Below are 46,039 nucleotides of genomic sequence, written 5' to 3' on the forward strand. Positions count from 1 at the left end.
CGGGCGAACGCGCCGACGCGCCGGTCACCGTCCCGAACCGGCCGCCGGGCGGCGAGAGCCCGCCTGCGGCAGCAGACCGGCCGAGGCGGGCAGCGCTGCCCCGAGCGGCCGCCGGACGGTGAGAGCCCGGCCGGTGGCGGCGGGCCGGTCGAAGACACCGGGCACCACCCCCGGGCGAACGCAACCGGCGCGCCGGTCACCGTCCCGAACCGGCCACCGGGCGGCGAGAGCCCGCCCGCAGCAGCAGACCGGCCGAGGCACGCAACGCATCCCCGACCGGCCGTCAGGCGGCGAACCTCGGGTCGGTGGCGGCCAGTTGGTCGAGGGCGGCGAGGACGTCGGGGCCGAGCACGGCGAGTGCCAGCGGGCGGCTGCGGCGCAGGCCGAGGACGGTGCGCAGCACGTCGGCGTGGTGGATCTCGCGCAGCGCCGCCACGTACTCCTCGGCCGCGGCCTGGTCGGCGGCCCGCCAGGTCAGCAGCAGCGCCTTGACCACGGCGAACATCAGCCGTCGGCCGCGCACCAGTTCGGGCCGCTCGTTGAGGCCGAACACCTCGATGGTGGCCTCGCCGCGGACGGTCAGCGGGTCGTAGGCGCCGGAGTCCAGGTAGAGCCGCAGGTGGTCGGCCGGGTCCTCGCAGCACGGGTCGACCAGCAGGGCCTCGCCGGTGCCCGGGTCGCGCGGGAAGCGGTCGCGTTTGCGGTTGCTGTTGCAGTGCGCGCACGCCAGCAGGTGGTTCTGCCAGTCGAAGGTGCGCAGTGGTGCCTGGGCGATCGGCTCGAAGTGGTCGATGTCGGTGCCCAGGTTGTCCCCGCAGTACATGCAGCGTTCCAGTCCGGGTGCCATCTGCCGCAGCATCAGCCGTAGTTGGGCCTTGGGGCGGACGGCTTTGCGCCACGCCGCACGGCCGGACGCGGTGCTGGGACCCGCTGCCCGGATCCCGGCGGTGGCCCGGTCGAGGTCGGCGGCCAGCCGCGGTTGCAGGGCGGGCCGCTGGAGCGGGATCACTGGCCCCGGCCGAGCAGCCGCGCGGTGACCTCGTCGACCCGGGCGGTCAGCGAGCTGTTCAGCTTCGCCCCGAGTTCCCGGTATTCGGCGAGTTCCGCGTCGGTGGCCCGGCCCGCGTACATCTTGCGTTCCAGCCGTACCAGCAGTCGGCGTTCGGCCTCGGCGGCCGGCGAGTAGGCGCTGGGCAGTCCGAACAGCTCCGACAGGACGGTGTCCTCGCCGCTGCCGTACAGCACCCGCTGGCGCAGGTCCTCGTCCAGCCGGTGCGGCGCGAACTGCTCGCCGGGGCCGGGCAGGCGGATCAGCGCGCCCGGGTCGGCGGCCTGGCAGACGTACGGGCTGTGGGTGGCGACCAGGAACTGGGTGCGTGGGAAGTGCTCGGTCAGCCAGGTGCCGATCCGTTGCTGCCACACCGGGTGCAGGTGGCGGTCCACGTCGTCGATCAGCACCGGGCCGGGGTGCGGGGTGTGCGCGAGGAGGCCGGCCAGGCGGGCCAACGCCGCGACGCCGTCGCCGAGTTCGTCCAGCGGCAGCTCCAGCGCGCCGTGCGCCACGTACTGCCGCTCCGGGTCGCTGACCCGCCAGCCCGGGGGCAGCACCTCGGCCACCAGTTCGGCGTCCAGCGGGGTGGCGCGGCTCTCGGTCTGCTCCACGAAGCGTGCCTGCGGCGGGCCCTGCCGCTCACCGACCCGCCAGCGGGGCGCGGGTTCGGCCTCCACCCAGCCGTCGCCCCACAGCGCCACCGGGCCGCCGGGCAGCGCCCCGAGCGCCATCGCGACAGCCCTCAGCAGGGTGCTCTTCCCGCTCCCGTTCGGGCCCGCCACGACGTTCCATCCCGGCCCCGGGGGGAGCGTCAGATCCACCTCGCGCGCCCCGTCGAAGCACTTCACGCCGGAAATCCTGATCCGTGACACGTACACCCGGCCACCCCCTGCCTCGTTCCCACCACCTCGGTTATGCCCACGGCTGGTGGTTGCCCATGCACCGGCCCGCCCAGGGGCCCCGTCAGGGCGCGATGCGCACCGGCAGGTCCCGGAGGGCGTCGCGGAGGGCAGCGGCGAAGCGGTCGTACTCGGCGGTGCGGGCGGAGCCGGGGCGGTGGGCGAGGCCGATGCGGCGGCCGGGGGTGGGGGAGGCGAAGCGGACGCTGGCGAGGCGGTCGGTGCGGCCGGTCTCGACATCGAGTGCGGTGGCGGGGAGCAGGGTGACGCCGAGGCCGCCGGCCACCAGCTGGACGAGGGTGGAGAGTCCGGCGGCGCGGGTGCTCCCGCCGGACACGTCCGCGCCGACCTCGCGGCAGATGTCGAGGGCCTGGTCGCGCAGGCAGTGGCCTTCCTCGAGCAGCAGCACATCGAGGTCGAGCAGCACGTCGCGCGGGATGTCGCGCTGCCCGGCGAGTTCGTGTTCGGGCGGCACGATCAGCACGAAGTCCTCGTCGAACAGCGGGATTTCGGCCACCGGTGCGCTCCCGCCGGCGGGCAGGGCGAGCAGCAGGAGGTCGAGGCGTCCGGCGGCGAGGCCGTCCAGCAGGGAGGGGGTGCGTTCCTCGTGGACGTGCAGTTCGAGGTCGGGGTAGGCGTCGCGGACGAGTCGCAGCACGGTCGGCAGCAGGTAGGGCGCGACGGTGGGGATCACACCGAGGTGCAGCGGCCCGGTGAACGGCCGGCGGGCGGCCTCGACCTCCTCGGTGAGGGCGTGCAACGCGGACAGCACCTGCCGGGCGTGGACGGCGACCCGTTCCCCGAGCGGGGTGATCATGACGCGCCGGGTGGTGCGTTCGACCAGTTGTGCGCCGAGGGTCTCCTCCAGTGCGGCGACGGCGCCGGACAGTGCGGGCTGGCTGGTGCCGATCGCGGCGGCGGCCTCCCGGAAGTGCAGGTGTTCGGCGACGGCGGCGAAGGCCCGCAGCTGGGAGATGGTGGGGGTGCGTTGCGTAGGGTGCTTCACGACTGCGCTTCCTGCGTGGGTCCGATGCTGCCACCAGTGTGCCTCACTGATCGGAATTGCCTATCAGGCAAAGCAGCAGATCCGATTTCACTGATCAGTAGCCCTTGTGCGACGCTGGACAAGTCCGCAATTCGGACAACCCTCATCTCAACCCCTGGAGAAGCGACGTGCTGACGATCGGTGACAAGTTCCCCGAGTTCGAACTCAACGCCTGCGTGGACCTCGACGCCGCGAACGCCTTCGCCGAGATCAACCACAAGTCCTACGAGGGCAAGTGGAAGGTCGTGTTCTTCTGGCCGATGGACTTCACCTTCGTCTGCCCGACCGAGATCGCCGCGTTCGGCAAGCTGAACGAGGAGTTCGCCGACCGTGACGCCCAGGTCCTCGGCGTGTCCGGTGACTCGGAGTACGTCCACCACGCCTGGCGCAAGGACCACAAGGACCTGCGCGACCTGCCCTTCCCGATGCTGGCCGACGTCAAGCACGACCTGATGCGCGCCTGCGGCGTCGAGGGTGCGGACGGCACCGCCCAGCGCGCGGTGTTCATCGTGGACCCGAACAACGAGATCCAGTTCGTCATGGTGACCGCCGGCTCCGTCGGCCGTAACCCCAAGGAGGTCCTGCGGGTGCTGGACGCCCTGCAGACCGACGAGCTGTGCCCGTGCAACTGGAACAAGGGCGAGGACACCCTCGACGCCCAGGCCCTGCTGGCCGGCTGACCCGATGGCTCTCGACGAACTCAAGGCAGCCCTGCCGGACTACGCCAAGGATCTGAAGCTCAACCTGGGTTCGGTCATCGGCAACTCGGACCTGCCGGTGCAGCAGCTCTGGGGCACCGTGCTGGCCTGCGCGATGGCGACCGGTTCGCCGGCCGTGCTGCGCGAGCTGGAGCCGGAGGCCAAGTCGCACCTGTCGCCCGAGGCCTACCAGGCCGCCAAGGGTGCCGCCGCGATCATGGCGATGAACAACGTCTACTACCGGACGCTGCACCTGCTCTCCGACAAGGAGTACGGGACGATGCGGGCCGGTCTGCGGATGAACATCATCGGCAACCCCGGCGTCGACAAGGTCGACTTCGAGCTGTGGTGCTTCGCGGTCTCCGCGATCAACGGCTGCGGCCAGTGCCTCGACTCGCACGAGGGCGTGCTGCGCAAGGCCGGCGTCGAGCGCGAGGTCATCCAGGCCTCCGTGAAGGTCGCCGCCACCGTCCAGGCCGTCGCCTCGGTGCTGGACGCCGAAGCGCAGCTGGCGTAACAACGCGCAACGAGCAACGGAAAGGTCCGTCCGCGGAGGAAATCCCCTCCCCGGGCGGACCTTTCCGCATGCCCGCTACTGCTTGCGGGCCGCCGCTATCGCCTGGAAGACCTCCTGCCCGGCCGCGTTGCGCTGCCGCAGGTGCCCGGTGACGGTGTTGGTCACCGCGATCAGCGGAACCGCCACGATCGCACCGGCGATGCCGCCGACGATGGAACCCGCGGCGACGCCGAGCACCACGGCCAGCGGGTGGACCCGCACGGCCCGGCCGAGGATCAGCGGCTGCAGGATGTGGCCCTCCAGCTGCTGGACGGCGACCAGCACGACCAGCGCCATCAGCGCCTTGAACGGTCCGACGGTGACCAGCGCGATCAGCACCGCGATGGTGCCGGTGACCAGCGCGCCGACCAGCGGCACGAACGCGCCCAGGAAGATGATCACCGCGAGCGGCATCGCCATCGGCACCCCGAGCAGTTGGAGCCCGATGCCGATGCACAGCGCGTCGATGAAGGCGACGGTGACGGTGCCGCGGACGTACGCGGTCAGCGTGGCCCAGGCCTTGGGCCCGGCGCCGGCCATCGCGTAGCGGGAGTGCCGGGGCAGGCCGCGCAGGGTCCAGGTCCAGATCCGGGCGCCGTCGTAGAGCAGGAAGAAGACGGTGAAGGCGGCCAGCGCGATGCCGGTGAGCAGTTCGACGGCGATGCTGACGCCGGTGAAGCCGGCCGAGGTCAGCTGGTCGGAGTTCTTGCCGATGGACGTGGTGATCTGGTTGGTGAAGTTGTCCAGCTGGTCCTGGGTCAGGTGGAACGGGCCGTTGAGCAGCCAGTCCCGCAGCTGCCGGACACCGTCCTGCGCCTTGACGGTGACCCGGTCGAGGTTGGTGGACACCTGCCAGAACACGAACCAGCCGACCAGGCCGATGCCCGCCAGACCGGACAGGAAGGTACCGGCCGCGGCCACCGAGCGCGGGACGCCGTGCCGGCGCAGCCAGGAGACGGTGGGCTCCAGCAGCGCGGCGATCAGCACCGCGGCAAGGGCAGAGAAGGCGACCAGCCGCAGCGTGTCGATGACCCGGAAGACCACGTAGAGGGCGACGCCGATCAGCAGCAGCCGCCAGGTGGACTCGGCGGCGACCCGCAGCGTCCACGGCACCGCGTCCGCCGGGGTGGCGGGCCGGCCGAGCGGGGGTGCGCCGACCTGGTGTTCGGCGCTGCGCGGGGCGGGGACGGTCGGGTCGGCCGCCGGTTCCGGGGATGCGACGGCAAGGGCCCGGCTGTCGGCCGATGCGGCGTCGTGCTCGGCGAGTTGGCGGGCGCTCTGCTCGACGGTGCGGCGGGCGGCCCGCTCGGCGGCGAGTTCGACGGCCTGCTCGGTGGCGAGGGCCTGCGCCTCGGCGGTGATGGCCGCACGGCGGCGGCGTTCGGCGGCCGCGAACAGGCCGGCCGCCAGTGCCCCTATTTTGGCGACGCCGCGCCAGCGGCCGCCGTTCGTCTCTTCCGTCACTGCCCCGGTCTCCCCCGCGTTCGTCTGCTGCGCGGCCGCGGGTCGCGCGGCCGTCGGCGAGAAACGCTACCGGTCGGCGGGGCCCCGGGTCTCGGGGGTAACACGACCGGTTCCAGGAGGTTCCGGGCAAATCATCACCAATCTGCCCGTTTCGTCCGTCCGAAGGTGGGAAGGGGCCTCAACGGACCTTCTGTCGGCGGACCGGTCGGGAGTGGTGGAACCAGGACCCGCTCCGCTCCCCCGCGTCCGCACCGAGCCGTCGCCGCCCGCAGCGCACTGGTCAGCGCCGCCCGGGCGGCACGGCCCGCCAGAGGCCGCTGTCTCGCGGCAGCACGAAGGGCCCCGTTCTCGGCCGTGCGAGAAACGGGGCCCTTCGGTACGACTTCGAGCCGGTACCGGGCTGTCGGCCTAGTACCAGTGGTGCGACTGCCAGAACGACCAGGCGCCACAGGGGCTGCCGTAGCGGCTGTTCATGTAGTTGAGGCCCCACTTGATCTGGGTGGCGGGGTTGGTGCGCCAGTCCGCGCCGGCCGAGGCCATCTTGGAGCCCGGCAGCGCCTGGACCAGGCCGTAGGCACCGGAGGAGGCGTTGGTGGCGGTGTAGTCCCAGCCGCTCTCGCGCTTGACGATCTGGCTGAAGCACTGGAACTGGTTGGCGTCGCCGACGATCTGCAGCGCCATGTCCTGGACCGAGCCGGGGCTGACGGTGGCGAGTGCGCTGCGGGCGGAGGCGCGGTTGGCCTCCTCCTTCGCCCGCTTCTCCTCGGCCGCCTTGGCAGCCTTCTCCGCGTCGGCCTTCGCCTGGGCGTCGGCGGCGGCCTTCTGCCGGGCGGCCTCTTCCGCGGCCTTCTTGGCGGCGGCGTCGGCGGAGACCTGCTGGGCGTTGGCCTGGCGGCTGATGCCGTCGCTGACGTTCTGGGCCTGTGCACCGGTGGGCGCGTCGGCGAGCAGGGTGGCGCTCGCGACGTCGACCGTCTGGACGGTCTTGCCCTCACTGCCAGAGGCCGCACCTACGACAGCACCGACGGCGGTCACCGCGGTGGCGGAGGCGACAGCGACTCCCCGGACCGAGATCCGAGTCACATGGTTTCCTTCCAGCGTCGCCCGGCGTGTGACCTCCGGGCGCAACATGCCCCTGGTCACTGGCCTCCGTCGAGCTCTGGTCACGGGAGGCGCTGGCTCGGCCGTCCCCCCGGGCGAGCCCGGAGCGGCGGTGGAATCGAGCGGCGTACGGCCTTACGGTGTTCAGTTTTCCGCCCGCCGACCGGAGTTGCCGGGCGAGGAAGGGCCGTACGCGGGGCCTGACAGAACCCTCACCATGCCGCACGCGACGGTGTCTACGCAATTCCCTGTGCCGTGGCGGATCTCACAAACTTCGCCACCTGGGCGTTTGGCGGACGAACGATCGAGGGGGCGTCAACAGGGCTGACAGCGAAGGGGCCTGACGGTAAGCGTCAGACCCCTTTGCCCCGGTGTGTCCGGTTATGCCTACGGCTGGATGTCCTCCAGCATCTCGGTCACCAGTGCGGCGATCGGCGAACGCTCCGAACGCGTGAGCGTGACATGGGCGAACAGCGGATGGCCCTTCAACTTCTCCACCACCGCGACCACTCCGTCGTACCGACCGACCCGCAGGTTGTCCCGCTGGGCGACGTCATGGGTGAGCACCACGCGGGAGTTCTGGCCGATCCGGGAGAGCACCGTGAGCAGCACGTTCCGCTCCAGGGACTGCGCCTCGTCCACGATCACGAAGGCGTCGTGCAGCGAGCGCCCGCGGATGTGGGTGAGCGGCAGCACCTCCAACATGCCGCGGGAGATGACCTCTTCGATCACGTCCTGGGTGGTGACGGCGGAGAGGGTGTCGAACACCGCCTGCGCCCAGGGGCCCATCTTCTCGGCCTCGCTGCCGGGCAGGTAGCCGAGTTCCTGGCCGCCGACCGCGTACAGCGGGCGGAACACCATCACCTTGCGGTGCTGGCGGCGCTCCAGGACGGCCTCCAGGCCGGCGCACAGGGCGAGCGCGGACTTGCCGGTGCCGGCCCGGCCGCCCATCGAGATGATCCCGATCTCCGGGTCGAGCAGCAGGTCGAGGGCGATCCGTTGCTCGGCGCTGCGGCCACGCAGGCCGAACGCCTCGCGGTCGCCGCGGACCAGCCGCACCCGGCCGTCGGGGGCCACCCGGCCCAGCGCGCGGCCGCGCTCGGAGTGCAGCACCAGGCCGGTGTGGACCGGGAGTTGCTCGGCGCCCTCGACGGAGAGGGCGTGCTCCTGGCCGGCGAACAACTCGTCCACCTGGTCGGCGGGGACGTGCAGTTCGGTCATGCCCGTCCAGCCGGAGGTGATCGCCAGCTCGGCCCGGTACTCCTCGGCCAGCAGCCCGACCGAGCTCGCCTTGATCCGCAGCGGCAGGTCCTTGGAGACCACGGTGACGTCGTAGCCCTCGGCCTGCAGGTTGCGGGCGACCGCCAGGATCCGGGTGTCCGCCTCGCCGCCGCCGGCCCGGTAGCCGGCCGGCAGGATCGACAGGTCGGAGTGGTTCAGCTCGACCCGGATGGTGCCGCCCAACTCGCCCACCGGGATCGGCTCGTCGAGCCGGCCGTGGCGGATCCGGTAGTCGTCCAGCAGGCGCAGCGCCTGGCGGGCGAAGTAGCCGAGCTCCGGATGGTGCCGCTTGGCCTCCAACTCGGTCACCACGACCACCGGGAGGACCACCTCGTGCTCCTCGAAGCGCGTCATGGCGAGAGGGTCGGCCAGGAGCACGCTGGTGTCGAGGACGTACGTGCGCCGGTCTGGTGTCCGGCGGCTCTTGGTACTGACCACTAGCCCTCCAGAGCGGGTGACCCGACGTCACCCGCGGCCCACCGGTCCCCGCGGCCCCGCTGGCCGGGGGGACGGTCTGAGGGGAGTCTTCCCAGGCGAGGAGGCCCGCATTCGCGCCTGGACGAACGGCGGGATCACAACGGGTGAACGTTTTCCCATGAGCAGCACGGGTATGAGGAACCGACCGGCCGCCCGGGCGAATTGGCCGGGCGTCAGCGCCCCATCCGCCGGTTGCGCAGTTGGTAGTCGCGCAGCGCCCGCAGGAAGTCGACCTTGCGGAAGGCCGGCCAGTAGGCCTCGCAGAAGTAGAACTCGCTGTGCGCGGACTGCCAGAGCAGGAAGCCGGACAGCCGCTGTTCGCCGGAGGTGCGGATCACCAGGTCGGGGTCGGGCTGGCCCTTGGTGTAGAGGTGCTCGGCGATGTGCTCGACGTCGAGGATTTCGGCCAGTTCCTCGATCGAGGTGCCGCGGCCGGCGTGCTCCTGGAGCAGCGAGCGGACGGCGTCGGCGATTTCCTGCCGGCCGCCGTAGCCGATGGCGACGTTGACGGTCAGTCCGTCGATGTGCGCGGTCTGCTGCTCGGCGCGCTTGAGCACCTCGGCGGTGGGGGCGGGCAGCAGGTCGAGCGCGCCGACCGGGTGGACCTTCCAGCGGCCGGCGTCGACCAGGCCCTGGACGGCGTCCTCGATGATGCCGAGCAGCGGGACGAGTTCCTCGGCGGGGCGGGCCAGGTTGTCGGTGGAGAGCATCCACAGGGTGACCACCCGGACGTCGGTCTCCTCGCACCAGCCCAGGAACTCGCTGATCTTGTCGGCGCCGCGCTGGTGGCCGTAGGCGGTGGTGCCGCCGGTGGCCTTGGCCCAGCGCCGGTTGCCGTCCAGGATCACGCCGATGTGGTGCGGGGTGTTGGCCAGGTGCACCTCGACCCGGCGGCCGTACAGCCGGTAGGCCCGGTCCAGCAGGGTACGCAGCCCCGGCGTGCGCTCGACCACATCGCGCAGACCCATCGTGAACGGCCCCTCCGTGCTGATTGCTCCGGGTGCGAAATCCCTGCGGCAGCCTACTCCGCCAGGCATTACGGACGTAAAACCGCAGGTACCGGTCTTGTCACAGTGCGCGTCCGGGGCCGGATACGGAACGGTCTCCGAATCCTTAAACGGTCCCTAAACCGGATTCCGGGTCTTGACGCTTGCCATTGGTCTAGTCCAGCGTGTGGTCAGCACCACAGCGGACCCACCCCCACAGCGGAGCCGCCGCGCCCCCCACCGCGGCGGCTCTCCCTTCCCCCGCCACGTCTGCTCTCCCCCCACTCCCCCACCCCCCTCTCCTGCACTGGAGCCTGTCATGGCCCGTACCCTGCAGCAGCCGTCCCACCGGCGCCGCAACACCTTCCCGGCGGTGCTGGCCACCGCGACCGCGCTGGCCCTGGCCGGCACCGGCCTGGCCCTGTCGGCCGGCGGCGCGAACGCCGCGGTCGGCAACCTGGTGACCAACGGCGGCTTCGACTCCGGCCTGTCCGGCTGGACCTGCACCGGCAACGCCACCGCGGTCTCCACCCCGGTCCACTCCGGCACGGGCGCGCTGGCCGCCACCCCGGGCGCCGGCGACACCGCGGAGTGCACCCAGACCGTCTCGGTGCTCCCCAACACCGCCTACTCGCTGAACGCTTGGGTCCAGGGCTCGTACGTCTACCTGGGCGCCCGCGGCACCGGCGGCACCGACCCGTCCACCTGGTCGGCGCAGAGCAGCTGGAACCAGCTGAACACCGGCTTCACCACCGGCGCCAACACCACCAGCGTCACGCTGTACATCCACGGCTGGTACGGCCAGCCCACCTACTACGCGGACGACATCCAGCTGATCGGCCCGGGCGGCACCGCCTCCCCGTCGCCGTCCGCCAGCTCGGCCTCCCCGAAGCCGTCCACCTCCGCCTCCGCCTCCGCCTCGCAGAGCGCCTCGCCCTCGGCCTCGGCCTCGCCCTCGCGGAGCGCCTCGCCGTCGGCGTCCAGCTCGCCCGGCCCGTCCGGCTCGGCGACCACCCCGCCGCCGAACACCGGCCTGCCCAAGCACCTGCTGACCGGCTACTGGCAGAACTTCGACAACGGCTCGACCGTGCAGAAGCTGCGTAACGTGCAGTCCGCGTACGACATCATCGCGGTCTCCTTCGCCGACGCGACCACCACCCAGGGCGCGATCTCCTTCACCCTGGACCCGGCGCTGGCCACCAAGCTCGGCGGCTACACCGACGCCGACTTCAAGGCCGACATCGCCGCCAAGCACGCGGCCGGCAAGAAGGTCGTGCTCTCCATCGGCGGCCAGAACGGCGCGATCTCGGTGGGCAGTTCGGCCGCCGCGACCGCGTTCTCCGACTCGGCCCACCAGCTGATCCAGCAGTACGGCTTCGACGGCATCGACGTCGATCTGGAGAACGGCGTCAACGCCACCTACCTGGCGCAGGCGCTGCACACCCTGCAGGCCAGGGTCGGCTCCGGCTTCGTGCTGACCATGGCCCCCGAGACCATCGGGATGTACTCCACCGCCGGTGCGTACTTCCAGCTGGCGCTGGCCACCAAGGACATCCTGACCGTCGTCAACACCCAGTTCTACAACTCCGGTGGCATGAACGGCTGCGACGGCAAGGTCTACACCCAGGGCACCGTCGACTTCATCACCGCGCAGGTCTGCACCCACATCCAGGGCGGTCTGCGGCCCGACCAGGTCGGCATCGGCGTCCCGGCCTCCAGCAGGGCGGCGGGCGGCGGCTACGTCAACTCCACCGTGGTCAACAACGCGCTGGACTGCCTGGCCACCGGCAACCACTGCGGCAGCTTCGTCCCGCCGGCCAAGTGGCCGACCATTCGCGGTGCGATGACCTGGTCCACCAACTGGGACGCCAACAACGGCAACGACTTCTCCACCAACGTCGGCGCCTTCGTCCGCAGCATGCCGTGACTCTCCGCCGGTGCACCGCTCCTTGAGGGTGGGGCAGGTGCACACCCGGGGCCCGTCGTACCACTGGGGGTACGACGGGCCCCGCCCACGTCAGCGGGTGGTGACCACCACGGCCACCAGGGTGCCCAGCAGCATCGCCGGGCCGAAGGCCAGTTCGGTGCGGCGGCCGGCCCGGCGCAGCACCAGCAGGGCGACCGCCCACAGCGCGGCGATCACCCACATGTAAAGGAGACCGGCGTAGAACGCCCGCCAGCCGGCCAGTCCGAGCACCGCGCCGAGCGAGGGCGCGAGTTTGACGTCGCCCAGGCCCATCGGCGCGAACAGCGCCAGCAGCAGGAACAGGCCCCCGAGGGCGCCCGCCGCGAGCGCGCAGCGCAGCCACACCTGCGGGCGGTGGTCGGCGAGCGGGACCAGCAGGGCCGTGCCCGCCAGCAGCGGCAGGGTCAGGGCGTCCGGCAGGCGCTTCACCGCGGCGTCCACGAACCCCAGCGCCACACCGAACAGCGCCACCCACACCAGCAGCGGCAGCCACCGTCCCGGCAGGTACGCGGCCAGCGCGGCGCCGACCGCCCCGGCCGTCAACTCCACGGCCAGCGGCGGCGGTCCGGCCCGCTCGCCGCAGCGCACGCAACGGCCCAGCGGCGTCACCGCGCAGGCCCGCCACGGCTCGCCGCCCGGCACCGCGTACCGCACCACCGCCGACCGCAGCGGCACCCCCACCAGCAGACCCAGCACCGCTCCCAGCGCTGTCAGCATCCGACGCCTCCCCTGACGGCCCGCCGTGACCCTACCGCCGCACCACCGTTCGCCCGTCCGTGTCCAGGTGGCGAACACCACGCGGGGATGGGCCCGGCGCGCCCGTAAAGTAAGCGGGCATGCAGGTCATCCAGTCCAGCAAACTCGCCAATGTCTGCTACGACATTCGCGGCCCGGTGCTCGACGAGGCGATGCGGCTGGAGGAGCAGGGCCACCGCATCCTCAAGCTCAACACCGGCAACCCGGCCGCGTTCGGCTTCGAAGCCCCGCCCGAGATCCTCCAGGACATCCTCCGCAACCTGTCCTCCGCGCACGGCTACGGCGACTCCAAGGGCCTGCTGTCGGCCCGCCGCGCCGTGGTCATGCACTACGAGGACCGCGGCCTGCACGGCCTGTCCGTCGAGGACGTCTACCTGGGCAACGGCGTCTCCGAGCTGATCCAGCTCGCCATGACCGCCCTGCTCGACGACGGCGACGAGGTTCTCGTCCCCGCCCCCGACTACCCGCTGTGGACGGCCTCGGTCTCGCTGGCCGGCGGCACCGCCGTCCACTACCGGTGCGACGAACAGGCCGAGTGGTACCCCGACCTGGCCGACATCGCCGCGAAGATCACCGACCGCACCCGGGCGATCGTCGTGATCAACCCCAACAACCCCACCGGCGCGGTCTACCCGCGCGAGCTGCTGGAAGGGATCGTCGAACTCGCCCGGCAGCACCGGCTGGTGGTGTACGCGGACGAGATCTACGACAAGATCCTCTACGACGGCGTGGAGCACGTCCCGCTCGCCACCCTCGCCCCGGACCTGTTCTGCGTCACCTTCAACGGCATGTCCAAGTCCTACCGGGTGGCCGGCTTCCGCAGCGGCTGGATGGTGCTCTCCGGCGACCGGCAGCGCGCCCGTTCCTACATCGAGGGCCTCAACGTGCTCGCCTCGATGCGCCTGTGCGCCAACATGCCCGCCCAGCACGCCGTCGCCGCGGCCCTCGGCGGACGCCAGTCCATCCGCGAGCTGATCCTGCCCGGCGGCCGGCTGCTCGCCTCGCGCGACGCGGCGTACCGGCTGCTCAACGAGATCCCCGGCGTCTCCTGCGTGAAGCCGAAGGGCGCGCTGTACGCGTTCCCGCGGCTCGACCCGCAGGTGTACAAGATCAAGGACGACGCGCAGATGGTCCTCGACCTGCTGCGCGCCGAGCGGATCCTGATCGTCCAGGGCACCGGCTTCAACTGGCCCGACCCCGACCACTTCCGCCTGGTCACCCTCCCCCATCCGGCGGACATCACGGACGCGGTCACCCGCATCGGCGACTTTCTGTCCGGCTACGTGCAGCCCTGAGAGCGCCCCGCCAGGGGCGCGGGGAACCGCGCGAAGCGGAAGGCACAGACGGCAAGGTCCGCCCGAGGAGAGAACGCGCTCCCCGGACGGACCTTGTCGATGCGACTGTCAGCCGAGACGCTTGACCAGGGCCTGGTACTCGTCCCACAGCGCCTTCGGCGTGTGCTCGCCGAACATCTCCAGGTGGGCCGGGACCAGCGCGGCCTCCTGCTTCCAGATCTCGTTGTCGACCGAGAACAGCAGCTCCTGGTCGGCGGCCGGGATCTCCAGCCCGTCGAGGTCGAAGCTCTCGACCGTCGGCAGCACGCCGATCGGGGTCTCGACGCCCTCCGCGGTGCCTTCGAGGCGCTCGACGATCCACTTCAGGACGCGGCTGTTCTCGCCGTAGCCGGGCCACACGAACTTGCCTTCGGCGTTCTTGCGGAACCAGTTGACGTAGTAGATCTTCGGCAGCTTGGTGGCGTCGGCCTCGGCGCCGACCTTCAGCCAGTGCGCGAAGTAGTCGCCCATGTTGTAGCCGCAGAACGGCAGCATCGCGAACGGGTCGCGGCGCAGCTCGCCGACGGTGCCCTCGGCGGCGGCCGTCTTCTCGGAGGCGATGTTGGCGCCGAGGAAGACGCCGTGCTGCCAGTCGAAGGACTCGGTGACCAGCGGGACGGCGGTGGCGCGGCGGCCGCCGAACAGGATCGCCGAGATCGGGACGCCGGCCGGGTCCTCCCACTCGGGGGCGATGGTCGGGCACTGCGCGGCGGGGACGGCGAACCGGGAGTTCGGGTGGGCGGCGGGGGTCTCGGACTCGGGGGTCCAGTCGTTGCCGCGCCAGTCGGTGAGGTGGGCGGGGGCGTCCTTGGTGAGGCCCTCCCACCACACGTCGCCGTCGTCGGTGAGGGCGACGTTGGTGAAGACGGTGTTGCCCCAGAGGGTCTTGATGGCGTTGGCGTTGGTGTCCTCGCCGGTGCCGGGGGCGACGCCGAAGAAGCCGGCCTCGGGGTTGATGGCGTAGAGCCGGCCGTCGGCGCCGAAGCGCATCCAGGCGATGTCGTCGCCGATGGTCTCGACCTTCCAGCCCGGGATGGTGGGCTGGAGCATGGCGAGGTTGGTCTTGCCGCAGGCGGACGGGAACGCGGCGGTGACGTACTTCGCCTCGCCGGACGGCGGGGTGAGCTTGAGGACGAGCATGTGCTCGGCCAGCCAGCCCTCGTCGCGGGCCATGGTGGAGGCGATGCGCAGCGCGTAGCACTTCTTGCCGAGCAGGGCGTTGCCGCCGTAGCCGGAGCCGAAGGACCAGATCTCCTTGGTCTCCGGGAAGTGCGAGATGTACTTGGTGGTGTTGCACGGCCAGGCGACGTCCGCCTCGCCCTCGGCGAGCGGGGCGCCGACGGTGTGCACGGCCTTGACGAACTCGCCGTCCTCGCCGAGCTGGTCGAGCACGGCCTGGCCCATCCGGGTCATCACGCGCATCGAGACGGCGACGTAGGCGGAGTCGGTGATCTCGACGCCGTACGCGGCCAGCGGGGAGCCGACGGGGCCCATGGAGAACGGCACCACGTACATGGTGCGGCCCTTCATCGCGCCGCGGAACAGGCCGTTCTCACCCGAGAAGACCTCCCGCATCTCGGCGGGGGCCTTCCAGTGGTTGGTCGGGCCGGCGTCCTCTTCCTTCTCCGAGCAGATGAAGGTGCGGTCCTCGACGCGGGCGACGTCGGACGGGTCGGAGGCCGCGTAGTAGGAGTTGGGGCGCTTGGTCTCGTCGAGCTTGGTGAAGGTGCCCTGGGCGACGAGCTGCTCGGCGAGGCGGTGGTACTCCTCCTCGGAGCCGTCGCACCACACCACGCGGTCGGGCTGGGTGAGCTCGGCAATCTCGTTGACCCATGCCACCAGGCGCTGGTGGCGGGTGGGCGCGGACTCGGTGAGCGCAGAGATCTGAGGCGACACGATCGCTCCGTTTCACACCATCTCGGCCAGGAGACGGCGTCGCGGGGGTTGAGGGTCCTTACACGGTAGACCCGCCGACCCGCCCCTCCTTTGTCGAAATGGCGTCATTGACGAGATCTTTACTACGTAATGTCTGAATCGGCGGCTCCGGATCGCCCTCCGAGGGGCCCGTTCGACCCTTGATGACACCCTCCGAACACTCCAGAACGTCTAAAAGTGAGGATCGCCACTTTCCTACGCGCCGGTAACCTACGGTTCCGTAAGATGCTGTCCATGACCGCGGAAGCCCTCGATCTCGCAAAGCCCAAGTGGCGCGGCTGGCTGCACGCCGGCATGTTCCCGGCCTCGCTGGCCGCCGGAATCGTGTTGATCTGCCTGGCCGGGTCGACGGCGGCGCGGATCGCCTGCGCCGTCTACTCGGTGAGCGCCTGGCTGCTGTTCGGGGTGAGCGCGGTGTACCACCGCTTCACCTGGGGACCGCGCGGCGAGGCGGTGCTGCGCCGGCTGGACCACGCCAACATCTTCCTGATCATCGCCGGGACGTACACCCCGTTCACCATGCTGCTGCTGGACGGCGCGCGGCAGCAGGTGCTGCTGTGGCTGGTGTGGGGCGGCGCGCTGGCGGGAATAGCGTTCCGGGTGTTCTGGGTCGGCGCCCCGCGCTGGCTGTACACCCCGTGCTACGTGGCGCTCGGCTGGGCGGCGGTGTTCTTCCTGCCGGACTTCCTGCACAAGGGCGGCGCGGCCGTCCTGACCCTGATCGTGGTCGGCGGCGCGCTCTACACCATCGGCGGGGTGATCTACGGCCTCAAGCGCCCGAACCCGTCACCGCGCTGGTTCGGCTTCCACGAGGTGTTCCACGCCTTCACCCTCGGCGCGTTCATCGTGCAGTACGTGGGGGTCTCGCTGGTGGCGTACACCGCCGCCGGCTGATCCCGGCAGAAACGATCCCCCCACAGCACGTCAGTACCGCACCGGCTGGGCCGCCCTCGCCTCCAGCCGCTCCCGGGCCCGACGGCAGCGCTCGCAGTGCGCCGCGTCGGGCCCTTCGCCTGCCGTCCGCTGGTGGGCCCGGCCGCGGAAGCGGTACGCGACCCAGGCCATCACGGCCAGCACCTCGACCGCCGAGACCACCCAGACCAGGCGGGCTCCGCCGATCAAGTACCCGGCTATGACGGCCAGCGCGGCCAGCACACCGACCACGCCGCTCCAGAACCCGGTCGCTCCGTACTCCATTGGCAAACCTCCCACCGCCCGACAGGCCATCTGACGAGTCGTCAGAGAACTCCCCACCTACAGTGACACGTTCGGCACGCAGCGCGGGCGAACGGGGGATCAACAGCGCGTCAATTCCAGAAGTGGGAATCCCGCAGCGCGGGCTTCGGTTGACACTCGGCATCTTTTGAGAGCTACTCTCATTTGAGAGATGCCATCAGATGGAGATCCGTCATGCCTGCTCCGCACCCCCGTCGCTGGATCGCACTGACCGCGGTCGCACTCAGCGTGCTCGTCATCGGCTTCGACACCACCGTGCTGAACGTCGCCCTGCCCGACCTGGCCCGGCAGCTGGACGCCGGCACCGGGCAGCAGCAGTGGATCGTCGACGCCTACACGGTGGTGTTCGCCGCCGCCCTGCTCCCGGCCGGCCTGCTCGGCGACCGGTTCGGCCGCCGCCGCACCCTGGTGACCGGCCTCGCGCTGTTCGGCGCGGCCTCCGTGCTCGGCACCCTGGCCGGCGGGCCCGCCACGCTGATCGCGGCCCGCGCCGCGATGGGCCTGGCCGCCGCGTTCGTGATGCCGATGTCGATGGCGGTGATCCCCGCCGTCTTCCCGCCCGCCGAACAGCGCCGCGCCACCGCGCTGCTGACCACCATGACCGCGATCGGCGTGCCGCTCGGGCCGATCATCGGCGGGCTGCTGCTGCGCGGCTACTGGTGGGGCTCGATCTTCCTGATCAACGTGCCGCTGGTGGTGCTCGGTGTGCTGGCCTGCCTGCTGCTGCTCCCCGAGTCCGCCGACCCGGCCGCACCCCGGATCGACCTGCGCTCCGCAGGCCTCGCGGCGGGCGGCCTGGCCGCGCTCACCTGGGGCATCATCGAGGGCGCCGAACGCGGCTGGGGCGACGCCCTGGTGCTCACCGCGCTGCTCGGCGCGGCCGGCGCGCTGACCGCGCTGGTGCTGCGCAGCAAGCAGCAGGACCACCCGATGCTCGACCTGCGGCTGCTCGCCGAGCCGGTGTTCCGCTGGTGCGCGATCGCCGTCACCCTGGTCTCGGTCGCCCTGTTCGGCGGGTTCTTCGTACTGCCCGCCTACTTCCAGAGCGTGCTGGGCACCGACGCGCTCGGCAGCGGCCTGCGGCTGATGCCGATGATGGGCGGCCTGCTGGTCGCCGCCCGGCTCGGCGAACGCCTGGTGCGCCGCTTCGCCCCGCGCGGCGTGATCGCGGCCGGGCTGGCGCTGACCGCCCTCGCCCTGCTGCTCGGCAGCCGCACCGCGCCGGGCGACGGCTACGGGTGGACGGCGCTGTGGCTGCCGCTGTTCGGCGCCGGTCTCGGCCTGGTGCTGATCACCGCCACCGCCTCCGCGATGCTCCTGCTGCCGCCCGCCAAGGCCGGCGTCGGCTCCGGGCTGGTGCAGACGCTCCGCCAGGTCGGCGGCGCGGTCGGCGTCGCCGTGTTCGGCAGCCTGCTGGCGGCGGGCTACCGCTCGGCGCTGCACCTCCCGGCGCTCCCCGGGGACGCCGCGCACCGGGTCCGCGGTTCGGTGATCGCCGCCGACGCGGTCGCCGAGCGGCTGGGCGATCCGGCGCTCGCCGCGTCCGCGCACGGCGCGTACGTGCACGGCATGGGCCTGGTGATGCTGACCGCCGGGATCCTCGCGGCGCTGTCCGCCGTACTGGTCGCGGCCCGGATGCCGGGCGGCGGCGACCCCGTGGCCACGGACACCGCCGAGCTGCGGCCGCTGGCCGGGGCGGTCGGCGATCCCGGAGAATCGTCCGCATGAGCACTCCGCGCAGCGCCCGGCCCCGCCCGTCCGACGCGTCCTCCGGTTCGTTGGAGGAGCTGGTCGAAGCCCCGATGTCGCTGCGCGAACGCAAGAAGCTGAAAACCCGCCAGACCCTGCGCCGGGAGGCCTTCCGGCTGTTCGCGGAGCAGGGCTGGGAGGCCACCACCGTCGACCAGATCGCGGCCGCCGCGGAGGTCTCCCCGGCCACCTTCTTCCGGTACTTCCCGACCAAGGAGGACCTGGTCCTCAGCGACGAGTACGACCCGCTGATGGCGGCCGCGATCCGGGCCCGGCCGGCGGACGAGCCGTTCCTCACCTCCGCCCGGGAGGTGCTGGTCGGGCTGATCCGCCGGATCGCCGAGCAGGAACGCGCCGAGCTGTACGAGCGGATGCGGCTGACCGCCTCCGTCCCGGCCCTGCGGACCCGGATGCTCGACGGCACCGGTCAGCCGAGCAGGATGCTGCTCGACCTGCTCACCGAACGGGCCGGCCTGGACGCCCCCACCCTCGAACTGCGGATCACCGCCGCCGCGATCGCCGCCGCGCTCACCGAGACCTCGCTGTACTGGGCCGACCACCAGGGCCAGGACGACCTCGCCGACCTGCTCGACCGGGCGCTGCGGCACCTTCAGGAGCTCGGCCGGCGCTGACCCGGGGGCCGAGCCTCTGAAGGTGCTCGGCCGGCGCTGACCCGGGGGCCGGTCAGTTCACCAGCACCAGCTTGCCGGTGGTGCGGCCGGTGTCGCCCAGCGCGTGCGCCTTCGCCGCTTCCTCCAGCGGGAACGTTTCGGCGATCTCGGCGCGCAGCAGGCCACGTTCGGCCAGGTCCGCGATCGCGGCCAGGCCGGCGTGGTCGGCCTCCACCAGCATCATCGCGGTGCGCACGCCGAGCCGCTCGGCCTCCTCGGCCAGCCCCTCGAAGGGGACGGGCAGGATCGACACCAGCAGGCCGCCCCGGCGCAGGGTGCGCAGCGAGCGCAGCTGGTACTCGCCGCCGATGGTGTCCAGCACCACGTCGATGTCGCGGACCGCCTCGGCGAAGTCGGTGCTCCGGTAGTCGACCGGCTCGTCCACGCCGATGCCGCGCAGGAAGTCGTGCTTGGCGGCGCCGGCGGTGCCGATCACGTACGCGCCGCGGGACTTGGCGATCTGCACGGCGAGGTGTCCGACGCCGCCGGCCGCGGCGTGCACCAGCACCCGGTCGCCGGTCTTCACCTGCGCGGTGTCCACCAGCGCCTGCCAGGCGGTCAGCGCGGCCAGCGGCAGCGCGCCGGCCTGGACGGGGTCGATAGCGGCGGGCCGGTGCGCGAACGCCCGGGCGGGGCCGGTCACGTAGTCGGCGTGGGCGCCGGCGCCGTGCGGGTAGGGCAGCATGCCGAAGACCTCGTCGCCGGGCTTGAACAGGGTGACGCCGAAGCCGACCGCCTCCACGGTGCCGGCCACGTCCCAGCCGAGCACGAACGGGGGCTCGCCGAGGAACAGGCCGCCGGCCCGGTGCTTCCAGTCCGTCGGGTTCAGGCCGGCCGCCCGGACCTTCACCAGGATCTCGCTCAACCCGGGCTCCGGGCGCGGGAGTTCCACCACCGTGAGGACTTCGGGGCCGCCCAGGGCGTGCTGGCTGATCGCTCGCATCGTGTTCGTCGTCATGTCTCCAGCCTGGCCCGCCCGGGGCGCCCGCGGCAGTGGCATGATGGTCACTGTCCGATGGGATCCTGCCAGGAGGGTGGAAGCGTGCCCAAGCCCGCGAAGACGTCGCCGCACCGGATCGCGGTGCTCGCCCTGGAGGGCGTGTACCCCTTCGAACTCGGCATCCCCCGGCGGGTGTTCGCCGCCGCCGGGGACAGCTACGAGCTGGCCACCTGCACCGTTGACGGCCAACCGGTGCGCTCGGACGCCGACTTCACCATCACCGTCGCGCACGGCCCGGAGATCCTCCGCACGGCCGACAGCGTGGTCATCCCGCCCTTCGACCTCGCCCGCGCCACCGGCGAACTCGACCCCGCCGTGGCCGGGGCGCTGGCGCTGATCCGGCCCGGCACCCGGCTGATCTCGATCTGCACCGGCGCCTTCGTACTCGCCGCCGCCGGCCTGCTCGACGGCCGGCCCGCCACCACCCACTGGGCGCTCGCCGACCGGTTCCGCGAGCTCTTCCCCAAGGTGCGGCTCGACCCGGACGTGCTGTTCGTCGACGACGGCGATGTCCTCACCTCGGCCGGCGCCGCCTCCGGCGTCGACCTGTGCCTGCACGTGCTCCGCAACGACCACGGCGCGGCCGTCGCCAACCACGCCGCCCGGCTGGCCGTCGTCCCGCCGTGGCGCGACGGCGGCCAGGCCCAGTACATCGAGCAGCCCGTCCCGGCGGCCGGCGCCACCGGCACCGCCGCCACCCGCGAGTGGGCGCTGGCCCGGCTGCACCTGCCGCTGACCCTCGCCGAACTGGCCGGGCACGCCGCCATGAGCACCCGCACCTTCGCCCGCCGCTTCCACGACGAGACGGGCCAGAGCCCCGGCCGCTGGCTCACCCAGCAGCGCCTCGCCCTGGCCCGTCACCTGCTCGAAGCCACCGACCTGACGGTCGACCAGATCGCCGGCCGGGTCGGCTTCGCCAACGCGGTGTCGCTGCGTCAGCATCTGCACTCGGCCATCGGCGTCTCACCGCTCGCCTACCGGCGCACCTTCGCGGGGCGGGCCTTCGCCGGGACGCCCTAGGCCCGGGCCCTGCCCGTCCACTGCGACCGCTGCACGGTGCGCGCACCGGTGGGCCGAGGGGGACTGGGAGGGACAGCCCGCTAGTTGGTGATCCGTCCGCCGGCCACGTCGATCGTCAGTCCGGTCAGCCAGCCCGCGCCGTCGGAGGACAGGAACAGCGCGGCCTCCGCCACGTCCGCCGGGGTGCCGAGCCGGCCAAGCGGGTGGGTGGCCGCGACCTTGCTCTGCACCTCGGCGGGCATCCGGGCCTGCACCTTCTCGGTCAGAATCGCCGACGGGGCCAGGCAGTTGATCCGGATGCCGTGCGACCCCAGCTCGGCGGCCAGGTGCCTGGTCAGCATCACCACGCCCGCGTTGGCCACTCCGTACGCCAGGTTGGCGCCACTGGGCTGGCGGCCGGCTGCCGAGGACATTGTCAGGATGGAGCCCGCACCGCGCTCCAGCATGCCCGGCAGGAAGGCCTGCACGGTGAGGAACACCGAGGTCAGGTCGGAGTCCAGCACCTCGCGCCAGCGCTGCTCGGACAGCTCCGCCGTCGGCACCGGGAAGCCCTGGCCGCCGGCGAACGCCGCCAGCACGTCCACCGCGCCGAACCGCTCCGTCACCGTCTGCCGCACGCCGTCCAGTGCCTGGGCGTCCGTCACATCGGCGACGGCGGCCACCGCCTCGCCGCCCGCGTCGGTGATCTCCTCGACCACCGCCGCCAGCGCCGCCGCGTCCCGGCCGACCACGCACACCGCCGCGCCCTGCGCGGCGAACGCCCGCGCGGTGTGCGCCCCGATCCCGCGCGAACCGCCGGTGACCACCACCGTCCGGCCCTTCAGTTCCGCGTACGTTCCGGTCATCTCGCTCAACTCCCCTTGGCCCGTGCTTCGTTCGGTCAGTGTTCGGTGCTGCGGCGGCGGGTCTTCGGCAGCAGGGCGGCCACGAACAGCAGCCACACCAGGCCGCCGAACCGAACCACCGGCAGCAGGTACATGAAGCCGTCCGCCACCAGGGCGAACAGCGCGAGCATCGCGGCGGCGGCCACCACCAGGCCCGCCCACGTCACAGCGCGGGGCAGCAGGTCGGTGAGCATCGCCGACACCGAGACGCCCGCCGCCAGCAGGCCGAAGCCCGCCGCGAACGCGGGCCCGCCCGCCAGGAAGGACACGTCCGCCAGCGCCCGGCCCAGCGCGGGCGGCGCGTCGGCCGGCAGCCGCCCGCCCGCCCACGCCCCCACCGCGCTCAGCACCAGCGCGGACGACGCCAGCACGCCGCCGACCAGCGTGATCGCCGAGCCGGGCGCGGTGATGCCGAGCGCCCGCAGCCGCCGATAGAGCAGCGCCGCGCACAGCGCCAGCGGCACCGAGGCGGCGATCAGCAGCAGCGCACCCAGCCGGGCCGCCCCGCCGTGCTCCTGCGCGTACCGCACCACCTCGGCGCCGGTGGCGTCCGGGCGCGGGGTGGCGCGGTTGATCACGGTGTAGGCGACCGTCAGGGCGGTGACCGAGATGGTCGGCGCGAGCAGCGGCGGGCCGGTCTGCGGGCGGCTCTTGGGCCTACCCCCCGGGGCCGGACGAGGCTGGACGGTGGTGCTCATGGTTCCTCCCGTGGCACTCGGACACACGTCGATCGATACGCTCGATCGATACACTCGGAATAATGATTACACCGTGGAACGATTGTCAAACGGGTACGATGTCGGCATGAGCATGGATCGAGCGGCGGACCAGCAGGACTGGCACGGCGGCAAACCGCAGGGGCCGCCCGGGCCCGGCGGGCCGCCCGGCGGCGGGGCGGCGTTCCTGCTGGCCCAGCTGGGCGCGCATGCCGCCGAACGGTTCGCCCAGCGGATCGCCGAGCTCGACCTCACCCCCGCGCAGGCCGGCCTGCTCCGGCTGCTGGTGCAGAACCCGGGCCGCAGCCAGCGCGAACTCGCCGACGCGCTCGGCATGCCCCCCAGCCGCTTCGTCCCGTTCGCGGACGGCCTGGAGCAGCGCGGCCTGATCGAACGCCGCCGCAACGCGGAGGACCGCCGGCTGTACGCCCTGCACCTCACCGACCAGGGCCTGGCCCTGCTGGCCCGCCTGCGCGACACCGCCATCGCCCACGAGCAGGACGTCACCCAGGCCCTCACCCCCGAGGAGCACACCCAACTGACCGCACTGCTCGGCCGGATCGCCACCCAGCAGCAACTCACTCCCGGCATCCACCCGGGCTACCGCACCCTGCGCCCCCGCTGACCCGCCGCGCCGCCGCCCCCGTGCCCGGGGCGGCGAAAGACCCCACCCGGGCTCATCTCCCCGCCGACCGCAACCTCGGCCGCACCGGTCACCGGCCGATAGCCGAGGTGCCGGTGAACCGCGCTTCGACCGGATCGCCACCCGGCATCGCCCCACCCCCCGGCCACCACACCCCGCACCCCGACCGCCCCAAGGCCCTCCTCGCACCCGCAGGCATGCGAAAGGGCCCTGCGCCCTACCGGAGCGCAGCTCGGCCGCATCGGTCACCGGCCGGTGGCCGACGTGCCGGTGAACCGCGCTTCGACCGGATCGCCACCCGGCATCGCCCCACCCCCCCCACTGCCCCAAGGCCACCCTCGCGCCCACAGACATGCGAAAGGGCCCCGCGCCCTACCGGAGCGCAACTCGGCCGCATCGTCATCGGCCGGTAGCCGAGGTGCCGGTGAACCGCGCTTCGACCGGATCTCCACCCGGCATCGCCCCACCCCCGACCCGACCACCCCACCCCGCACCCCCACCGCCCCAAGGCCACCCTCGCCCCCACAGGCATGCGAAAGGGCCCCCGGAACCACCCGAGGACCCTCCCCCGCGCCCTAGCGGAGCGCGATCTCGGCCGCGTCGGTGACCGGCCGGTAGCCGAGGCGCTGGTAGATCGCGTTGCTGACCGGGTTGGACAGGTCGGTGTAGAGCAGCACCTCGTCCGCGCCGCGCGACTTCGCGTGCAGGGTGGCGGCGGCTGTCAGCGCGCTGGCGTAGCCGTGGCCGCGGTCGGCGGGCGGGGTGTAGACGGGGCCTATCCGGGACATTCCGGCGACGGCGGGGCTGGCCCCGGCGAGCGAGACCAGTCGCTGGTCGGCGGCCTCCCAGAGCACCAGGGTCTCGGCGGCGATCCGCTGGTCGGCGTCGGCGAACGGGTCGGCGGGCGGCGAGAGTTCGGCCTCGACGCAGAAGTCGACCAGCCACCGGGCGATCGTCTCCCGGTCGGCGGGCAGGGCGAGCCGGGAGCGGCCGGCGGGCGGGGCCGGCGGGGGCGTCAACTCGCCGAGCCGGAACAGCCGTTCGTTGCGTTCCAGGTGCCAGTTGACGCCGGTGGCCCGGTGCCATTCGGCGGCGAAGGCGAGGGTGGTGCCGTGCTCGCCGCCCACCGCGTCGGGGCGCTCGCCGTCGGCGGCGAGCCGCCGGGCCAGTTCCTCGGCGGCGGGCACCGGCATCCGGCCGAGGCGCTGCCCGTACGGCGGGGTGCGCAGGCAGGCGCCGGCGACGGTGCCGTCCGGGTCGTGCCACCAGCCGAAGACCGGCGGCTGTTCGCCGTACACGTGCAGGCCGTCCCGGGTGAGGCGGTCGAGGATGGTGAGCAGCACGGTGTTCTCGGCGGGGTCGGCCGCGAGGAACTCCCCGGCTGTGCTGCGGAAGTCGTCCAGTGATGTGGTGAGTGTCCAGCCCATGGCGCATCCTCCCCCGGCTGCGCCGCCGTTGACCAGCACTTTTCCTGGCCAACGGCGGCGTTGCCGGTCAGTGGGCGCGCAGGCGCTCCGCCAACTCGGCGACGTCCGCGGTCGGTTGCTCGCAGACGAAATGCCGGCACACGTACGCGGCTGACTTGCCGTCCAGCAGCGGGCGGTCGGCGAGCAGGGGCACCTCGGCGTCGCCGACCTCGCCGACCGCGACCACCGCGCCAGGGGCGGTGGAGCGCAGCGCGGCCAGGTGCAGCGCCGCCCGCCCGGCGTCGCCGGCCGGGCCGACCACCGCGACCTCGCGCGGCCCGTCGAGCAGCGCCTCGGCGACGGCCAGCCCCCAGCCGGTGAACCGGGGCGCGCGGGTGCCGAGCGCGGAGACGATGCCCAACGCCCGTTCCGCGGCGGTGCGGTGGCGCTCGGAGCCGGTGTACGCGGCGTACGTGAGCAGCGCCCCGGCGGCGGCCGTCCAGCCGGACGGGGCGGCGTTGTCGGTGGGGTCCTGCGGGCGGCGGATCAGCTGCTCGGCGTCGTCGGCGGTGTCGTACAGCGCGCCGGACTTCTCGTCGGTGAAGTGCAGCAGCACCAGGTCGAGCAGTTCCCCGGCGAGTTGCAGCCAGGACGATTCGCCGCCGACCGCGTACAGCGCGAGGAACCCCTCGGCGGTGTCCGCGTAGTCCTCCAGCACGCCCGCGTTGGTGCCCGCGACGCCGTCCCGGGAGGTGCGCAGCAGTCGCCCGTCCGCCGTGAGGTGCACGGCGATCAGCAGGTCGGCGGCGCGCTCGGCGGCCTCGACCAGGTCGGGGCGCTCCAGCAGTGCGCCGGCCTCGGCGAGGGCGGCGATCGCCAGGCCGTTCCAGGCCGCGACCACCTTGTCGTCCCGGGCCGGGGCGGGACGCTGCGCGCGGGCCTGCCCGAGTTTCTCCCGGATCTCCCGGTACGCGGCCAAGTCCTCGGGATCGCGCGGGAGTTGCAGTACCGAGGTGCCGTGCTCGAAGGTGCCGGTGACGTCGAACAGTTCCACCGCGAGGGCGGCGTCCGCCTCCCCGAGCACCTCCGCCAGTTGCTCGGGCGTCCACGCGTAGTACGCGCCCTCGACGGTCTTTCCGCTCGCCTCGTCCAGCGAGTCGGCGTCCAGCGCGGAGGCGAACCCGCCCTGTGGGGTGCGCAGTTCGCGCAGCAGGAAGTCGGCGGTCTCCAGCGCGACCCGGCGGGCCTGTTCGTCGCCGGTGGCGCGCCACAGGTGCAGGTACACCCGCAGCAGCAGCGCGTTGTCATACAGCATTTTTTCGAAGTGGGGCACCGTCCAGGTGGCGTCCACCGCGTAGCGGGCGAACCCGCCGCCCAGCTGGTCGTAGATCCCGCCGCGGGCCATCGCCTCGCAGGTGCGCTGCACCATTTCCAGCGCGGCCTCCGACCCCGTCCGGGCATGGTGGCGCAGCAGGAACTCCAGCACCATCGACGGCGGGAACTTCGGCGCCCCGCCGAAACCGCCCCGCCGTTCGTCGAACGACCGCGTCAACTCCACGACCGCCGCGTGCAGTTCACCCTCGCCCGGCGGCTGCGCGATCCCGCTCCCGACGGCGTACACCGAGCCCCGCTCGGCGAGATCCTTGCTGATCCGCGCCGCCACCTCACCGACCTCGGCCCGCCGCCCCGTCCATGCCTTGTCGACGCCCTCCAGCACCTGCCGGAACGAGGGCATCCCGTGCCGCGGCTGCGGCGGGAAGTACGTCCCGAAGTAGAACGGCTCCTTCTCGGGCGTCAGGAACACCGTCATCGGCCACCCGCCCCGCCCCGTGGCCGCCTGCACCGCCTCCATGTACACGGCGTCGACGTCGGGCCGTTCCTCCCGGTCGACCTTCACCGCCACGAAGTGCTCGTTCAGGAATTCGGCGGTCGCTTCGTCCTCGAACGACTCATGTGCCATCACATGACACCAGTGACAAGCGGCGTATCCCACCGAAAGCAGCACGGGCACCCCGCGCCGCCGGGCCTCCTCGAAAGCCTCCGGCGTCCAGGGCCACCAGTCGACCGGATTGTCAGCGTGCTGAAGCAGATAAGGCGAGGTCACACCAGCCAACCGGTTCATGCGCCCCAGCCTCTCACAGTGCCCCGACCCTGGGTGTGGAACTCGCGCTCTCGCGTCCGCCGCCGGCGCTATCGGCCGCTGTTCCGTTGGTCTGCGCTGCCCGGCATGAGGTGGGATTCCCAGGCCCAGGCGGTGATCTCGCTGCGGTTGCGGGCTCCGAGCTTGTTCTGGATCGCGGCGAGGTGGCCCTTCACGGTGCTGACGGAGATGAAGAGGGCGGCGGCGATCTCCTGGTTGGTGCTGCCCCGGGCGACAGCGCGGATGACGTCGGTTTCCCGGTCGGTGAGCGGGGTGTTGGGCTGGAGGGCGGAAGGGGTTCTGACGGGGGCGAGGTTGCGGAGCAGGCGCCGGGTGATCGACGGGGAGATCAGGGCGTCCCCGACGCTGGCGGCCACCACCCCACCGCCCGACCTGCCCACCGTCAACGTCACCCCCAGCCCGACCGGCACCACCTACCGGGTCATCAGTTCCACCAGCCCCGCCCCGGACGCGGAGCGCGTCGGCGCCACCGTCGAGGACGGCTACCTCGCCCTGATGCACGGCACCGCCCCGAAGCGGGCCCAGCGCCCCGGCCCCGACCTCCGCGCCGTCTGACCCCAGCCCCGTCAACACCCAAGGACCAGCAGATGCCCCACCAGCCACTCGCCGCCGCCCTGACCGCCGCCGACACCACCGGATTCCACCCCGGCCCCGCCTACTTCGCGTTCTGGGCCCTCGTCGTCGGCGCCGCCATCGGCGGTCCCCTCTACGTCGTCCGCCTGATCCGCAACCGCCGCAAGCGCCGTTGACCACCTGCCTGAGCACAGGAGGGCCCCACCTGGGCCGGTAACGGGACGCGAGGGGCGGTTCAGAAGCAGGTGATCTGGACGATGTAGATCTGCTCGTGCCGAATGACCGTCAGGTACTCGAACATGCCGCCGGGAACGTAGGCCGTCCCGCTCTTCGGGTTCTCGCCCCGGTACAGCGTTCCGTCGAGCCAGCGGGCGGATGCGGCGCGAACCAATTCGTCAGCGGTCTTCTCGACCTCGGCGACGAACGCGGGCGGCGCGTCACCGGCGACGTACTGCTCGTCCGGAAGGTACTCCCAGGACCAGGTCATCGGCCGAGCGCCCGATATGCGCCGCGGATGATTTCACTCACCGCCAAGGCGTGGGCGCGGGATTCGGCCGGGTCCGTCGCCGTGTGCATCAGGTACTCGGCCCGGCGCAGCCTGGACGCGGTCTGCGGGTCGCGCTCGATCTCGACCACTGCGGCCCAGCGCAGCAGGAAGCCGCGAAGGGGATCGAGGCTGTCCGACTCGACAGCCAGGGTGATCGTTTCCGTCTGCTCGGCCAGCATCTGGGGGAGCCGCTCCGGCGCGACCACGGCCAGCGCCGCCTTGAGCGCGGCCGCCGTCCGCTCCGGACGTGGGATCAGCTCACCGATGGGAAATTCCGGCTGCGCGGCCACTTCTCCTCCGTACGCTCGGTCCGCCTTCACGCTACCGCTCCGGCCGGCTGCCGTTCGGTCGCGTGCGGCCGGATCACTCGTCCTTGGTGTCGGGCTGCTCGGTGAAGTCGATCTTCTTGAAGCGGGCGTTCATCGACTTCAGGAGGAACCAGGTGGCGATGCCGAGGGCGGCGAAGACGACGAAGCCGAGGAGGCCGGGGGTGACCTTGGTTTCGTCGAGGGCGAGGTCGGCGGCGAGCTGGGTGACGTTCACGGGGGTGCTCATTCATCCATGGTGACCCGGCCCTACGCGGGCCGGGTCACCGGGGGGTGGGGTAATGCGGGGTTACTTCCGGAGGCCGGCGAAGAGGTCGGTCTCGGGGAGGTCGGTGTCGATCAGGGACTTCGCGAGTTCGTAGTCCTCGGTGGGCCAGACGTCGCGCTGGATGTCGATCGGGACGCGGAACCAGGGGCCGTCGGGGTCGATCTGGGTGGCGTGGGCGATCAGGGCCTTGTCGCGGATCTCGAAGTACTCGCCGCAGTCGACCCGGGTGGTGATCTCCCGCTCGGCGCGCCCGGACTTCTCCCAGCCCTCGATCCACTCGCCGTAGGGCGAGTCGTGGCCGTTCTCGGTGAGGTAGGCGTGCAGGGCGCGGATGCGGCCCATCGGGAAGCCGTGGTTGTAGTAGAGCTTGAGCGGCTGCCAGGGCTCGCCGGCCTCGGGGTGGGCGTCCGGGTCTCCGGCGGCCTCGAAGGCGGCCATGGTGATCTTGTGGGTCATGATGTGGTCGGGGTGCGGGTAGCCGCCGTTCTCGTCGTACGTGGTGATCACGTGCGGGCGGAACTCGCGGATCAGCTTGACCAGGGTGCCTGCGGCCACGTCCACGTCCTCCAGGGCGAAGCAGCCCTCGGGGAGCGGGGGCAGCGGGTCGCCCTCGGGCAGGCCGGAGTCGACGTAGCCGAGCCACGCCTGCTGGACGCCGAGGATCTCCCGGGCGGCGTCCATCTCCTTGCGGCGCACTTCGTGGATGTTCTCCTCGACCCACGGGTCGCCCTGCAGCTTGGGGTTGAGGATCGACCCCCGTTCGCCGCCGGTGCAGGTGGCGACCAGGACCTCCACCCCCTGGGCCACGTACATCGCCATGGTGGCGGCGCCCTTGCTGGACTCGTCGTCCGGGTGCGCGTGTACCGCCATCAACCGCAACTGCTCGCTCAACGCCTGGGTCCTTCCAGGTATCAGGTATGTCCGGTTCGTCGGGCCGGCTCCCCCGCCGCCTCTGGCGCGGACGTGCCCCTCCTATAGTGACGGACTGGAGGGCGCGTCCATTCCCGCGGACGGCCGACCGTTCCTCCGCGAAAGGACCGAGCCGCACCATGGACCAGAGCCCTACGCCCCAGCCCGCCCTCGCGCCCCCGGCGGGCCGCTACAGCCGGTCCGACGACCGGACGACCGACCGCCGGCTGCGGATCGCCGGCGTGGTCTTCGGGGTGCTGCTGGTGGGCCTGATCGCCTGGCTCGGCACCTCCTACCTGCTGCGCGAGACGAAGCTGAACGGTACGGTGCCGACCTTCCAGCCGGTGTCCGACAGCGAGCTCCAGCTCCAGCTGTCGGTGCGCAAGAGCGAGGGCACCTCGGGCGTGTGCACGGTCCGCTCGCAGGGCGCGGACGGCGCGGTGGTCGGCCAGTCGGACTTCCAGGTCCCGGCCGAGGGCACCAGCTACGACAAGGTGGTGACGCTGCGCACCACCTCCCGCGGCTCCACCGCGGAGCTGCTCGGCTGCACCCCGGACAAGAAGTAACCCGCCGGGCCCCCGGGGAGGGTGAGCGGACACTCTTTGCTCCGCTCACCCTTTCGAGCGCATAGTCGAAGGAGTGGGACGGCCTCGACCCCCGCAACCCTTCCCGCCCGTGCGGGGAACTTGTTAGGCTCGTGATTTCGCCCCTTCCCTGCCGAATGGCACGGAAGCGGGCGTTGCTTTGCATCTGCCCAGAAAATCGACCACTGCTGCCGAACCACCCTCGCAGCAGCGCCAGCACCGACGAGGAGCACCCTGTGACCCAGACCAACGATGACGTGACCTGGCTCACTCAGGACCACTACAACAAGCTCAAGGCCGAGCTTGATCACCTGACCGGGCCCTGGCGCATCGAGATCGCCCAGAAGATCGAGGCCGCGCGCGAGGAGGGCGATCTCAAGGAGAACGCCGGTTACCACGCGGCCAAGGACGAGCAGGGCAAGACCGAGGCGCGCATCCGCCAGCTGTCCCAGCTGCTGGAGCGGGCGAAGGTCGGCGAGGCCCCGGCCGACTCCGGCGTGGTGGCGCCCGGCATGCTGGTGACGGTGGCCTTCGACGGCGACCTGGACGACACCATGGAGTTCCTGCTGGCCTCCCGCGAGGTCACCGACGGCGACATCGACGTGTACTCCCCGCAGTCCCCGCTGGGCCGCGCGATCACCGGCAAGTCGGTCGGCGAGGACGCCGTGTACGAGCTGCCGAACGGCAAGAAGGCCGGCGTGAAGATCGTCGACGCCAAGCCGTTCTCCGGCTGAGCCTCCCGCAGCACGACGACGGACGGCCGCTCCCCCGGGTGGGGGGAGCGGCCGTCCGGTCGTTCACCGGCAGGGTCTCAGCCCGCCGCGCGGCGGTACTTGCGCACCGACAGCCAGGAGAACAGCGCCATGATGACCAGCGACCAGCCGATCGACACCAGCACGGCGTGCTGCATCGGCCAGGCGTCGGGCGTCGGGCCGAGCTGGTTGCCGAACAGGCTGCGGCAGGCCTGCACGGTGGCGGAGAACGGGTTCCAGTAGGCGATCGGCTGCAGCCAGCCCGGCATCGAGCTGACCGGCACGAACGCGTTGGAGATGAAGGTCAGCGGGAACAGCCAGATCAGACCGGCCGAGGTGGCCGCCTCGGGGCTGCGCACCGACAGGCCGATCAGCGCGCCGATCCAGGAGAACGCGTAGCCGAGCAGCAGCAGCAGGCCGAACGCGGCGAGCGCCTTCAGGAAGCCGTCGTGGATCCGCCAGCCGACCAGCAGCGCGACCAGGGCGAGCACCACCACGGTGAACGCGGTCTGCACCAGATCGGCGAGGGTGCGGCCGGTGAGCACCGCGGCGCGGGACATCGGCAGCGAGCGGAACCGGTCGACCAGGCCCTTGGTCATGTCCTCCGCGATGCCGGCCGAGGCGCCGGCCACCGCGAAGGTGACGGTCTGGGCGAAGATGCCGGCCATCAGGTACTCGATGTACACCTCGTGGCTGGGCGTGGCGCCGGGGATGGCGATCGCGCCGCCCATCACGTAGGAGAACAGCAGCACGAACATCACCGGCTGCATAAGCCCGAAAACCACAATTTCGGGAATTCTGGTCATTCGACGCAAATTCCTCTTCGCGACCACCCAGGAGTCGTGCAGGGTGGCGGCGACGCCCCGGCGGGGGGCGACGGGGACGGGGCCGATCGCCGCGTCCGGCAGTGCGGTGGTCATCTCAGGCGTCCTTCCCGTGGCCGCGACGGCCCTTCTTCGCCGGCTGCTCACCCTCGCCCGCGGCTCCGTCGCCCTCGGCGGACTCGGTGACATGGCCGGTGAGGGAGAGGAAGACGTCGTCGAGGGTGGGGCGGCGCAGGCCGATGTCGTCGATCTCGATGGAACGGGCGTCCAGTTCGCGGATGGCGTCGGCGAGGACCTTGGCGCCGCCGCTGACCGGGACGGTGATCCGGCGGGTGTTCTTCTCCACCGCCGGGTCGCCCTTGGCGAACGGGGTGAGCGCGGCGACCGCCTCGGGAACCAGCTCGGGCCGGTGCACGACGACCTCGATGCGCTCGCCGCCGATCTGGGCCTTCAGCTGATCGGCGGTGCCGCGGGCGATCACCTTGCCGTGGTCGACCACCGCGATGTCGTGGGCGAGGCGGTCGGCCTCCTCCAGGTACTGGGTGGTCAGCAGCAGGGTGGTGCCCTGCTCGACCAGGGTCTCGATGACCTCCCACAGCGCAAGCCGGTTGCGCGGATCGAGGCCGGTGGTGGGCTCGTCGAGGAACATCACCGGCGGGCGGACCACCAGCGCGGCGGCCAGGTCGAGGCGGCGGCGCATGCCGCCGGAGTAGGTCTTGGCGGTGCGGTCCATCGCATCCGCGAGGTTGAACCACTCCAGCAGCTCCACGGCCCGCTTCTTCGCGTCGCGGGCGCTCATCTGGTAGAGCTCGCCGACCATCTGAAGGTTCTCCCGGCCGGTGAGGTACTCGTCCACGGCGGCGTACTGGCCGGACAGGCCGATCAGACTGCGCACCCGGTTGGGGTGCTTGAGGACGTCGACGCCGGCCACGGTGGCCCGGCCGGAGTCGGGTTGGAGCAGCGTGGTCAGCACGCGCACGGTGGTGGTCTTGCCGGCGCCGTTGGGGCCGAGCAGTCCGAGCACGGTGCCTTCGGGGACGTCCAGGCTCACGCCGTCGAGGGCGTGTACGTCACCGAAGGTCTTGACCAGGTTCTCGGCTTCGATGGCTGACGCCATGGTCCTGCCTCATCTCCCTGAGGTCGGAGGTCCTGAGATCGGGGGGTGCGGAGTCGGTGGACGAGTCCGTTTTGGGCGCAGATCACCCACTCTGTTACCTGAGCCCGCCGACGGCAAGCTCGCGATACATCGCAAGATGCTGCCACTCGCGATATATCGCGTCAACTCGCGCAGGTGAGCCAGGCCTCAGTGCCGGGTCTCAGTGCGAGACCACGTAGCCGTCCTCGCGCAGCTCCCCGATCACCGCCGCGCAGTGCTCCGGACCCTTGGTCTCCAGGTGCAGGTCCACCTCGACCTCGGTCAGGCCCAGCTGCGGGTCGATCCGCACGTGCGCGACGTCCAGCACGTTGGCGTCCACCCGGGTCAGCACGCCCAGCAGGTCCGCCAGCGCGCCCGGCTTGTCGGTCAGCCGGACCCGCAGCGACAGGTAGCGGCCAGCCGCGGCCAGGCCGTGCCGCAGCACCCGCTGCATCAGTTGCGGGTCGATGTTGCCGCCGGACAGCACCCCCACCACCGGGCCCTCGAACCGGCCCGGCTCGGCCAGCAGCGCGGCGATCGGTGCCGCCCCGGCGGGCTCGACCACCAGCTTGAGCCGCTCCAGGCCGACCAGCAGGGCCCGGGACAGCTCGTCCTCGGAGACCGTCCGCATCCCGTCCGCAAGGGAGTTGATCACCTCGAACGGGATGTCGCCCGGGCGGCCGACCATGATCCCGTCGGCCATGGTGGCGAACCGCTCCAGCGAGACCGGGCGGCCCGCGGCCAGCGACAGCGGGTACGCCGCCGCGGTGGCCGCCTGCACGCCGATCACCCGGACGTCCGGGCGCAGCGCCTTGATCGCGATCGCCACGCCGGCCAGCAGCCCGCCGCCGCCGGTGCCGACCAGCACGGTGCGCACCTCGGGGCACTGTTCCAGGATCTCCAGGCCGACGGTGGCCTGGCCGGTGATCACGTCCCAGTGGTCGAAGGGGTGGATGAAGACCGCGCCGGTGGCGTCGGCGTACTCGCGCGCCGCCTGCAGCGCCTGGTCGACGTTGGCGCCGTGCAGTCGCACCTCGGCGCCGTACTCGCGGGTGGCGGCGACCTTCGGCAGCGGCGCGGCGAGCGGCATGAAGACGGTGGAGCGCACGCCGAGCAGCGCGGCGGCCAGCGCCACGCCCTGCGCGTGGTTGCCGGCGCTGGCGGCGACCACCCCGGCGGCCCGTTCCACCGGCAGCAGGCCGGCGATCCGCAGGTACGCGCCGCGCAGCTTGAACGAGCCGGTGCGCTGAAGGTTCTCGCATTTCAGGTGGACGGGGGTGCCGGCCACCCCGGACAGGTGGCGGCTGCTCTGCATCGGGGTGACCCGGGCCACCCCGGCGAGCATTTTCTGTGCGCCACGGACGTCGTCCAGCGTGATCGGCCAGTTCTGCATGAAGATCAGCGTAGGACGGGACGGTTCCGGTGCCCGCCCGGCGCGCGTACGCTGCTGGGCACGAGTCGCCCGCACCCCCGTGAGTCGCGATGAGCCCTCCACTGCCCGACGTCCCCGACTCCGACTGTCAACTCCCCTACCAGGTCGCGGTGTTCGCCCGACGGATCAGTGCCGCCGGGGAGCTCGACCGGGCCGCGTTCCTGCTGCTGGACCAGCTCGCCGCCGGCGGGCCGGCCAATGTGAAGACGCTGGCGGCCGCGCTGGGTGTGGACTCCTCCACGGTGACCCGGCAGGCCGCGCCGCTGCTGCGCGAGCGCCTGCTGGCCCGGGTGCCGTACCCGGCCGACCGGCGGGCGGTGCGGCTCGCCCTGACCCCGCTCGGGGCCGGACGTCTGGCGCAGGTGCGCGAGCAGCGGCGGCGGCTGATCGCCGAGCTGACGGCCGGCTGGACGCCGGACGAGCGGACGGTGTTCTGCGCGCTGCTGGAGCGCTTCAACGCCGGCCTGCGCAACCGGCGTTGACACCCGCACGCTTCGCCGACGGCCCGTGCGACCGGCGTTGAGCACCGCACGCTTCAACGACGGTCCGCGCAAGCGGCGTTGATCACCGAGCAGTTCAACGGCTGCCCGCGCAAGCGCCGTTGATCCCGGGCCGGTTCAACGGCGGTCCGCACGGCCGCCGTTGAACCGACCGGGAACGCGTCAGCCGAGCGCCTGCTCCAGGTCGGCCAGCAGGTCGGCGGCGGACTCGATGCCGACCGAGATGCGCACCAGGTCGGCGGGCACCTCCAGCGGGGAGCCGGCCGCGGAGGCGTGGGTCATCCGGCCGGGGTGCTCGATCAGCGACTCGACGCCGCCCAGCGACTCGCCGAGGGTGAACAGCTGCGCGCGGTTGCACACCTCGACGGCGGCCTGCTCGCCACCGGCGACCCGGAACGAGACCATGCCGCCGAACGCCTTCATCTGCTTGGCGGCGATGTCGTGGCCCGGGTGGGTGGGCAGGCCCGGGTACAGCACCTGCGTCACCTTCGGGTGCGCGGAGAGCAGTTCGGCGATCCGGGCGGCGTTGTCGGAGTGCCGGTCCATCCGGACGCCGAGGGTCTTGATGCCGCGCAGCACCAGCCAGGCGTCGAACGGCCCGGCGACGGCGCCCATCGCGTTCTGGTGGTAGGCGACCTCCTCGGCGAGGCCGGCGTCGGCGACCACCAGGGCGCCGCCGACCACGTCGGAGTGGCCGCCCATGTACTTGGTGGTTGAGTGCACGACGACGTCCGCGCCGAGCGACAGCGGCTGCTGCAGGTAGGGGCTGGCGAAGGTGTTGTCGACGATCAGCAGGGCGCCGGCGGCGTGCGCGATCTCGGCGACAGCGGTCAGGTCGGTGATGCCGAGCAGCGGGTTGGAGGGGGTCTCCACCCACACCGCGCGGGTGTTGGGGCGGATCGCCTCGCGCACCTTCTCGGGGTGGTGGGTGTCGGCGACGGAGAAATCGACGCCCCAGCGGGTCAGCACCTTGGCGAACAGCCGGAAGGTGCCGCCGTAGGCGTCGTTGGGGATGACGATGTGGTCGCCGGGCTTGAGGACGGTCCGCAGCAGGGTGTCCTCGGCGGCCAGGCCGGAGGCGAAGGCGAGGCCGCGGGAGCCGCCCTCGATCGCGGCCAGGCACTCCTCCAGGGCGGTGCGGGTGGGGTTCGCGGAGCGGCTGTACTCGTAGCCCTCGCGCAGTCCGCCGACGCCGTCCTGCTTGTAGGTGGACACCTGGTAGATCGGCGTCACGACTGCCCCGGTCCGGGGGTCCGCTTCCTGGCCCGCGTGGATGGCGAGGGTTTCGAAGCCGTGGGAAAGCTGGTGCTCGGTCATGCGGTCGAGCCTAGTGCGGCGGACGGATCACCGGAGGGGGTTGGGCCGCTCCGCCGTGGCGGCGCGTCAGGTGGCCGCGGGCTCGCCGCAATCGCGTCGCGAAAGGTCAGGTCGTACCGCTACGATCTGCCAGCCGCACACATGATCGACACTTGGGGGCGCGGAATGTCCACCGAGCGCACCGGCATGCGCACATCCACCCGGGCCCTGCTGGCAGTCGCACTGCTCGCCGGGTTCTACCTGCTGGCGGCGGCCATCGTGGCCGTCCTGGTCTGGCTGAACGTCGAACTGGTCGTCAACACGGGCTTCCACGCCGCCATGGTGAAGCTCTGGCTGCTCAGCATCGCCATCGCCTACCCGGTGCTGCGGGTGGTGTTCCTGACCCGCCGCAAGCGCGACGACAGCCACGAGGGCCTGCCGCTGACCCGCGAGGAGCAGCCCGAGCTGTGGGCCCGGGTGGACCGGATCGCCGAGGCCACCGGCGTGCGCGGCCCGGCCGAGATCCGCCTGGTGCCGCAGGTCAACGCCGGTGTGTACGAGGAGACCAAGCTGCTCGGCCTGATACCGGGCCGCCGCCACCTGGTGATCGGCGCCCCGCTGCTGATCGGCCTGACCGAGGCCGAGCTGGACTCGGTGCTCGCCCACGAGTTCGGCCACTACGCCAACAACGACGTCCGCCTGGCGGCCGTCACGGTGGCCGGCCGCACCGCCATCGGCAACACCGTCGCCACCCTGCACCACCACGCCGACCAGCACGTCGCCGAGCGGGCCGCCGAGATCGCCGAGGACAACGCCAAGCGCGAGGCCCGCGGCCGCCGGGCCAGCGGCAAGGACGCCGGCAACGGCGGCGCCGAGCGCTACCTCGCCATGCTGTTCACCCAGTACGCCAAGCTGTACTTCCGGGTCTCCGAGTCGATCAGCCGCAGCCAGGAGTACGCCGCCGACCGGCACGCCGCCCGGATCGCCGGCCGCGACGCCACCGCCTCCGCGCTGAGCCGCATCCCCGTGCTGGACGCCGCGCAGAGCTTCTACCTGAACAGCTACGCCACCATGGGCGTCGGCGCCGGAATGCTCCCGCTGCCCGGCCAGTTCTTCGGCGGCCTGGGCCGCCTGCTGGCCGACCCCGAGCGCCGCGAGGAGCTCGCCGAGATGGGCATGGAGCTCCCCGACGAGCAGGCCGACCCGTACGACTCGCACCCGCCGATCAAGCAGCGGGTCGCCGCCGTCCAGGCCCTGCCGGACACCCCGGGCCTGCCCGGCCTCGGCGAGGACCGGCCCGCGCTCGACCTGCTGCGCGACCCGCAGCAGCGGCTGACCGAGCTGGAGACGCTGGCGCTGATCCCGGAGGCCCTGGCGATGCGCCGCCTGGACTGGCCCGAGCTGGTGCACGAGGCGATGTACGCGTACGCCCGCGAGAACGCCCAGCCGGTGCTGCGAGCCCTCATCGACAGCGGCCTGCCCGGCACCGCCGAGGCGATGCTGGACGCGCTGGACGCCGGGCGCGCGGCGGAGCTCGCCGGGCGGCTGCCGCAGAGCGAGGAGTCCGCGCAGGCCACCGGCCGGGCCGCCCGCGAGTTCCACCGGCCGCTGCTGCGCAACGCGCTGCGGTCGCTGACCGTGCTCGCCCTGGCCTCGCAGAAGGCGGCCCGCTGGGAGCTGTCCTGGAGCCGCCCGGCCGCCCTGGTACTGCCCGGCGACGCCGAGGACCGGCTGCCCGGGGCGCTGGACGCCGCGGTCGCCGACGTGCCCGACACCGCCCCGCTGCGCGCCCTGCTGGCCGAGCTGACCGACCGGTCCTGACGCCCCCGCACCCCTGGAGTTGAACCACCCGATGGCCGTCCTGATCGTCCTCCTTCCGCTGCTCCTGATCGCCGGCATCAAGCTGGCCACCTGGCTGATGCAGCGCCGCGTCGCCACCCTGAACGCCCGCACCGAGGCCGCCCAGGCCACCATCGCCCGCTACGAGGAGGCGAACCGTCCGACCATCTACCCGGCCGACCACGGCCTGGTTCCCAAGGCCGAGCTGATCGAGGACCCGGGCCTGACCGGCCCGGACCTGGACGCCGCGCTGGCCGCGCTCCGGGGCGGCGACTGGCGCCCGGCCGCCGACCTGCTCGCCGCCGCGGCGGGCGACCACGACCGGCGCCGGGGCCTGATGCGCCGCTTCGCGGAGCCGGCCGCCGAGGACGACGCCTGGCTGCTGGCCTGGCGCGCCGAGCAGCCGGACAACGCGGACGCCGCGATCCTCGCCCAGGACGCGCTGATCGTCCTGGCCTGGAACGTGCGCACCAGCCGGCGCGCCCACCAGGTCACCGCGGAGCGCTGGGCCGCCTTCCGCAAGGTGCTGGCCGACGCCGAGGCGGCCGCCGCCGAGGCCGTCCGGCTCGCCGACCCGGCCGACCCGCTGCCGTTCGTCGCGCAGATCCCGCTGGCGATGGGCCAGAGCTGGGACAACGAGCGCTTCCGGGCCCTGTGGCAGGAGATCGTCTCCCGCGACCCGCACAACTTCTCCGCCCACACCGGCGCCCTGCAGTACTGGTGCGCCAAGTGGAAGGGCAGCCACGAGCAGATGCACGCTTTCGTGGACGCCGCGATCGCCACCGCCCCGAAGGGCAGCCTGCTGTCCGCGCTCAAGCTGGAGGCGTACTTCGAGCACTTCGAGGGCAACGAGGAGCCGTACGCCGCCCCCGAGGTGCAGGCCGCGGTGGCCGCGGTGATCGCCGACCTGGAACTGGCCGACCCCGACGACCGCCACCGCAGCTACGCGCACGGCTGGCTGGTCTGGGTGCTGGCCCAGGCCGGCCGCCCCGCCGACGCGATGCCGCACCTGCGGGCGCTCGGCCCGATCGTCCCCGAGCCGTGGACGTACTGGGCGAACCCGATCGACCGGTTCGTCTCCCGGCGCATCGACATCGTGCTGGCGGCCACCGCGAACTGACCGCCGTGCCTGGCGCGATCCACGCCGGGTACCGAGGATGGGAGACGTCAGCCGTGCCCCCGTCGCCGAGCCCGGCGGCGGGGGCACGGGGCGTTGTCGGCCGGAGGTGAGCAGTGATGGCCGGGTTGGTGCGGATGAATCTGGACTCCCCCGAGGAGGTCCGCCCGTTCGAAGGCGGCAAGGGACAGGTGGCGCTGGTGAATCTGAAGGCCGGCGGGGTCGGCCGGGGCGTGTTCGAGCCGGGCTGGCAGTGGTCGAAGCACGTGAAACCGATCGCCGGCACCGACAGCTGCCAGGCCTCGCACGCCGGTTACGTCATCTCGGGCCGGATGCGGATCGAGATGGACGACGGCCAGGCCGAGGAGTTCGGCGCGGGCGATGTGATGATCTGCCCGCCCGGCCACGACGCCTGGGTGCTGGGCGACGTGCCCTGCGTGGTCCTCGACTGGCAGGGTTTCACCGACTATGCGAAGCGCACCTGAGGGTCGTTCAGCCGGCCCGCCGCACCTCGTGCATGAAGCAGCCGAACTCGACGGCCCGCACGTGCACCACGGCGATCTCCGGGTCGGCCAGCAACTCGGCGGCCAGCTTGGGTAGTTCGTCCGGCTCGCCGACCCGGCCTTCGAGGATCCGCCCGTCCGGGGAGTAGGCCCGCAGCACCCGCTGCCCGCCGTGGAAGCCGTCCGGCCAGCCGCCCGCGAAGCCCTCGCACGGGTCGGCGTGCACGAACACCGGCCCGGTCTCCAGGTACGCGCCCGGGTCGCAGCCCGTCTCCTCGGCCCAGCGGCGCAGCGGCGCGTACGACAGCAGCACGATCCGGTCGCCGGGGCGGGCCCGGGTGAGGCAGCACCGCAGCGGCGAGCCGCCGTCCTCGGTGACGGTGACGGGGTGACAGCGCCCGCTGTCGTCGAGCCGGCGCAGTTCGGCGAGCGTCTGCGCGGGGACGGCCCGCACATCGATGGTGTTCATGGGCCCAGCCTGCGCCCACCGGACGCCCCGGTCCGGCGGGTTCCGGACGTCGCGTTTCGCGCCAGGGCGGGACGGCGACGGCCCGCCGCAGCCAGAGCTGCGACGGGCCGTCGGACCGGCGGGAGTTGACTGGTGGTCAGCCCTTGATGGCGTCCGCGAAGTCCTTGATGTCCTGGAACGACAGGCCGGCCTCGTTCAGGTTCTTGGCCTTGTCGTGGTCGATGCCGGCGGCGGCCAGCTCGGCGTACTGGGCGTCGGTCAGCGGGGTGGCCGGGCCGTCCGAGGTGGAGCCGCTGTCCTTGTCGCCGTCGGCGGTGGCCATGGCCATGAAGACGTCCTGAAGCTTGGCCAGGTCGAGTTCGGTGGCGCCGGTGGGGGCGGCGATGGCCGGCGCGTCGGCGTTGAAGCCGAGCCGCAGCGGGAAGTGCGCCGACGCGTCGGGCTTGTCGGCGAACTGCATCAGGTCGAAGGTGACGGCCTGCGCCTTGCCGTTCTTGATCATCACGTCGGCGGTGATCTTGCGGTCCGGGATGTCCTCGAAGTCACTGCTCGGCAGCGACGGGAGGGCGGACGAACCTTCGGCGAGCTTCTCGAACGCCTTCATCAGGCCCTCGACCACCGGACGCGCCTGGGCGGAGACCTGGATGACGTCGGCGTCGCCGGACTTGCCCTTCTCCTCCACGCTGATGTTCTTGGAGATCACGGCCTTCGCCGTCTTGATGAAGCGCTTCCGCTCCGCCGGGTCCATGCCGGGCATCGCGTCGAACGGCGAGCCCGCCTCGGCACCCGTGCCGGCGCCGGTGCCCTTCGTCTTCTTGATCTCCTCCTGCATCTTCTTCAGGTCCAGGGAGACCCACTTGCCGTCCACCACGTCCTTGATCGGACCGGCTCCGGCGGGCAGCGCGGCGACGAACTCGTCGACCTGCTTGGTGTCCTCGCCGCCGAGCTCGGCGATGCCGCGGACGTCCGCCTTCAGGTACATCCGCTCGCCGATCTGGCGGATGTCCGCGTAGGTCTTGCCGGACTTCTTGGTGCTCAGCGAGTAGGCGAGCGCCACACCGTTGAGGTCGTACGAGTCGTTCACGGTGTCGGAACCGCTGAACTTGAACGCCTCGGTGTCCTTGAGCGGCTTGTCGGCGCTGATCGACACGTTCAGCACCAGGTCGGACAGCAGGTCCGCGTTCTTCTGCTCGATCGGGTCGTCAACTGCCTTGCCGAAGGCGACGAACTGCTCCGGGGTGGCGTCGAAGGAGAGCTGGAAGCTCATCGACTTGGCGTCGCCGAGCTTGTTGAACGCCCCGGAGAGCTTCTCACCGGCGGTCAGCTGCTTGGCGGCGCCGCAGGCGGTGACGCCGCCGGCGATCAGGACGGCTCCGGTGGTGACGGCTATACCGGCGCGGACGGACCGGCGAATGGCGGTGTTGATGGCTGAACTCCTGTGCCTGAAGGCGGAACTCGGGCCCGATCGGCCCTGCCGCGGAGGCAAGCTCAACACATCGACATGCCCCCCCGCATGCGAATATTTTTACCATTCGTTTAGGACACGCTCACGGCACCCCCATGTCGCCGTGAGACAGCGCCCCGCCCGACCGGGCGTCAGAGTGCGCTGCCGGCCTTCCAGTCCGCCCAGGACATGTTCCAGCCGTTCAGCCCGTTCGACGGATTCACCGTGCGGTCACCGGAGTTGACCACCTCGACCACGTCGCCCACCATCGAGCTCGCGAAGAACCGGGCGCCGCTGGTGTTCGGATTGTTGCCGCCCTGCACGTCCTGCAACGCGATGCAGCCGTGGCTGGTGTTGGCGTTGCCGAACTGGGACGCCGCCGACCAGTAGTTGCCGTGGATGAAGGTGCCGGAGGTGGTGAGCCGCTGCGCGTGCGGCACGTCCGGGATGTCGTACTCGCTGCCGAGGCCGACGGTGGCGGAGTTCATCCGGGTCTGCTGGAAGCGCTCGGAGATCACCATCCTGCCGCCCCAGGTGCGGTGGTCGGGCGAGCCGCCGATCACCGGGTAGGTGGCGGTGACCTTGCCGTCCGTGGTGACGGTGAGGGTGCCGGCCTTCAGGTCGGCGACCGAGAGCTGGCTGCGGCCGACCGTGAAGGTGACGTTCTTGGACTGGGTGCCGTAGACGCCCTTGGCGCCGGCCACGTCCTTCAGCCGCAGCTTCAGGGTGACGGTGGTGCCCTTGGCCCAGTACTCCCGGGGGCGGAACTCCAGCCGGGTCGAGTCGTACCAGTGGCCGACGATCTCCACCGGCGGGTCGGAGACCACGGTGATCGCCTCCTGGACGGCCTTGCGGTCGGTGATCGCCTTGTTGAAGTTGATCGACACCGGCATGCCGACGCCGACCGTGGAGCCGTCCTCGGGGGTGAAGTAGCCGACGAAGGTGTTGGCCGGGGAGGCGGTGGAGAAACTCGCGTTGGCGTCCGCGGGGCGCTTGTCCTTGTCCTCGGCGGCAGCGGCGACGGTGTACGTGCTGCCACTGGCGAGCGTCGCGGTGGAGGTCCAGCTGGCGCCGTCGGCGGCCAGCTGCCCGGCTATCTGCTTGCCCGTGCCGTCGGTGACGGTGACCGAGGTGAGCGTGCCGCCCTGCACGGTGACGGTGACCGGCGCGGTGAACGGAGCGGCGGTCGCGCCGTCGGCCGGGGTGATGGTGATCTGCGCGACCGAGGCCTTCGGGCTGACCGACGGGCTCTCGCCACCCGCGCTCGCAGCGCCGGCCGGAGTGGAGGACTTGCCGCCGCCGCCCTGGCACGCGGCCAGCAGCAGCACGGGGGCGCCGAGCAGCCCGGCGAGCACGCCGCGCCGGCTCCAGCTGCCGCCGAGCGGCCCGTCCTGCTTCTCGGCTGCGGTCACGTCCACGCTCCTCGGTCCCGGATCACTCAAGATCACTCAAAAATGTGCAGATCATTCGAGAGTACTCAAGTGCCCCGAAGAACGGACAAAAAGGCCCGGTCCGGGGCTGTCCGGACCGGGCCTGAGCGCGAGAGCGCCGGGACTCACTGCACCTCGTACTCGTCCCAGCCCTCGTCGTCCGGGTCGTAGTCGGTGGTGGCGGACTCCCAGGTGGCGGAGGCGAGCTCCACGCCGGGAACGTCGCCGAGCAGCGCCACCGGGTCGACGAAGTGGGCGAGCGAACCCGTCGGGTCCACCTCGATCGCCTCGACAGCCTGGGCGCGCTCCTCGTCGTCCAGGTACTCGTCGTCGGCGACCTGGGTCAGGGCGGCGGCCTTCAGGGCCCGCTCGTCGGTGATCTCGGCGATCAGCTCGATGCTGAGGCGAACGTAGCGGGGAGCGTCCTGCTCGGGCAGGTCAGTGCTGGTCATGACACCGAGCGTAGGGGGTCGCACGGCCCATTCGGAAACGGCCCTCGTGGCCCCGGACGCGGCGAGGGCCGGCCCGGGCAACCGCCCAGGACCGGCCCTGCCGCCTCCGCGCGCACTCCCCCACCCGGGAGTGCGCGGAAGCCGCGCCGTACGGCGCGTGACTCGCCACGGGAGCCGTCACACCCTGCACCTGCCAGGGGCGGGACGACGGCGGTCCCGCGGACCGGGCCCGGCGGCCGGGTCAGGCCGACCGTCGGAACCCCTGGTGGTGACCGCGGAGGCCGGAGAGCCGCTCCCGCCCCCCCGCCGTCACCGTTTTCCCGGCTTTTTCTTGCCGTGTCCACCACCATGCCCGAGCCGTGTTAACCGGATGATGCGCGCTTGTGACGTCCACGTACCGGGCGGGGCAGGGCCCCTGAGGGAGTGTCAGTGACCGGCCCGGGCGGTGAGGAAGGCCAGCAGGTCCTGGCGGGTGACGATGCCCTGCGGCTTGCCTTCCACCAGCACCACCACCGCGTCGGCCTTCTCCAGCACCGTCATCAGGTTGGTCACCGACTCGCCGGAGCCGACCACCGGCAGCGGCTTGGACATCGCGTTGTCCAGCGTGTCGGTCAGCTCGATCCGCCCGTTGAACAGGCCGTCCAGCAGCTCGCGCTCGACCACCGAACCGATCACCTCGCCGGCCATGACATCCGGGTGCCCGGCGCCCGGCGAGACCACCGGCATCTGCGAGACACCGAAGTCGCGCAGCACCCGCACCGCCTCGGCGACCGTCTCGCCCGGGTGCATGTGCACGAACTGCGGGATGCCCTCGTGCTCCAGCGCGTCCTTGCGGGCCAGCACCTCGCCGATGTGCGCCTCGTCGGTGGCGGTCGGCAGGAAGCCGTAGTCGGCCATCCAGTCGTCGTTGAAGATCTTCGACAGGTAACCGCGGCCGCCGTCCGGCAGCAGCACCACCACGACGTCGTCCGGCCCCAGCTCGCGGGCCACCTCCAGCGCCGCCACCACGGCCATGCCGCAGGAACCGCCGACCAGCAGGCCCTCCTCCTTGGCCAGGCGGCGGGTCATCTGGAACGAGTCCTTGTCCGAGACCGCGACGATCCGGTCCGCGACCTCGCGGTCGTAGGCGGTCGGCCAGAAGTCCTCGCCAACACCCTCCACCAGGTACGGGCGGCCGGTGCCGCCCGAGTACACCGAACCCTCCGGGTCCGCGCCGACCACCTGGACCTTCCCGCCGGACGCCTCCTTCAGGTACCGGCCGGTGCCGGAGATGGTGCCGCCGGTGCCCACGCCCGCCACGAAGTGGGTGATCCTGCCGTCCGTCTGCTCCCACAGCTCCGGGCCGGTGGAGTAGTAGTGCGACGCCGGGTTCTCCGGGTTCGAGTACTGGTCCGGCTTCCAGGCGTTCGGGGTCTCACGGACCAGCCGGTCCGAGACGTTGTAGTACGAGTCCGGGTGCTCCGGCGCGACCGCGGTCGGGCAGACCACGACCTCGGCGCCGTACGCCCGCAGCGTGTTGATCTTGTCCGTGGACACCTTGTCCGGGCACACGAAAATGCACTTGTAGCCCTTCTGCTGGGCCACGATCGCCAGCCCCACGCCGGTGTTTCCGCTGGTGGGCTCGACGATGGTGCCACCCGGCTTGAGTGCGCCGGAGGCCTCGGCCGCCTCGATCATCCGCATCGCGATCCGGTCCTTCACCGAACCACCGGGATTGAAGTACTCGACCTTCGCCAGCACGGTGGCGCTGATGCCCTCGGTGACCTTGTTGAGCTTCACCAACGGGGTGTCGCCGACCAGCTCGATGATCGAATTGTGGTACCGCACGGGGGTCCTCCCGGTAAATGGCAGCCCTGATTGCCGAAACCCCCAGCCTAGGGCCCGACTTCCCCCCACCGCGCCCAACCACCCCATGTCCCACCGGACTCCCACCCCACCAGGGCCTCCGCCACCCATCGCCTCCGGCAGGAACTTCACCGCGCTCCAAGTCGCACCGCACCCACCCCGGGCCCTCGGCCGGCGCCTGGCGACGCCCGCCCCACCAGGAACCCTGACCCGCCCCACCCATCCCAGCCCCGAGGTCGCGGCGGTGGGCCTTGAAGCACCGCGCGCCTGTCCCCTCACCGCCCACCCACCGCCCCCGGCGGGAGCATCACCGCACTCAACGTCGCACCGCCTGCCCACCCCGGGCCCTCGGCCGCCAAGCGACACCCGCCTCCGGCGACGGCCCCACCGCTCTCCCACACACCCGCCCCCCACCAGAAACCCTGATCCGCCCCACACCTGCGCCACCCCAGGCGGCTCCCCTCCCCCGGGCCAGGCGGGTCACGGCGACGAGCGTGCGCGCCGTGCGCCTGCGGCGCCCTCGGCCGCCGGGCGACACCCGCCCCCGGCGACGGCCCCACCGCTCACCAACCCACCCGCCCCACCAGAAACCCTGATCCGCCCCACACCTGCGCCACCCCAGGCGGCTCCCCTCCCCCGGGCCAGGCGGGTCACGGCGACGGACGTGCGCGCCGTGCGCCTGCGGCGCCCTCGGCCGCCGGGCGACACCCGCCCCCGGCGACGGCCCCACCGCTCACCAACCCACCCGCCCCACCAGAA

The 46,039-nt window shown here is 72.1% G+C and carries 46 protein-coding genes; 17 read left to right on the forward strand and 29 right to left on the reverse strand.

Translation table 11 applies throughout. The features are described 5' to 3' along the window. Positions 1-283: 283 nt before the first annotated feature. The 3 genes from ACZ6R9_RS08450 to ACZ6R9_RS08460 all read right to left on the reverse strand — a co-directional run bounded on the left by ACZ6R9_RS08450 (position 284) and on the right by ACZ6R9_RS08460 (position 2,956). On the reverse strand, positions 284-1,009 hold the full coding sequence (locus tag ACZ6R9_RS08450) for an HNH endonuclease (RefSeq protein ID WP_465537235.1): 726 nt from the start codon (positions 1,007-1,009) through the stop codon (positions 284-286). Next, positions 1,006-1,929, reverse strand: coding sequence for an AAA family ATPase (locus tag ACZ6R9_RS08455; protein ID WP_465537237.1), 924 nt, complete (start codon positions 1,927-1,929; stop codon positions 1,006-1,008). The genes ACZ6R9_RS08450 and ACZ6R9_RS08455 overlap by 4 nt, the downstream gene beginning before the upstream one ends. A gap of 85 nt (positions 1,930-2,014) precedes the next feature. After that, positions 2,015-2,956: a LysR substrate-binding domain-containing protein gene (locus ACZ6R9_RS08460; RefSeq protein ID WP_465537239.1), complete on the reverse strand. Its 942-nt coding sequence runs from the start codon at positions 2,954-2,956 to the stop codon at positions 2,015-2,017. Between the two features lie 167 nt (positions 2,957-3,123). On the opposite strand from ACZ6R9_RS08460, the gene ACZ6R9_RS08465 reads away from it, so the two are divergent. After that, on the forward strand, positions 3,124-3,675 hold the full coding sequence (locus ACZ6R9_RS08465; protein WP_380487704.1) for a peroxiredoxin: 552 nt from the start codon (positions 3,124-3,126) through the stop codon (positions 3,673-3,675). Between the two features lie 4 nt (positions 3,676-3,679). Then, entirely contained in the window at positions 3,680-4,210 is a 531-nt protein-coding gene (locus tag ACZ6R9_RS08470) for an alkyl hydroperoxide reductase (RefSeq protein ID WP_465537242.1), read from the forward strand. Positions 4,211-4,285: 75 nt separating this feature from the next. Here ACZ6R9_RS08470 and ACZ6R9_RS08475 read toward each other — a convergent pair whose 3' ends face one another. The 4 genes from ACZ6R9_RS08475 to ACZ6R9_RS08490 form a co-directional block, all read right to left on the reverse strand. Continuing rightward, on the reverse strand, positions 4,286-5,713 hold the full coding sequence (locus ACZ6R9_RS08475; protein WP_380487701.1) for an AI-2E family transporter: 1,428 nt from the start codon (positions 5,711-5,713) through the stop codon (positions 4,286-4,288). Positions 5,714-6,121: 408 nt separating this feature from the next. Next, complete coding sequence (locus ACZ6R9_RS08480) at positions 6,122-6,796, reverse strand: aggregation-promoting factor C-terminal-like domain-containing protein (RefSeq protein WP_380487699.1); 675 nt, start codon at positions 6,794-6,796, stop codon at positions 6,122-6,124. Positions 6,797-7,201: 405 nt separating this feature from the next. After that, positions 7,202-8,533 carry a PhoH family protein gene (locus tag ACZ6R9_RS08485; protein ID WP_380487697.1) on the reverse strand — a complete coding sequence of 444 codons (1,332 nt, stop codon included), beginning with the start codon at positions 8,531-8,533 and terminating at the stop codon, positions 7,202-7,204. 212 nt (positions 8,534-8,745) lie between these two features. Then, positions 8,746-9,540, reverse strand: a complete 795-nt coding sequence (locus tag ACZ6R9_RS08490; RefSeq protein WP_380487695.1) for an isoprenyl transferase — start codon at positions 9,538-9,540, stop codon at positions 8,746-8,748. A gap of 337 nt (positions 9,541-9,877) precedes the next feature. Here ACZ6R9_RS08490 and ACZ6R9_RS08495 point away from each other — a divergent pair, with 337 nt between their 5' ends. Further along, positions 9,878-11,485: a chitinase gene (locus tag ACZ6R9_RS08495; RefSeq protein ID WP_465537245.1), complete on the forward strand. Its 1,608-nt coding sequence runs from the start codon at positions 9,878-9,880 to the stop codon at positions 11,483-11,485. 90 nt (positions 11,486-11,575) lie between these two features. Here ACZ6R9_RS08495 and ACZ6R9_RS08500 read toward each other — a convergent pair whose 3' ends face one another. Next, entirely contained in the window at positions 11,576-12,241 is a 666-nt protein-coding gene (locus ACZ6R9_RS08500) for a prepilin peptidase (RefSeq protein ID WP_380487691.1), read from the reverse strand. Between the two features lie 119 nt (positions 12,242-12,360). Here ACZ6R9_RS08500 and ACZ6R9_RS08505 point away from each other — a divergent pair, with 119 nt between their 5' ends. Then, entirely contained in the window at positions 12,361-13,575 is a 1,215-nt protein-coding gene (locus ACZ6R9_RS08505) for a pyridoxal phosphate-dependent aminotransferase (RefSeq protein WP_380487690.1), read from the forward strand. Positions 13,576-13,683: 108 nt separating this feature from the next. Here ACZ6R9_RS08505 and ACZ6R9_RS08510 read toward each other — a convergent pair whose 3' ends face one another. Then, a complete protein-coding gene (locus ACZ6R9_RS08510) occupies positions 13,684-15,510 on the reverse strand; it encodes a phosphoenolpyruvate carboxykinase (GTP) (RefSeq protein WP_465537248.1) in 1,827 nt (608 codons plus the stop codon). Between the two features lie 264 nt (positions 15,511-15,774). On the opposite strand from ACZ6R9_RS08510, the gene trhA reads away from it, so the two are divergent. Further along, positions 15,775-16,443, forward strand: a complete 669-nt coding sequence (gene trhA, locus ACZ6R9_RS08515; RefSeq protein ID WP_380487686.1) for a PAQR family membrane homeostasis protein TrhA — start codon at positions 15,775-15,777, stop codon at positions 16,441-16,443. 30 nt (positions 16,444-16,473) lie between these two features. Here trhA and ACZ6R9_RS08520 read toward each other — a convergent pair whose 3' ends face one another. Beyond that, on the reverse strand, positions 16,474-16,746 hold the full coding sequence (locus tag ACZ6R9_RS08520) for a hypothetical protein (RefSeq protein WP_387637856.1): 273 nt from the start codon (positions 16,744-16,746) through the stop codon (positions 16,474-16,476). A gap of 213 nt (positions 16,747-16,959) precedes the next feature. On the opposite strand from ACZ6R9_RS08520, the gene ACZ6R9_RS08525 reads away from it, so the two are divergent. Both ACZ6R9_RS08525 and ACZ6R9_RS08530 read left to right on the forward strand, forming a co-directional pair. Continuing rightward, a complete protein-coding gene (locus tag ACZ6R9_RS08525; protein ID WP_465537251.1) occupies positions 16,960-18,513 on the forward strand; it encodes an MFS transporter in 1,554 nt (517 codons plus the stop codon). Beyond that, positions 18,510-19,166: a TetR family transcriptional regulator gene (locus tag ACZ6R9_RS08530; RefSeq protein ID WP_380487680.1), complete on the forward strand. Its 657-nt coding sequence runs from the start codon at positions 18,510-18,512 to the stop codon at positions 19,164-19,166. The genes ACZ6R9_RS08525 and ACZ6R9_RS08530 overlap by 4 nt, the downstream gene beginning before the upstream one ends. Positions 19,167-19,218: 52 nt before the next feature. On the opposite strand, the gene ACZ6R9_RS08535 is transcribed toward ACZ6R9_RS08530, so the two are convergent. Continuing rightward, positions 19,219-20,163 (reverse strand): NADP-dependent oxidoreductase, encoded by a 945-nt coding sequence (locus ACZ6R9_RS08535; RefSeq protein WP_465537253.1) that lies wholly within the window; start codon positions 20,161-20,163, stop codon positions 19,219-19,221. A 57-nt stretch (positions 20,164-20,220) separates the two neighbouring features. Here ACZ6R9_RS08535 and ACZ6R9_RS08540 point away from each other — a divergent pair, with 57 nt between their 5' ends. After that, positions 20,221-21,225 carry a GlxA family transcriptional regulator gene (locus ACZ6R9_RS08540; RefSeq protein ID WP_465537254.1) on the forward strand — a complete coding sequence of 335 codons (1,005 nt, stop codon included), beginning with the start codon at positions 20,221-20,223 and terminating at the stop codon, positions 21,223-21,225. An 80-nt stretch (positions 21,226-21,305) separates the two neighbouring features. Here ACZ6R9_RS08540 and ACZ6R9_RS08545 read toward each other — a convergent pair whose 3' ends face one another. Then, entirely contained in the window at positions 21,306-22,070 is a 765-nt protein-coding gene (locus ACZ6R9_RS08545) for an SDR family NAD(P)-dependent oxidoreductase (RefSeq protein WP_465537255.1), read from the reverse strand. Between the two features lie 35 nt (positions 22,071-22,105). Next, positions 22,106-22,807: a DUF4386 domain-containing protein gene (locus ACZ6R9_RS08550; RefSeq protein WP_465537257.1), complete on the reverse strand. Its 702-nt coding sequence runs from the start codon at positions 22,805-22,807 to the stop codon at positions 22,106-22,108. A gap of 106 nt (positions 22,808-22,913) precedes the next feature. On the opposite strand from ACZ6R9_RS08550, the gene ACZ6R9_RS08555 reads away from it, so the two are divergent. Beyond that, entirely contained in the window at positions 22,914-23,450 is a 537-nt protein-coding gene (locus ACZ6R9_RS08555; protein WP_465537259.1) for a MarR family winged helix-turn-helix transcriptional regulator, read from the forward strand. Positions 23,451-24,043: 593 nt separating this feature from the next. On the opposite strand, the gene ACZ6R9_RS08560 is transcribed toward ACZ6R9_RS08555, so the two are convergent. The 3 genes from ACZ6R9_RS08560 to ACZ6R9_RS08570 all read right to left on the reverse strand — a co-directional run bounded on the left by ACZ6R9_RS08560 (position 24,044) and on the right by ACZ6R9_RS08570 (position 27,391). Further along, entirely contained in the window at positions 24,044-24,895 is an 852-nt protein-coding gene (locus ACZ6R9_RS08560; protein ID WP_465537261.1) for a GNAT family N-acetyltransferase, read from the reverse strand. Positions 24,896-24,962: 67 nt separating this feature from the next. Then, positions 24,963-26,996: a thioredoxin domain-containing protein gene (locus ACZ6R9_RS08565; RefSeq protein ID WP_465537263.1), complete on the reverse strand. Its 2,034-nt coding sequence runs from the start codon at positions 26,994-26,996 to the stop codon at positions 24,963-24,965. A 68-nt stretch (positions 26,997-27,064) separates the two neighbouring features. Then, positions 27,065-27,391 carry a response regulator transcription factor gene (locus ACZ6R9_RS08570; RefSeq protein WP_465537265.1) on the reverse strand — a complete coding sequence of 109 codons (327 nt, stop codon included), beginning with the start codon at positions 27,389-27,391 and terminating at the stop codon, positions 27,065-27,067. Here ACZ6R9_RS08570 and ACZ6R9_RS08575 point away from each other — a divergent pair. Both ACZ6R9_RS08575 and ACZ6R9_RS08580 read left to right on the forward strand, forming a co-directional pair. Continuing rightward, positions 27,348-27,590 (forward strand): hypothetical protein, encoded by a 243-nt coding sequence (locus ACZ6R9_RS08575; RefSeq protein ID WP_380479881.1) that lies wholly within the window; start codon positions 27,348-27,350, stop codon positions 27,588-27,590. The two genes, ACZ6R9_RS08570 and ACZ6R9_RS08575, sit on opposite strands and share 44 nt — an antisense overlap. Before the next feature lie 32 nt (positions 27,591-27,622). Beyond that, on the forward strand, positions 27,623-27,784 hold the full coding sequence (locus ACZ6R9_RS08580; protein ID WP_380479846.1) for a hypothetical protein: 162 nt from the start codon (positions 27,623-27,625) through the stop codon (positions 27,782-27,784). Between the two features lie 59 nt (positions 27,785-27,843). On the opposite strand, the gene ACZ6R9_RS08585 is transcribed toward ACZ6R9_RS08580, so the two are convergent. From ACZ6R9_RS08585 to mca, 4 genes are all read right to left on the reverse strand, one after another. Beyond that, positions 27,844-28,095, reverse strand: coding sequence for a hypothetical protein (locus ACZ6R9_RS08585; protein ID WP_465537268.1), 252 nt, complete (start codon positions 28,093-28,095; stop codon positions 27,844-27,846). After that, positions 28,092-28,445: a hypothetical protein gene (locus ACZ6R9_RS08590; protein WP_380479842.1), complete on the reverse strand. Its 354-nt coding sequence runs from the start codon at positions 28,443-28,445 to the stop codon at positions 28,092-28,094. Before ACZ6R9_RS08590 ends, ACZ6R9_RS08585 begins: the two co-directional genes overlap by 4 nt. A 73-nt stretch (positions 28,446-28,518) precedes the next feature. Continuing rightward, complete coding sequence (locus ACZ6R9_RS08595; protein WP_380479840.1) at positions 28,519-28,710, reverse strand: hypothetical protein; 192 nt, start codon at positions 28,708-28,710, stop codon at positions 28,519-28,521. 60 nt (positions 28,711-28,770) lie between these two features. Then, positions 28,771-29,640 (reverse strand): mycothiol conjugate amidase Mca, encoded by an 870-nt coding sequence (mca, locus tag ACZ6R9_RS08600; RefSeq protein ID WP_380479838.1) that lies wholly within the window; start codon positions 29,638-29,640, stop codon positions 28,771-28,773. 158 nt (positions 29,641-29,798) lie between these two features. Between mca and ACZ6R9_RS08605 the strand changes: the two genes are divergently transcribed. Together ACZ6R9_RS08605 and greA are read left to right on the forward strand one after the other, a co-directional pair. Next, a complete protein-coding gene (locus ACZ6R9_RS08605) occupies positions 29,799-30,224 on the forward strand; it encodes a DUF4307 domain-containing protein (protein ID WP_380479836.1) in 426 nt (141 codons plus the stop codon). Positions 30,225-30,478: 254 nt separating this feature from the next. Further along, on the forward strand, positions 30,479-30,976 hold the full coding sequence (gene greA / locus ACZ6R9_RS08610) for a transcription elongation factor GreA (RefSeq protein WP_380479834.1): 498 nt from the start codon (positions 30,479-30,481) through the stop codon (positions 30,974-30,976). Between the two features lie 77 nt (positions 30,977-31,053). On the opposite strand, the gene ACZ6R9_RS08615 is transcribed toward greA, so the two are convergent. The 3 genes from ACZ6R9_RS08615 to ilvA form a co-directional block, all read right to left on the reverse strand. Further along, complete coding sequence (locus ACZ6R9_RS08615; protein ID WP_380479832.1) at positions 31,054-31,914, reverse strand: ABC transporter permease; 861 nt, start codon at positions 31,912-31,914, stop codon at positions 31,054-31,056. Position 31,915: 1 nt separating this feature from the next. Beyond that, positions 31,916-32,935 carry an ATP-binding cassette domain-containing protein gene (locus ACZ6R9_RS08620; RefSeq protein WP_380479830.1) on the reverse strand — a complete coding sequence of 340 codons (1,020 nt, stop codon included), beginning with the start codon at positions 32,933-32,935 and terminating at the stop codon, positions 31,916-31,918. Positions 32,936-33,134: 199 nt separating this feature from the next. After that, complete coding sequence (gene ilvA, locus ACZ6R9_RS08625) at positions 33,135-34,346, reverse strand: threonine ammonia-lyase (protein ID WP_380479828.1); 1,212 nt, start codon at positions 34,344-34,346, stop codon at positions 33,135-33,137. A gap of 89 nt (positions 34,347-34,435) precedes the next feature. Here ilvA and ACZ6R9_RS08630 point away from each other — a divergent pair, with 89 nt between their 5' ends. Next, positions 34,436-34,867: a MarR family winged helix-turn-helix transcriptional regulator gene (locus ACZ6R9_RS08630; protein WP_465537273.1), complete on the forward strand. Its 432-nt coding sequence runs from the start codon at positions 34,436-34,438 to the stop codon at positions 34,865-34,867. A gap of 180 nt (positions 34,868-35,047) precedes the next feature. Here ACZ6R9_RS08630 and ACZ6R9_RS08635 read toward each other — a convergent pair whose 3' ends face one another. Continuing rightward, entirely contained in the window at positions 35,048-36,202 is a 1,155-nt protein-coding gene (locus ACZ6R9_RS08635; protein ID WP_380479825.1) for a cystathionine gamma-synthase, read from the reverse strand. Positions 36,203-36,367: 165 nt separating this feature from the next. On the opposite strand from ACZ6R9_RS08635, the gene ACZ6R9_RS08640 reads away from it, so the two are divergent. The 3 genes from ACZ6R9_RS08640 to ACZ6R9_RS08650 all read left to right on the forward strand — a co-directional run bounded on the left by ACZ6R9_RS08640 (position 36,368) and on the right by ACZ6R9_RS08650 (position 39,622). Beyond that, positions 36,368-38,002 carry a M48 family metalloprotease gene (locus tag ACZ6R9_RS08640; protein ID WP_465537275.1) on the forward strand — a complete coding sequence of 545 codons (1,635 nt, stop codon included), beginning with the start codon at positions 36,368-36,370 and terminating at the stop codon, positions 38,000-38,002. A gap of 31 nt (positions 38,003-38,033) precedes the next feature. Then, positions 38,034-39,140, forward strand: coding sequence for a hypothetical protein (locus tag ACZ6R9_RS08645; RefSeq protein WP_465537277.1), 1,107 nt, complete (start codon positions 38,034-38,036; stop codon positions 39,138-39,140). A gap of 116 nt (positions 39,141-39,256) precedes the next feature. Further along, positions 39,257-39,622, forward strand: coding sequence for a cupin domain-containing protein (locus ACZ6R9_RS08650; protein WP_380479820.1), 366 nt, complete (start codon positions 39,257-39,259; stop codon positions 39,620-39,622). 7 nt (positions 39,623-39,629) lie between these two features. Here the strand turns inward: ACZ6R9_RS08650 and ACZ6R9_RS08655 are convergent, their stop codons facing one another. The 5 genes from ACZ6R9_RS08655 to ACZ6R9_RS08675 form a co-directional block, all read right to left on the reverse strand. Then, positions 39,630-40,109, reverse strand: a complete 480-nt coding sequence (locus ACZ6R9_RS08655) for a DUF1203 domain-containing protein (protein ID WP_380479818.1) — start codon at positions 40,107-40,109, stop codon at positions 39,630-39,632. Positions 40,110-40,245: 136 nt separating this feature from the next. Beyond that, the gene (locus ACZ6R9_RS08660; protein ID WP_465537280.1) at positions 40,246-41,595 is read right to left on the reverse strand and encodes a hypothetical protein; all 1,350 of its coding nucleotides are present in this window, start codon (positions 41,593-41,595) and stop codon (positions 40,246-40,248) included. Between the two features lie 110 nt (positions 41,596-41,705). Continuing rightward, positions 41,706-42,971: a L,D-transpeptidase gene (locus ACZ6R9_RS08665; protein WP_380479814.1), complete on the reverse strand. Its 1,266-nt coding sequence runs from the start codon at positions 42,969-42,971 to the stop codon at positions 41,706-41,708. A 137-nt stretch (positions 42,972-43,108) separates the two neighbouring features. Further along, positions 43,109-43,435 carry a hypothetical protein gene (locus tag ACZ6R9_RS08670; RefSeq protein ID WP_380479812.1) on the reverse strand — a complete coding sequence of 109 codons (327 nt, stop codon included), beginning with the start codon at positions 43,433-43,435 and terminating at the stop codon, positions 43,109-43,111. A 426-nt stretch (positions 43,436-43,861) separates the two neighbouring features. Next, positions 43,862-45,262: a cystathionine beta-synthase gene (locus ACZ6R9_RS08675; RefSeq protein WP_380479810.1), complete on the reverse strand. Its 1,401-nt coding sequence runs from the start codon at positions 45,260-45,262 to the stop codon at positions 43,862-43,864. Positions 45,263-46,039 lie beyond the last annotated feature (777 nt).

This window comes from Kitasatospora sp. NPDC048662 (genome assembly GCF_055587065.1).

Bases quoted from the DNA above. Each gene is read 5' to 3' on its own strand.
- ACZ6R9_RS08470 (WP_465537242.1), top strand. From the start codon at position 3,680: ATGGCTCTCGACGAACTCAAGGCAGCCCTGCCGGACTACGCCAAGGAT.
- ACZ6R9_RS08490 (WP_380487695.1), bottom strand. From the start codon at position 9,540: ATGGGTCTGCGCGATGTGGTCGAGCGCACGCCGGGGCTGCGTACCCTG.
- ACZ6R9_RS08495 (WP_465537245.1), top strand. From the start codon at position 9,878: ATGGCCCGTACCCTGCAGCAGCCGTCCCACCGGCGCCGCAACACCTTC.
- ACZ6R9_RS08500 (WP_380487691.1), bottom strand. From the start codon at position 12,241: ATGCTGACAGCGCTGGGAGCGGTGCTGGGTCTGCTGGTGGGGGTGCCG.
- ACZ6R9_RS08505 (WP_380487690.1), top strand. From the start codon at position 12,361: ATGCAGGTCATCCAGTCCAGCAAACTCGCCAATGTCTGCTACGACATT.
- trhA (WP_380487686.1), top strand. From the start codon at position 15,775: ATGCTGTCCATGACCGCGGAAGCCCTCGATCTCGCAAAGCCCAAGTGG.
- ACZ6R9_RS08520 (WP_387637856.1), bottom strand. From the start codon at position 16,746: ATGGAGTACGGAGCGACCGGGTTCTGGAGCGGCGTGGTCGGTGTGCTG.
- ACZ6R9_RS08525 (WP_465537251.1), top strand. From the start codon at position 16,960: ATGCCTGCTCCGCACCCCCGTCGCTGGATCGCACTGACCGCGGTCGCA.
- ACZ6R9_RS08530 (WP_380487680.1), top strand. From the start codon at position 18,510: ATGAGCACTCCGCGCAGCGCCCGGCCCCGCCCGTCCGACGCGTCCTCC.
- ACZ6R9_RS08535 (WP_465537253.1), bottom strand. From the start codon at position 20,163: ATGACGACGAACACGATGCGAGCGATCAGCCAGCACGCCCTGGGCGGC.
- ACZ6R9_RS08540 (WP_465537254.1), top strand. From the start codon at position 20,221: ATGGGATCCTGCCAGGAGGGTGGAAGCGTGCCCAAGCCCGCGAAGACG.
- ACZ6R9_RS08545 (WP_465537255.1), bottom strand. From the start codon at position 22,070: ATGACCGGAACGTACGCGGAACTGAAGGGCCGGACGGTGGTGGTCACC.
- ACZ6R9_RS08550 (WP_465537257.1), bottom strand. From the start codon at position 22,807: ATGAGCACCACCGTCCAGCCTCGTCCGGCCCCGGGGGGTAGGCCCAAG.
- ACZ6R9_RS08555 (WP_465537259.1), top strand. From the start codon at position 22,914: ATGAGCATGGATCGAGCGGCGGACCAGCAGGACTGGCACGGCGGCAAA.
- ACZ6R9_RS08560 (WP_465537261.1), bottom strand. From the start codon at position 24,895: ATGGGCTGGACACTCACCACATCACTGGACGACTTCCGCAGCACAGCC.
- ACZ6R9_RS08565 (WP_465537263.1), bottom strand. From the start codon at position 26,996: ATGAACCGGTTGGCTGGTGTGACCTCGCCTTATCTGCTTCAGCACGCT.
- ACZ6R9_RS08580 (WP_380479846.1), top strand. From the start codon at position 27,623: ATGCCCCACCAGCCACTCGCCGCCGCCCTGACCGCCGCCGACACCACC.
- ACZ6R9_RS08585 (WP_465537268.1), bottom strand. From the start codon at position 28,095: ATGACCTGGTCCTGGGAGTACCTTCCGGACGAGCAGTACGTCGCCGGT.
- ACZ6R9_RS08595 (WP_380479840.1), bottom strand. From the start codon at position 28,710: ATGAGCACCCCCGTGAACGTCACCCAGCTCGCCGCCGACCTCGCCCTC.
- ACZ6R9_RS08605 (WP_380479836.1), top strand. From the start codon at position 29,799: ATGGACCAGAGCCCTACGCCCCAGCCCGCCCTCGCGCCCCCGGCGGGC.
- ACZ6R9_RS08615 (WP_380479832.1), bottom strand. From the start codon at position 31,914: ATGACCACCGCACTGCCGGACGCGGCGATCGGCCCCGTCCCCGTCGCC.
- ACZ6R9_RS08620 (WP_380479830.1), bottom strand. From the start codon at position 32,935: ATGGCGTCAGCCATCGAAGCCGAGAACCTGGTCAAGACCTTCGGTGAC.
- ilvA (WP_380479828.1), bottom strand. From the start codon at position 34,346: ATGCAGAACTGGCCGATCACGCTGGACGACGTCCGTGGCGCACAGAAA.
- ACZ6R9_RS08630 (WP_465537273.1), top strand. From the start codon at position 34,436: ATGAGCCCTCCACTGCCCGACGTCCCCGACTCCGACTGTCAACTCCCC.
- ACZ6R9_RS08635 (WP_380479825.1), bottom strand. From the start codon at position 36,202: ATGACCGAGCACCAGCTTTCCCACGGCTTCGAAACCCTCGCCATCCAC.
- ACZ6R9_RS08640 (WP_465537275.1), top strand. From the start codon at position 36,368: ATGTCCACCGAGCGCACCGGCATGCGCACATCCACCCGGGCCCTGCTG.
- ACZ6R9_RS08645 (WP_465537277.1), top strand. From the start codon at position 38,034: ATGGCCGTCCTGATCGTCCTCCTTCCGCTGCTCCTGATCGCCGGCATC.
- ACZ6R9_RS08650 (WP_380479820.1), top strand. From the start codon at position 39,257: ATGGCCGGGTTGGTGCGGATGAATCTGGACTCCCCCGAGGAGGTCCGC.
- ACZ6R9_RS08655 (WP_380479818.1), bottom strand. From the start codon at position 40,109: ATGAACACCATCGATGTGCGGGCCGTCCCCGCGCAGACGCTCGCCGAA.
- ACZ6R9_RS08670 (WP_380479812.1), bottom strand. From the start codon at position 43,435: ATGACCAGCACTGACCTGCCCGAGCAGGACGCTCCCCGCTACGTTCGC.